Here is a 57,216-nt window from a genome sequence, read left to right as displayed (position 1 = left end):
CATTACCCCGTGCCTGCCGATTCACCCCTCCCCAGCCCTGTTGCACTTGGTGCTGGCACCGACCGCGCAACGGGAACTGATGCTGGCGCTGGTCGAGGGCATTTACCATCCACAGCACGACAGCGCCTTGAGCACGGATCAACGCGAATGGTGCGCGCGTCTGTCCATGGCGCTCCCCCCCGCGTCCCACAAACCCAGCGTAGACCCTCTGTATTACCTGCGTAGCTGGGTTGACCCAGCCATCTGGCAGCGCCTGCGGCTCAGCTTCTCCCGCCAGCGGGTGCAACAACTCGAGAGCGCACTTCAGATGCCAGCCGCCAGCAAGCTCGACACTGTCTGGCAAGCCGTGATCTGGCGTGCCAGCGCCCTGGCCAACAATGTCACCCTACCCGCGGAGAACCTCAATCATGCTCTGCCGACGCAAGATTGAATTATTGACGTCTTCTGCCAGCCTGTCGCAGCCCGTGATCTCAAGGGAACTGCTCGCCGACAACCAGCGCGCAGAGCATGTGCTCGACAACGCCCAGGCGCAGGCCGAGACGCTGCTGCAGCAGGCGCAAGAGCAGAGCGCGCAAATACTCAAGCAGGCGCACGAAGAGTTCTGGCAACGTGCCAACCACCAACTGCAGCGGTGGGAAGCCGAACGACAGACAATCGGCGACCAGTGTGAAAGATTCGCCACCACCATCACCCAACAAGCGCTAAGCAGCTTGCTGGAGATGACCCCTCCCGCAGAGCGCATCAGTGCCTTGCTCAACAAGTTGCTGGACCCACTGATCCCCCGCCCCAACGCCGCGCTGGCCTGCCACCCCGCTGATCAAGCACACGTGGAGCAGTGGCTGCATATCAACACCGAGGTACGCTGGAGCCTGCGTCTGGACGACGCCCTCCCGCCCCAGACACTCATCCTGGAAACAGAAGAAGGCAGTTTCCACGTTGAATGGCAGCGCGCCGTCGAGAGCTTGTTTCTGCTGGACCCGCAGCCGCCGCGCAAGTAGGAAATATCCAGAAATGCCCGGACATTGCCACTGCATGATCGGCGCCTGGAACCGTTACCAAATTTGAACCACACACAGGGGCACGTCACTGGAGGATGCCCCTATGAACTTTGATTACCGGCAGCACCAACGGCAGTACCGAGAGCTGGACACCGTCAGAAAACAAATGGATCAGATAAGAAAAACGCCCGACGAGGAACTGGATAGCGAAACATTCGCGGCGTTGTTGAATCAGGCGCTGGACATAAAGATGAGTGCAAACCAGCTTCTGACTACCACTCAGGCCCTGACCAACTACCGGGCCGATCAGGGAAAAATCGTCTTCGATGGTATTCCCTGAGTATCGGTTGAATACAGGACGTGGGCACTCGCGAATCGAGGCCCCCTCCCTGCCAACACGCTGCAGTCCTCGTTCACCCCGCAACCTCCGCTCCCGCCAAATTCAGAGACTTCCCATGAATAACAAGACTGACAAGCCTGACTGCTTGCGCAACGTTTCGCCCAACCACACGCAAAAACGCCGCTGTTGGCCTGGTCTGATCGTACTGCCTTGGCTGCTGAGCGCTTCACACAGTAGCTTCGCTGCCGTCCCTCCCGAATGGAAAAACACGGCCTACGCCTACGAGGCCGAGCACAAACCGCTGCGCGAGGTGCTCGAAGACTTCGCACAGACCTTTGGTACCCAACTGCAAGTCGAAGGCCTGCTGGAAGGCATCGTCAACGGCAAGATACGCGCAAACACCCCACAATCGATGCTCGACAGGCTGGGCGTGGAACACCGCTTCCAGTGGTATCTGTACAACAACACGCTCTATATCAGCACCTTGGACCAGCAAGAGTCGACGCGACTGGAGGTTTCCTCCGAGACCATCGCCGACCTCAAGCAGGCACTGACTGATATCGGCTTGCTCGACAGCCGGTTCGGTTGGGGCGAGTTGCCCGAGGAAGGCGTCGTACTGGTTTCCGGCCCGCGGCGGTACATCGAGCAGATCAAGCAATTCAGCAGCCAGCGTCGCTCGCCGGACGAGAAGCAAAATGTGTTGAGCTACCCGTTGAAGTTCGCTAACGCGGCGGATCGTTTGGTGGATTATCGCGGAGAGAAACTGAAAATCCCCGGGGTGGCCAGCATTTTGCGAGGGCTGCTGGAGCCACGTCCCTCGTCGACGATCCCAGGCATGAACTCACGTCCCGCGGCTACCCAGCCCTCCCCTCTGGTGCCGAATGTTCCGCGCCTGGGAAACCCGTTGCTAGGCCAGATGCTCGGCACCAACACCGGGCAATTGGAAACGGGCGCGACGCTGACCCCTCGCGCGCCTGCGAGCAGCAGCCGCATCCGCGTCGAAGCCGACGTGCGCAACAACGCTGTGCTGATCTACGACTTACCCGAGCGCCAGGTCATGTACCGCGAGTTGATCACCCAACTCGACGTCGCACGCAAGCTGGTGGAAATCGATGCCATCATCCTCGACATCGAGCGCACGCAACTGCGTGAGTTCGGGGTCAACTGGGGCTTCCAGAACAGCCGCTTCAGCGCGGGCTTCACGAATTTCGCACCCGGTACCACTTCCCAGCTATCAATTGAAAACCGCGATCGCTTCTACGCCGACATCCGCGCGCTGGAGGCCAAGGGGCTGGCAACCATGGTCTCCAACCCTTCCGTACTGACCCTGGAAAACCAGCCTGCGGTCATCGACTTCAACCGCACCCAGTACCTCACGCCCGGCCGCGACAACGTAACGATCATGCCGATCGTCGTTGGCACCAGCTTTCGTGTCATACCGCGGGTCATCACCAGCCGCGGCAGCCATCAAGTGCATTTGGCGATCGATATCGAGGACGGTAATTTCGGTGCGCCCAACCCCGTGAACGGCAACCCCAGTACCAGCCAGGGCAAGGTCAGCACCCAGGCGGTCATGGCGGAAAAACGCTCCTTGGTGGTCGGTGGCTTCCATGTCACCGAAAGCACAGACAAGCAAAACAAGGTGCCGCTGCTGGGGGATATTCCACTGCTGGGCAAGGCGCTGTTCTCCTCCACCGAACGGCAGAACAACCGGCGTGAACGCCTGTTCATCCTGACCCCACGCGTGATCGGCGACCAGTCCGACCCGTCGCGCTACCTGCCGCAGGCCGACCAGGCAGAACTGCAGACCGCCCTCGCGCCGCTGGCCAGGCGCACGGCCCCTCACGCACCGGTGATCAAGCGCAGCGACATTATCAACACCTTGGCGCGCCTGGTCAGTGGCGAAGTGCCCAAGACGTTCAAGGCAGCCCCCATGCCACTGAGCCTGAACACCTTGTGCGATACCCGAAAATTACTTGAGCTAAACACCGAACGCAGCCAGTGGTATGCGGGCCCGGAATACAACGTGGCCGTCGTGGTGCTGCGCAACACGTTCAACCGCAATGTGCGCATCGATGAGAAGGAGTGCAGCAATTCGCACACCCTGGCCGTCAGTGTCTGGCCACGTGCGTGGCTCAAGCCGGGTGAAGAAGCCGAGGTGTTTATCGCCATGCGCCCGGTGGTCAAGGATGAACATCTCGGTGTACCTCGCCCCTCATTGATCAGCCCAGCCCAGAAGGCCAAACCATGAAGCACAAAATGTTATACGCCTCCCTGATCGGCGCGGTATTGCTTGTCGCCGGTTGCACCCCAACCTGCAAGGGCGACTCCTGCTCTCGCCCGCAATCGTCTCCGAACAAGCTGATCATCTGGTGGCCACCGCAGATGCGCGTCGAACCCGGCCCGGCGGGAGAACGTGCGGACTATCAAACGGTGTCGCTGGAGCGATGACTGCCCCCGAGCTGCCTGCTGCTCAACGCTGTTCAAGCTCAGGCAGCTCGAGGGTTTCACGCTTGGCTTCATCATCCAGCTCACGCAACGTGCGATAGATGATGGCTACGGCCTGCAAGGTTTCCCGAGGGATGCTGGCCCCCAGCTTTTGGGGGTAGAGGGTGCGGGCCAGCCATACGCACTGAATCACCGGAACCTCTGCGGCCTTCGCCCGCGCGATCAACTGGCGAGCATCGGCGTCCGTACCTTTGTCCACCAATAGAGGCAGTGGGGTTTTTCCAGGGCGGTAATACAAGGCCACGGCAAAGTGCGTCGGGTTGACCACCAGCATGTCGGCCTCCTCCAGCTTGGGCAGCTTGACCTTGGGCTCCTCCTGGGACAACTGGAAGGCGAGCGAGCGCCGTTGCCCTTTCACGTGGGGGTCGCCTTCCATGTCCTTGTATTCCTTGAGCACCTCCACCTGGGTCATGCGCATGCGCTTGGCAAAGAAGTGTTTTTGCATGGAAAAATCGATCAGCGCCAACACCAGCAGCAACCCCAGACAAGCGTGCAGCAAGTGGCGGAACAACGTGATCAACGCGAGGAGGTAACTTTGCAGGTCGCTATTGGCCAGGTTAATCAATGCACCCAGCGACGGCATGATCACCATGTACAACGCCAGGCCCAGCAGCAACGCTTTGGCGATACTCATCAACAGGTTGATCAACGACTGTGCGGAGAACATCTGCTTGAGTTGATTGAGCGGATTGAGGCGATTGAAATCGAGTTTCAGGACCTCCGGTGCAAACAGCAACCCGATTTGCATCCAACTGCTGATCAGCTTCATCGCAATCGCCACCCCGGCCATCAACAGGGCGAACGAAAAAAACAGCGCCAGCCCCTCGAACAACACTTCTTCCAGTGCTCGCATGAAGGGTTGGTTCATGCGCGACATCGGCAGCACTATCAACTGCTGGAAACGTTGCATACTGGTCTCGGCCGTCATCAGCGCGATCTCGCTGATGGCCGTCAACACCATCAACTTGCCCACATCCTGGCTTTGGGAGACCTGGCCTTTCTTACGCTGGTCCCGCAGTTTTTTGGCCGACGCGGGGTGCTTCTTTTCGCCTGAGTCACTCATGCTGAACCGACCTTGAACAGCAGCGCCAGTGAATGCTTGAGATCACCGAGCAGGCCCATGCGACCGACAATCAAGTCCTGTAACAACGCAAAATACAACAGCAGAATGCCGAGCCCCGCGAGGCATTTGAGCGGCGGCGCCAGCGTGCTTACCTGCAACTGCTGACTGTAAACCCCCAGCAACGCAATACCGAATTCCAGCAACAACAGCACCGCAATGAAAGGCGCGGCGTAGAGCATCATGTGCATGAAGGTGTCGCCGAGCAGATCCACAAACACCCCCATCCCGTTGGCCGACGGCAACGGGAACCAGACCGTGGGCGGCCATATCCGATAACTGTCCCAGATCACCTGGGTCAGTGCCCCCAAGCCGACGCTGACCATCAACAGAAATATCGCCAGTTGCTTGAACATGTGCCCGCAGGGTGTCGCGTCCGGCCCCAGCGACGGGTTGAGCTGCCCACCGGCCAGGGCGCCGCGCTGGTTGTCCAGCAACGCCCCCACCGACTCGAAGATCCAGAACGGCATCGACAGCAACACCCCCAGCAGAAGCCCGAGGATGACCTCCTTGAGGACCAACCCGCCAAGCATCAGCATCGAATAGTCCTGGCCCGCCAACAGCGCATGGATGCCCGGTGCCGGCAGCAAGGCCAGCACCATCACGATGGCATGCCGGGGCATACCGCGAATATGTTGAAAACAGAATGCCGCCACCAATATGGCGCACGGATAGATCCGCGCCATGGCGATGACCAGGCTCGGTAGATACTCCACATACGGCAGCACAGGCCAGACCTCAGTTCAGGGCCGAACGGCCGATCATTTCAAAGGTCAGGTTGATCAACTGGATCAACTCAACACCGATCCAGCGGCCGGTAAGGATCAGCGTGATCCCCACCGCCACCAGCTTGATGCCAAAGGGCAGCGTCTGATCCTGAACCTGCATCAGCGCCTGCACCAGCGAGGTCATCACCCCTACCACCACGGCCACGATCAACGGCGGCGCCGACAACACCACCACCAGCAACATGCCCTGCTTGAACAGCACGATAGGTTCCATAAGCGACTCAGAGATAAGAAAGGAACAGGCTGTCGAGCAACCGTGACCAGCCGGAGACCAGCACGAACAGGAGCAATTTGAGCGGTAGGGAAATGGTCATCGGCGAGACCATCTGCATGCCCAGCGCCAAGAGCAGGTTGGAGACGATCAGGTCGATCACGATAAACGGGATGTAGATCAGAAAGCCGATCTCGAACCCGGCCTGCAACTGCGACAACACGAACGCCGGGACCAGCAGGATCAGGTCTTCACGCTGGACCTCCCGGGCCATTTGGGCAGGCCACAGGCGCGCCGTATTTTCCAGCAGATGGGTCAGCACATCCGGGTCAACATTGCGCAGCATGAATGTACGCAGCGGTTGGATGGCCTCCTGGCCGGTCTGCAGCATGCTTTGCACACTGCTGAGGTCCAGCGGCGAAACCTTGACCACCTCCGCTATCTGGTAGCCGACAGGCGCCATGATAAACAGCGTCGCCGCCAGTGCGATGCCATTGATGGCCATGCTCGGCGGCACCTGCTGCACGCCGATGGCGTTGCGGGTAATCATCAGCACGATCACGATCTTGAGAAACGCCGTGCACACGATCAGCAGCATGGGCATCAATGACAACGCGCCCAGAAACAGCGCCAGAACGAGAGGATCGATTCCTTGCAAGCTCATCGGGAAAAATTCACACGAGACATCTGCAATCCGAGGCGCCCGTCCACCTCCACCAACTGCCCGAGGCCAATGGCTCTGTCACCGTAGTAGAGACCGGCCATGCCCGGTGCAAAACCACTGATGCCCAGCACCGAACCTGGCGCAAGGTTGCGCAGTTCGCCGAGGGTGAGATTCAGCGTTCCACAACGCACATTCAACGCCATGCTCAACTCATCGAATGGCTCGTGGCCAAATACATCCACTACGGGTTCATCCGCCTCAGGCCCGGCCACGCCAGGTACTGCAAAGTTCTCATCCACACACACGTCCTCGATAGAAGTAACAGTAAGCCGCAACGGCCCGGCGTCATCGTCAATGCAACCGTGCAATTGCTGCCTGCCGACCTGCAGATGGCCGGGCCCCTGCGCTTGAAAAAATGCTTGTTCGAACACCAGCACATCGCCGGCCTGCAGGCCGCGCACCTGTGCAAAGGGCAGTTGCACACGTCCGACGGTCACGGCGATCGCCAGTTGAAACGCTGCCGGCAGCGGTGCCGCAATGCCCCGCCAGGGGGCGGCCGCGCACAACGAGAGGAAACTCTGTGGCGTCAGCCACATATAGGCATCCACACGGGAGGCTCCCAATGTCACCACCAGGCGACAGCCAAAGCCCTCAGGGCGGGCGGACTCGCTCAAGCGAACGTCGCCCAGCAGCCTGCTGATCTGCGGGCTCAAGTGATGTTGGAACAAGGCCCAGAACCACGAATCCGGGTCATTGCCGGACGGGGCCAACGTCACCGGGCACTCGCCCAGCAGGCTGAGCACCGGCCCCGGCTGGGCGAATGCCAGTACCCCGCAAACCGTTTCAAAACACAGCGATGGGGCACTGACGGGTGCAGGCCCAGGCTCCATCCGCAGCTCACCACGTGCTCCGGCGACCTCGAATGGCAAGCTCAAGCCACGCCCCAGTCGGCGTCGCGCGGCAACGGTGTCACCCGGGATCTGCGGCAGTACCAGACGCGAGAGCATCACGCCGGGCGAGCATCGGGCAAATGCAGGCTGACCGGCGAGCCCAGTGCTCCCGCCATACGCTCCTGGCATTGTTGCCGCACGCCGCAGAGCCAGCGCGACGTCGCCTCATGCTCTGCCTCCAATTCAATGCCCCAGACGTTCTGCTCTCGCCGCACACTGGCTTTGATCCGCCCCAGGCGCGGCATGTACAACGTCGCCTGCAACGGCCATTGCGCCGCACCCAACACCTGGGGTGCCAGTTGCTCAGCAAGCGCGTCGATCATCGCGACAGCGGCCGGCATCCCCATGCCCGACTGGGCAGCGCCATACCCTGTGTGCGCAGCGTCATCACCAAACAACTGGGCAAATAACCGTCCTTGCTCCCAAGGCACCACACCTGCCATTGCCGGGTCGCGATCCTCGCGCGATTCACGCGGCCGTGGACGTTCGTATGGCTTGCTTGAAACCTGGGTCATATCGGCTCCTGAGCCAACAAATCGGATAATTCCTGAAGTTTTTCCACCTGGCGCAGGCACGCGGTGACCTGCTTCTGGGCGGCGCTGACGTGGATTTGTTTTTCTTCCTGCTGCCCCTGCAACGCGTACAGTTGCCCCTGCTCGTGACGGGTGCTGGCGCTCAGGGCCTGCTCTTGTACGGCCCAGGATTTCAGCGCCTGAAAACTCAGCACCTGGCCCTGATGCCGGCCGAGCAGCTCGGCACTTTGCTGAGCCTCCACCTGCCGGGTCTGCTCAAGACGTTCCTCAGCCTGGCGGATATGCACAAGCAGGGTCTGCTGGGCTCGTTTTGCCTCACTCAGGGCACGCTCGGCACGGTCTGCCCGGTGCCGACGCAGGCGACGCAGGGTCTCGATCTCACCCAGCAATCCGTTAGAAAGGGACATGGCCGGTCAGCTCCTTAAGTTGTTCCAGCGTGGTCATCATCGGTGTGGGTTCGCGCAGATCCTGGCGTAGAAAACCGTCGACCGCCTGGCGACTGTCCACCGCCAGGTCGGTGAGAATGTCGCTGCCGGCCTGGTACTCTCCCAGCTTGAGCATCAACTCGATCTGCTGATACGCCGACAACAGGCGCCGCAACGCCGTGCCGGCGCGAATATCCTCGGGGTCGGCGACATTGCTCAAGATCCGTGAAAGGCTGGCCAGCACATCCACCGCCGGGTAGTGCCCGCGCTCAGCGAGTTTGCGCGACAGCACGATGTGGCCATCAAGCAGCGAGCGAACCTCGTCTGCCACCGGATCACTCATCGAGTCCTGTTCGATCAGCACCGTATAGATCGCGGTAATCACGCCCTCGTTTGTCAGCCCGGCGCGCTCGACCAGGCGCGGCAACAGGCTGTAGACCGAAGGCGGCAAGCCGCCGCGGCCCAACGGCTCGCCGGCAGCCAGGCCGATTTCACGCTGGGCCCTGGCAAAACGCGTCAGCGAGTCGATCAGCAACAGTACCCGCTGGCCCTTGCTGCGGAAACCTTCGGCCAATGCCGTCGCCGTGAATGCCGCACGGGCACGCTCCATGCTGGAGCGGTCCGAAGTGGCACACACCAGCACCGCCTTGGCGCGCAACTGCTCATCCAGTTCATGATCGAGGAACTCGCGCAGTTCCCGGCCCCGCTCGCCGATCAGGCCGAACACAATCACATCGCACTCCACGTTCCGCGCGATCTCGGCCAGCAGCGTGGTCTTGCCGCAACCGGCCCCGGCGAACAAGCCGACGCGCTGCCCCTCGCCCAGGGTCAACAGGCCATCGATGGAGCGCACGCCGGTGGCCAGCGCCCGGTTGATGCGCGGCCGCTCCGTAGGTAGCGGTGCCTCGCACAATACGGCGCTGGTGTCCGGGCTATCGGACTCGACAAAAGCACTCGGCCCTTCCCCTGCAATCGGGCGTCCGAAGCCGTCCAGCACCTGGCCCAGCAACGCCTCGCTGACCCGCACCCGATGCGACACCCCGAGGCGCTCCACGCTGGCGCCCACGCGTACGCCTTCCAGGTTGCCCAATGCACTGAGCACCGCATCCTGCTGATCGAAACCGATGATTTCGGCCAGCATGTAATCGCCGGCCTTTTTTTCCACCAGGCACAGGTCGCCGATGCATGAATGGGGCAACCGGCATTGCAGCAACATGCCATTGACGCGTTGAATACGACCCCGCATCGTCACCGGCGCAAAGCCGGCCAGCGCTTGGGCCTGGCGCTGCTGCCAGGCGTCCAGCCGCGCTTGCAGATCCGCACTCACCAACGCACCTCGTAACGCTGCGCGCCATCGAAAACCACCTTGTTGTTATCGATCAAGACCAGGCGCAGGCCTTCCACTTCATCACCGACAAACAGCCGGCTGCCGTCCTCCAGCACCACATGACCGTTCGACCCGCCGACTATCTGCACAATCTTGAATGGCAACGAGTTATCGCGCAGGCGCACGCGGCTGATCACGGGCACGGTGCTGTCGAACATCTCGCCGTAGCGATCGAGCATGCGCGTCACCAGGTCCATGTCCTCCTGCGACACATCCCCGCCGAGCGCGACCTGGTCATTGATCACTTGCACGGTGACCCGCTGGCCCAGTTCGCGCTCGTTGAGCATCTTGAGCAACTGCTTGCGCACGTCGAACGGCGAAGCGAGTTCGTCCTTCTGCACCATGGGCGGCATCAAGGAGGCTTGAGCGTCTTTCTCTCCCGTGGAGACCAGGCCCACGAGCATAATGATGACTGCCCCCACCAGCGCCAGGCTGATCAAGCGCTTTTGCTGCGCGTTTGAGATGGTGGATAACTTCAGCCCCCGCGCCGGTTCAACCGGCAGTGGCGCAGGTTCAACCGGCACCGCAGAGGACGCGCCAGGCCAGGGCTGATCAGCCAGGCTGACACACAATCGAGTGGAGCCCACCGAAAACGGCACTCCCAGCGCAAGGCTCGTGATCTGCGCCAGCACCTGCCCATCGTGCCCGTGCAGCAACCCCGCCTCGGCCTGCACCGACCAGTTCTGACCGATCAGCCGCAACCGTGCGTGGTGCTCGGCAACCCCCGGGTCATCGAGTACCAGATCGGCGTCCGCGTGAGCACCGATGCTCCACTGCTCACCAAACAGCGGCAGTGCCGCCCCTTGATGCAAACCGTTCAGGACACGCAGTTCGAACATCATCGAGCGCCTCTCTCTGCCCGTAGCAACAGCCTGTTCATGCCACGCCTCCGCGCATCAACTCTTCCTGCACAAGGTCAAAGCGCCCCAGCACTTTGACTTTGGAGGTGCTGCCAAGCTCGGCAAAGGACAGCACCGGCACATGGTTGAATTCATCGATCAGCAAGGTCCGCAGCGGACTGCGCAGGTCTTGAGCCACCAGCATCACGCTGCGGGTTTTGGCGCGCACGCTGAATGCCTGGTTGAGCAGGTTGACCAGCGCCGTGCTGTGATCGTTTTCAAGGGCGAAGAACACACCGCTCTGGGTCTGGCGCAGCGCTTCACGCAGGATATTTTCCGTCTGCGGCGACAGCAGCCAGGCATGCAGGCCATCGGCTTCGCTGTACTGGTGAAAGATCTGCGATTTGAGGGCGATACGCGCGTAATCGGCCAAAGCCTCGGGTTCACGCTCATGCTGCCCGTAATCGATCAATGACTCGACGATCAGCCGCACGGCACGCAGCGGAACGCCTTCGCCGGCCAGGCGCTGCAGTACCGACGAAAACCGCGAAAGCGGCATGATGCGTTGCAGTTCCTGCACCAGTTCTGGCTGGTTCTGCTCCAGCCAACTGAGAATCGACTTGCTCTCCTGAATGCCCAGGAACCGCGGCCCGCTGAGCATCATCGCGCGCGTCATGCGCTCGACGATCAAGTCCTGGGCAGTGAACCGTTCGAGGTCGGGATCTTCCAGCAAAGGGTCATCCGGCGCGAGCCACAGCCAATCCTGCTCGTCGCGCTCGATGCGTCCGCGCTCACCCCGCTCAGGGGGCTGTGCAAACGCCGTATACTCGACAGCGATGCGGTCGCTCAGGGTCGCCACCATCACCGGTACTTCATGCACGCAAAAACGCATCTCATCGACTGCCAGCGTGTCGCTGAACTCGGCTTCGAACGGTGGCAACGTCAGACCGATATTGGCCACCAGCGCATTCCTGGCCTGGCGGACTTTCCTGACGATGTCTACGACCTCGGGCGTGGCGTAAAACACCGGATTGAACTGCAGCAAGTACGGCCGCGACGGGTCGAAGCCGCGCAGGTCCTCATCGCCGTTCTCTTCCGGGCGAACCTGCTGCTGCGATTCGGCTCGCGGCGCCTGCTCGCGCTGACGCTGGCGCATCAGGTAATAACCCAGGCCGCCGGTCTTTAGCGCGATCAGGATAAAGACCAGGGTCGGCATGCCAGGCACGACCGCAAATGCGAGCATGCCAACCGAGGCAATCACCCAACTCTTGGGCTCGCTGGTCATTTGCCGGGCAATTTCGGCGCCCATGTTACTGACCCCTTTGCGGCCATCCGGCGCTACGCGGGTGATGATCATGCCGGCCGTGAGCGAAATCAGCAGCGCGGGGATCTGCGCAATCAGGCCGTCACCGATGGTCAGCACGGAGTACAGCGAGATAGACTCTGCCGCGCTCAAGCCGTGCTGGAACATGCCGGTCGAGAAACCACCCAGCAGGTTGACCACTACGATGATCAGGCCTGCAATGGCATCGCCTTTGACGAACTTCATGGCGCCATCCATCGCGCCGAACAATTGGCTTTCGCGAGACAGCTGCTCGCGCTTGTCCCGCGCCTGCGTACCGTCGATCAGCCCGGCACGCAGGTCACTGTCGATGGACATCTGCTTGCCGGGCATTGCGTCCAGGCTGAAACGTGCCGACACCTCGGCCACACGCTCGGAGCCCTTGGTAATTACCAGAAAGTTCACCAGCGTCAGGATCAGGAAGATCACCATGCCCACCGCCAGGTTGCCACCGACCACGAAATTACCGAAGGCCTCGACGATTTCACCGGCATCCTGTTCCAGCAGGATCAGGCGTGTGGTGGCAATCGACAGCGCCAGGCGGAACATGGTGGTCAGCAACAAAATCGACGGAAACGACGAAAACGCCAACGGTCCCGGCAGGTACAGGGCCAGTACGATCAACAGGCACGAGATGCAGATGTTTACCGCAATGAGGATGTCCGCCAGCCAAGTGGGCAGTGGCACGATAAAGATAAACACAATGGCCATGACCACCACGGCGCCCAGCACTTCGGCGCGCTGCGCAACCTTGAGCAGCAGCCCATTGATGCTCGACAGCGCAGTCACAGGCCCCTCCTCTGAGCAACCGGGCCCCCAGGCCCCCGCTCGACTCGGGCAAACTCATCCATCACCAACAAAAAGTTGTGCAGCGCGTCTCGGCGCGTCTGGCCGTCCAGCCAAATACCCAGGGGTATCTGTTGAATCACTGGGTACAGCGCATTGAGGGAGATCAGTTGGCAAGGCCGGCCAGCGGCCAACAGATCATCCGCCAGGCGCTGCACTTCAGAGGCCGCAACGCCCGTACCGGCATAGCCCAGCAGGCGCTGCAACAGGCTCACCGCATCCTGCTCAAGGTTCAGGCGCCGGATCAACGATTCGCAGTTGGACAACACGCCGCTCAGCTGTGAGCAGCTTTGCAGCCCCCGCAGCAACGAGCGCAACAAGGCGGTAGGCACCGACGGCACGTGAGCCGCGATGTCGTCCGACAAAGCGCCCCGCATGACCTTCAGGCCTTGCGAAAACCGTTCGGCACCGTACACGCGCAACAGCTCTTTCATCATCGTCGCCAGGGACTGACGAGTGACCACGCTGGCGTAATAGAGATCGCGCACCGCCTGGCGTTCTTGCGGGTCGGCACCCGCGGCCTGCAAGGTCATGGCGATGTTCAGGCCGGCCTGGATTTCCCTTTTAAAGCGAATATTGAGCCTGGCAAGGGCATCCTGGGCCAACCTTGCCTCGTCTTTGTCCCTTGCGGCCTGCGCCTGGGCCATTACCTGGTGGAGCACCACAAACGTTCGCGCTGGATCGTTGCCGGTGATTTCCAGCAGTGTGTCGATACTTGGCTCGCGCATCAGATAGTGCCGCACCATGCGGGTGATCGCGGCAAGCTTCGCCTGAGCCGGGTGGCCCAACTGGTCGTAAAGCTGCGCCAGTTGCTCGATAGGCATGACGCTCTCACCCACCGCCTGGCGCCTCGGCACGTTGTTAAACATCAGGTCCTGATTGAAGGCAAGCTCATCGACACCCGGACTCCTCGTCTGCGCCTGGGCGGCATCGACGTTGGGCAGATCCTGTTGCAGGACTTTTTGTACATCGCTGGGCGATTCAACTTTCATGGACAGATCAGGATTGGAAGAGTGTTTCCCTATGTGGCAAACCGTCTCCAAACAGTTCCATCAAAATCATCGACGCAGGCTTTTTGAAAAAGCCTGCACAACACCATCAAGGATATTTGCAAACTCTTGCGCAAATACACCTCGCACAAAGATATATATCCTTATAAATCATATATTTATGTAGTTTTTTAGTTTGGCACAGCCAGTGCTAAAGGGGTTCTCGTCGAAACCATTTCGGCAGCGTCTACCCTGAGGAAAAACAACATGAATATCCCAATTGAAGCTCTGGCTCACCTCGTTGGCAGCTCGCCTCAATTCATGCTCCAACTGACAGACGACCAGCAAAAGAAACTTCGGCGCTTCATTCACAAGCGTGTGCTCAACCCGGAAGATGCAGACGATCTTCTGCAACTGACCTACCTGGAAGCCTGGCGCAACCGCGAGCGCTTCAGCGGCAACGCCACCCTCAGTACCTGGATGTGCGGCATTGCGCAAAACCTGATCCGCAATCACTTCAGGCGCCTGTACGCCAAGCCCGTGCATTGCGAGTTTGATGAGGCGCTCTGGCATGGACACGAAGACAATCACAACCTGGATTGGGAATTTGAGATCAACCGTCGCCTGGAGAAAACCTTGAGCGCCATCGACCGCCTGCCGGCCGAGATGCGCAAGACGCTGTACGCGTCACTGGAAACCGACGGCAGCTACCAGGACACCGCCGACGTGCTGGATATTCCGATCGGCACAGTACGCTCACGCCTGTCGCGCGCCCGCGAACAACTCAAGCGTGTCACCCACAGCCCGATGCCCCGGTAAGCCAGACCCCGCGTTGGGCAGCAGGGATATCTGCCCAACCGAGTCGCACACCGGAAAATCGACGCAAAGCCCATGGGGGAACACCGACAGTGGCACGCCACTCGTCGCCGTTTCAGCCGATTTTGCTTAAACAGTTGAAAGCGCAGATAAAAATTCAAAATAAATACTTGACGCATTAGCGTTCTGAGCGAATAATGCGCGCCACTTGGCTACATAGCTCAGTTGGTTAGAGCATAGCATTCATAATGCTGGGGTCCGGGGTTCAAGTCCCTGTGTAGCCACCAAGTACTAAAAACGGCTTACCGAAAGGTAGGCCGTTTTTTTATGCCTGCAAGAAAGTGCAGCGCACATGCGCGCAAAAAAAACCACCATCTGTACGGCGACGCTCCCCTGGCCCACTGCTAGTGTCCAACCTCCCCACACGGAGAGCATCCCCGATGAAACTGGATATCTACCAAGTCGACGCGTTCAGCTCCCACGTCTTCGGCGGTAATCCCGCAGCGGTCTGCCCACTGACCGAATGGCTGCCCAACGAACAACTGCATAACATCGCCGCCGAGAACAACCTCTCGGAGACCGCGTTTTTTGTACCGCGCGGCGAGGTCTATGAGTTGCGCTGGTTTACCCCGCAAGTCGAAGTGGACCTGTGCGGCCATGCCACGTTGGCCGCCGCCTGGGTGTTGATCCACAAACTGGCCGGTGCACCTGAGGTGCTGCGCTTTGCCACGCGCAGCGGCGAGCTTCGCGTGACGCGCAACGGCGACGAGCTGGCGATGGACTTTCCGGCCAAGCAGCCCCAGCCGTGCAAGCCTCCAGCAGGGATGTTGAGCGCGCTAGGCATCGAACACGCCGAGGTGTTCAGCACCGATGACTACATCGTGCTGGTGGACGATGAAGCCCAGGTCGCCGCACTGACCCCGGATTTCGCCAGCCTCAAGGGCTTGCCCAAACGCGGCATCGCGGTGACCGCCAAAAGCGCACGGTTCGACTTTATCTCGCGCTGGTTCGGACCGAACGTGGGCGTCAATGAAGACCCGGTCACCGGCTCCGCCCATACGTCGCTGACGCCGTTCTGGGCCGAACGCCTGGGCAAGCCGGTGTTGACCGCCGAGCAAGGCGGCACACGCCGTGGCCAGTTGCGCTGCGAACTCAAGGGCGACCGCGTGATCATCTCCGGCAGCGCAGTGCTTTACCTGCAAGGCACGATTTACCTGTAAAAAGCACTACCCCAAGGACAACAGATCATTCTCAAAATGAACGGAGTTCAACGCGTGCTTTCGATTTCCCGCCGGCAGTTGTCGGTCATGGTGGCAACCCTCGCCCTGGCAGCCTGCCATACCCCGGTCACCGATCAACCACCGGCACCGGAGCTGGGCTCGGGCTACCGTACCGACCTCGCCACCCGCCATGCCGAGCGTCATATGGCAGCGGCCGCCAACCCACTGGCCGCCGAAGCCGGGCGCCAGATGTTGCGCCAGGGCGGTTCGGCAATTGATGCGGCGATTGCGATGCAAGCCGTGTTGACCTTGGTGGAACCGCAGTCGTCGGGCATCGGCGGCGGTGCGTTCATCATGCTGTGGGATGGCAAGAACGTGCGCGCCTACGACGGCCGCGAAACCGCACCGGCCGGGGCGAGGGAGCGTTTGTTCCTGCGCCCCGACGGTACGCCGATGGGGTTTGCCGAGGCGCAGATCGGCGGACGTTCGGTCGGCACGCCGGGGGTGCTGCGTGCGCTGGAACGGGCACACAAAGACAGCGGGCATTTGCCCTGGGCCACGCTGTTCGAACCGGCGATCCGCCTGTCGGAACAGGGTTTCGCGATTTCCCCGCGCCTGCACGCGCTGATTGCCGCCGACCGTTATATCCCCCAGTCCCCCGACATGGCGGCTTACTTCTTGAATGCCGATGGCACGCCAAAGGCCACCGGCACACGCTTGAAAAATCCGGCGCTGGCCGCCGTACTCAAACGCATCGCCAACGAAGGGCCAGACGCGTTGTATCACGGGCCGATTGCCGCTGAAATTGCCCGCAAGGTGCAAGGCCATCGCAACGCGGGAAGCCTGTCCCAAGCTGACCTCAAGGGCTACTCCGCCAAGGAACGTACGCCGCTGTGTACCGACTACAAACAGTGGAGAGTCTGCGGCATGCCGCCACCGTCGTCGGGCGGGATTGCCATCGCGCAAATCCTGGGCACGCTGCAAGCCCTGGAAAGCCGCGACCCGCCACTGGCAATCGCATCGATGAAACCGCTGAAGAGCGCTTCCCCCGCTGGCCTGGAACCTGTGCCTGAAGCCGTGCACCTGCTCGCCGAAGCGGGCCGCCTGGCCTTCGCCGATCGCGGGCTGTACGTGGCCGATGCGGATTTCGTCCCCGTGCCGGTCGCCGGTCTCGTCGCCCCGGACTACCTGGCCAGGCGCGCCGCGCTGATCGGTGAGCGCAGCATGGGCATCGCCAAGCCGGGCCAGCCTGCGGGCATCCAGGTGGCGTACGCACCGGACCGCTCGCCATTGCGTATTTCCACGTCGCAAGTGGTGGCGGTGGATGACCGCGGCGGCGCCGTGTCGATGACCACCACCGTCGAGGCGGCGTTCGGTTCGCACCTGATGGTCCAGGGCTTTTTGCTCAACAACCAGATGACCGATTTCTCGTTCATCCCCGAAGAACACGGCCAGCCAGTCGCCAACCGCGTCGAACCAGGCAAACGCCCGCGCTCGGCGATGGCCCCGACGTTGGTGTTCGACCGCAACAGCGGCGAGTTGCTGGTCACGATGGGTTCACCGGGCGGCTCGCAGATCATCGAGTACGTGAGCAAGTCCCTGGTGGCCATGCTCGACTGGAAACTCGACCCACAAGCCGCCATCAACCTGCCCAACTTCGGCAGTCGCAACGGCGCCACCGAGTTGGAAGCCGGCTTGTTCAGCCCGGCGTTGAAACAGGCGTTGAAGGACAAAGATCACGCGCTGAATGAAATCGACATGACCAGCGGCATCCAGGCCATCGTGCGCACGCGGGATGCCCAGGGCAAGGTGTCATTGAGCGGCGGCGCCGACCCGCGGCGTGAAGGCCAAGCCCTGGGCGACTGAACATTCAATCGACGGAGAGCACCCCATGCAGCAAGCAGACAATCTCGGCGCTCTCCCCGGCGTCGATCACGGTTTTTGTACGATCAACGACCCACTGCGCCCGGATGACGTGTTCATCTGCAAGCAGGTGCACAGTGCAACGGTGATTGAGTGGGAGGCGGATCAGCAGAGCAACACGGTTCCGGCCGACGGGGTGTTCACCGGCGAGCGGCAACCGATCGCGGTGATCACCGCCGACTGCCTGCCGATTCTCATCGCCGCAAAAAACGCCGCAAGCGTGGCGGCGGTGCATGGCGGCTGGAAGGGGCTGCAAGCGGGAGTCATCGCCAATGCCGTGCAGCGCTTTGCCGAGGAAGGGATTGCCGCCGAGCAGTTGCTGGTGGCAATCGGGCCGTCGATCAAACCGTGCTGCTATGAAGTGAGCGAAGGGTTTATCGGGCAGCTCCAGGCAGATCAGGGACACCTGTGGCCGGACACTCCGGCGCCGTGGAGCGTTGTGCAACCTGCGCCGCTGCTGCCAGCGCAAATTGCGCCGCCCCAGGCGCAACAAACGGGCAGCGCCTGGTTCGACCTCAGCGGGTACGGCGTGATGCTGTTGCAAGCAGCGGGCATTCGGCGCGAGCAGATCGAAGTCAGCGCAGTGTGCACCTACTGCACCTCGCCAGCGTTTGCCAGCTATCGGCGCAGGACGCACCACCCGGACGAGCCCAAGACCCTGCTGTATTCGTGGATTGCTCGTAGAGCGATCACCGACTGATCTTCAACCCCCTGCGCCCCACATGCCGCTCCAACGCCAACTCAATCAACCGGCTCACCAACTCGCTGTAACTCATCCCCGTCGCCTGCCACAGCTTGGGGTACATGCTGATGCGGGTGAAGCCGGGCAGTGAGTTGATTTCGTTGATCAGCACTTCGCCGTCGTCGGTCAGGAACACGTCGACGCGCGCCAGGCCGGAGCAGCCCAAGACTTCAAATGCCTCCAGGGCCAGGCGGCGAATGCGTTCGCTGGCCTCGGCGCTGATCGCCGCCGGCACTACGACCTGAGCGGCCTGGGCGTCGATGTATTTGCTGTCGTAGGAATAGAAACCACTGCTCACCACGATTTCACCGCAACCGCTGGCGATGGGATCGTCGTTGCCCAGCACGGCGCATTCGATTTCGCGCCCCCGCACCGCAGACTCCACCAACACTTTTTCATCAAAACCCAACGCCAGCTCAACGGCGGCGTGGTACTCGGCTGCGTCAGCGACTTTGCTCACGCCGACCGACGAGCCCTGGTTGGCCGGCTTGACGAACATCGGCAGGCCGAGCTTGCCCACGGCCGCTTCAAAGCTTGTGCGGGCTGCGTTACGCCGGGTCAGGGTGATGAACGGTGTGACGGCAATCCCGGCATCGCGAAGCAAGCGTTTGCTGATGTCCTTGTCCATGCACACCGCCGAACCGAGCACGTCGGAGCCGACGAAAGGCAGGTCGGCCATACGCAGCAAGCCTTGCAGGCAGCCGTCTTCACCCAGGCTGCCGTGGACGATCGGGAATATCACATCGACATGAGCCAGCAGACCGCCGCCGGAGGTTTCCACCAGTTGTTGGCTGGCTTTGCCTGGCACCACCGCCAGCTCGCGGTTGGACTGGTTGAGCGCGATCAGCGCTGGGTCTTCCCCATTGATCAGGAAGTTCGAGGTGTCGTTGAGGTGCCAGTGACCGGCCTTGTCGATGCCGATCAGCACCGGCTCGAAGCGCGTGCGGTCGAGGGCATCGACGATATTGCGCGCCGACTGCAGCGAGACCTCGTGCTCGGTCGAACGCCCACCAAAAATAATCCCTACACGCAGCTTGCTCATGACTCGGCCTCACGGTTGAAAGTAAGGCTTCTTACCACGGGCCGTCAGCGATTCGCTACCAGGTGTGCGCCGAACAACAGGTAGCAACTGCCGGCAAAACGGTCCAGCCACTTGCGCGAACGGCTGTACAGGTTGGCCATACGCTGGCTGGAAAACACCAGGGCGACGCAGGAATACCAACTGAAGGACAAGGTGGCCATGGTCATCACCGCCAGGGTCAATAGCATCGGCGACGGCGAAGGTGGCATGGTGGAAGCGAAAATGGTGGCGACAAACAGCGCGGCCTTGGGATTGGACAGGTTACCCAGCAAACCCAGGCGCCACGCGCAGAACAACGAGCGCCGCGGCTCATCCGCCAGCAAGCTCTGCGCCATGGTCGGCGCCGAGCGCTTGAACAGTTTCAGCCCAAGGTAGATGAGGTAGCAACCGCCGATAATCTTGAAGGCCAGGTACAGCATCGGAGCGGCAGTAAACAGCGACTTGATCCCCAGGCCACCGGCCAGCCCCCACATGATGGTGCCCGTGGCCACACCGGCCGATGCCACCACGCCATGGCGGCGCGAGCAACTGGCGGCCAACTGCGCGGCATTGAAGAAGTTGGGGCCTGGTGTCACCACGGCCACGGTCCACAACAGCGCCAGAGAGACCAGCGGTGCCGCATAGGCGGGGTTGAAAAAGTCCATGGGAGGCAACTCCATCTGCGCAGGGTGCGAACGGCGATCATAGACCTCGCCGTTACCCTGCACAATCGTACAAGACCTCGGCAGACAGGGAGCGCAGACTCGGCTAACGTGTTTCCACCTCAATTTGTGACAAGCCACCATGGGCAATCCAATTTCCCCTCTCGACTGGATGCACCGCGCCCCGCACGCCAGCGGCATGGACCGTATCGAGGCGTACTTTGCCGGCTTCGCGTTCGACCCGCATCGCCATGACACTTACGCCATCGGCCGTACGTTGTTCGGCGTGCAGAGCTTTCACTATCGCGGCTGTATGACCCACAGCCTGCCCGGCACGACCATGGTGATTCATCCTGACGAAACCCACGACGGCCGCGCCAGCAGCGAGGAGGGCTTCAAGTACCGGATGATTTACGTGGAGCCGGCGCTGATCCAGCAGATCCTCGGCGGCAAGCCGTTGCCATTCATTCCCTTTGGCCATACCACCGACCCGCGCCTGTTCCGCGCCAGCGAAGTACTGCTGCAAAGCCTGGACTGCCCGATTGATCCGCTGCAGGAACAGGACGCGATGTATGACCTGGCGCAAGCCCTGAGCGAGGCGTCCGGGGTGATCACCAGCCGCAAGAGCTTCGACTACGTCGCCGCCGAACGCGCGCGGGAATTCATCCACAGCGCCCTGGGCCGCAGCATCACCCTGGATGAAATGGCCGAGCACGTCGGGCGTGACCGCTGGGCGTTGTCGCGGGATTTTCGCTTGTTGTTCGGCACCAGCCCCTACCGTTACCTGACCATGCGCCGCCTGGACCTGGTACGCAGCCTGCTGGCACAGGGGCAATCGCTGGTGAATGCGGCGATGACTGCCGGGTTCACCGACCAAAGCCATATGACCCGGCAATTTCGCAGCACCTACGGCATGCCGCCATCGCGCTGGGTGAAGATGCTCGGGCGCTGAAAAAACCTGATTTGCAATGCCATCAATGTGGGGCTGGCTTGCCTGCGATGGCCGAGTGTCAGTCACTGCACATGTCGGCTGACCGGCCGCTATCGCAGGCAAGCCAGCGCCCACATTGGTCTTCAAGTTGTTTCCAGAATTGAGCTCGGCTCAATGCTGCGATCCTTCAGCCCCAATGCCACCACCGCGCCCACCAACGCAATCCCCGCACTCCACCACAACGCCCGCTCGATCCCGCCGACATTGGCCACCGACACCAACACCGCCAGCCCCAGCGCCCCACCAATCTGCTGGCTGGTGGACGCCATCCCCGCCGCCACGCCCTGCTCGCCCGGCCGGATGCCCAACCCCGCCGCCACCCACATCGCCGTCCACGTCATGCCCTGGCCGATGCTCAAGATGAAAATCCCAGGCAGCAGCGACCAGAATCCCACGCCAGTCGGTAATGCCCAGCACACCAGCGCAATCCCCACAGCCCCTGCCAATTGCCCGCTGACCAGCGTATTACGCAAGCCGATCCTGGCCAACGCACGCTCCGCCAACCCGATGCCGAACGTGCACACCAAGGTCGCCGGCAGAAACGCCAAGCCCGTCTGCAACACGCTGTAGCCATAGACCTGCTGGTAATACAGCGCGAGGAAGTAGTACTGCACGCCGAAGCTGCTCATGAACACCGCTGTCAGCACCATCGCCATGCGCAGTTCGCGGTAGGCCAGCAGCCGCAGCGGCATCAGCGGGTCGCGGCCGCGATGTTCGATCCAGGCGAACATCGCCAGCAACGCCATGGCCAGGGCCAGGCAACCGAGGGTCGGCGGCGCCGTCCAGCCCCACTCCGGGCCTTGCACCAGGGCGAACACCAGCAAGGTGCGCACCGATCTGCGGCAACGCGACAAACACGATGGTGGCATCGAGGGCGATGATCAGTTGAGCAGTGGCCAGCAGCATCAGCATCCAGCCGGAGGGTTGAGAGGGAGACATCACAGCGTCCTGTCCGAAAATGAAGTGCGGCCAGTGTGTTTTATGCGCAATAGATGATAAATAGCGCTACCTCTCTTTCAGTAATGACTTTAATCATGGATCTGAACGCTGTCCGCCTGTTGGTCCGCGTGGCCGAAACCCGCAGTTTCACCCGTGCGGCCGCGGACCTGGGGCTGACTCAGTCCGGGCTGTCGCGCGCCATCTCGCGCCTGGAAAACGAGCTGGGCGTACGCCTGCTGCAACGCAACACCCGCAGCGTCAGCCTGACGCCCGACGGGCAGGTGCTCTACGAACGCAGCGCGCCGTTGCTGGCGGAATTGGCCGAAGCCGAAAAGCTGATGCTCGACCGCCGTGGCAGCCCCTCCGGCCTGCTGAAGATCAGCACGCCGTCGCTGTTCGGGCGCAAGGTGGTGATGCCGGTCATTGGCGAGTTGACCCTGCGCTACCCCGAGTTACGCATCGAAGCGGTCATGACCGACCGCCTGGTGGACATCGTCGACGAAGGCTTCGACGCCTTGCTGCGCACCGGCGAGATCCAGGACCAACGCCTGATCGCCCGCGCCCTGGCGCCGCTGCGCTGGGTCACGGTGGCCGCCCCCGCGTACCTCGCCCGCTTCGGCACACCGCAACGCGTCGAGGACCTCAAGCACCACCACTGCCTGACCGTACGCAACCTGCGCAGCGGGCGCATGGTGGACTGGCAGTTCATGCTCGATGGCAAGGTGCAGGACGTGAACGTCGAAGGGCGGCTGATCTTTGACATTGGCGACGCGTTGGTGGACGGCGCCGTGGGCGGTTTTGGCATCGCCCAGGTGATGGATTTTGCCGTACGCGACGACCTGGCCGACGGCCGCCTGGTGCCGATCCTGGAGGACTTCGCCGGGCGCAGCCGGGCCATCTCGCTGGTGTATCCGCCGTCCCGCCAGTATTCGCCGAAGTTGGTGGCGTTTGCCGAGGCGCTGGCAAACGCGCGCTGGTAAGGCTTAAAGCTGGTGCCCGATAATCGGTGCGCCGATGCTCAGGAAGTTGCCGCCGGCAATGTGATGCAAGGTACGCAACGAATCCTGGCCGTCGAAGTGCCAGTGGCCGTCGCTGAACACCCGCGTATCGGCATACGCCGCAACCACTTCGCCAAGGAACAAATCGTAGGTGTCCTGGTTGTGCGGTTCAGGCAGCAGGCGGCATTCCAGCCAGGCGACACAACCTTCCAGCAACGGCGCCTCGGTATGTTCACCGCTGAACACCTGTAGGCCATAGGTAGCGAATTTGTCTGTCTCGGTGCCAGTCGTGTTACCAACGGTCTGTACGAGATCGGCCTGGGCCACGCACGGCACTTGCAGCACGAAGGTGCCACTGGCCTCCAGCAACTGGCGGGTCCAGGTGGACTTATCCAGCACCACGGCGACTTTCGGCGGTTCGAAATCCAACGGCATCGCCCAGGCGGCAGCCATGATGTTGCGCTGGCCGTTATGCGCCGCGCTGACCAGCACAGTCGGCCCGTGGTTGAGCAAGCGGTAGGCCTTGGACAGCGGAACGGGGCGACGGTGGGTCGGGCTCATGAAAGGTCGGCTCTTCAAACGAGAAAAAACCTACGATACCTTAAGCACGAACCCGACGGGTCAGTTGGTCAGCTGGTTGGCGAACTGGCCCACCGCACTGACGACCTTCTGCGCGCCGTCTTGGATCTCGACGATCACCGTGCCCGCTTCAGCCGCCAGGGCCAGGCCTTGCTCGGCTTGCAGGCGACCGTCGGTCATCAGCGCCACCGCGTCGCGGGCCATGTCCTGGTTCTGACGGACTACCCCGACGATTTCCTCGGTGGCCTTGCTGGTGCGTGACGCCAATTGCCGCACTTCATCGGCCACCACCGCAAACCCACGGCCTTGCTCACCGGCGCGCGCGGCTTCGATGGCCGCGTTAAGCGCCAGCAGGTTGGTCTGCTCGGCAATGCCACTGATGGTCTTGACGATACTGCCGATCACTTGGGACTGGGCATTCAGCGCCTCGATGCCTTCGCCGGCCTGTTGCATGTGCGTGGCCAGGTCACGCATCACGTCCACTGCCTGGGTCACGACCCTGGTGCCACGCTGGGCGCTTTCATCGGTATGCAGCGAGGTGCCGTAGGCGATGTTGGCCGCGTCGGACACCGCTTGCTCACGGTTGACCTGATCGGTGATCACCGTGGCGAACTTGACCACTTTGTACAAGCGATCGGTGGCGTCCATCACCGGGTTGTAGGTCGCCTCCAGCCACACCACGCGGCCATGGCTGTCGATCCGCTTGAAGCGCGCGGCCACAAACTCACCGTTGTTCAGGCGCTTCCAGAAGTTCTGGTACTCGGCACTGTTGTATTCCTCCGGTTCGCAGAACATGCGGTGATGCTTGCCCTTGATCTGCGCCAGGCTGTAACCCATGCCGCCCAGGAAGCGATCATTCGCGGTGAGCACATGGCCACTGAGGTCGAACTCGATCACCGCCGTGGAACGCACCAACGCGGCAATCAGGTTTTCATGCTCGCGCGACGCCTCGATGGTGCGCGTGAGGTCGCTGGAATAAATCGAAAAATGCTTGATGCGCCCGTCCGAACCGCGCACCGGTTGCACGATCGAGCGCAGCCAGGCTTCCTCGCCATTACCGCGCATCAAGCGCACGGTGCCGGCGTAGTGTTCGCCACGCGTCAGGGCGTTGTTGAAGCGCTGCTGGAACTCGTCCCGGCGCACATGGGCCGGCACCAGCTCTTCAACAGGGCGCCCCAACAACTGCGTGCTCTGGTAACCCAACTCTTGCAGGAAGTTGCTATTGGCCCATTCAATACGGCCTGCGGCGTCCAGCGTCAGGCACAGCATCTCGCTTTCCAGGCTCTCCTTGACCTGCTCCAAGCTGGACAGTTCTTCGCGAAGAGCGGACAGCTCCTGCTTCAGGCGGGTGTTGAACATGGGGCACCGATGGTCAATGGGAGAGAAGGATCTGACCTGCATCGGCCCTGCCGGCGTTTTCTTAATAGGCCTTTAGCCCCGGGCCCAACTATATTTTTGCTCCCCTCAGCCGCCATTGCTGCGGCACGCGCCCATCACTTGATACTCAAGCGTCGTCAGCTTGCCGCTGGAGTCTTCATAGGTCATGCGCGACGGCACCGGGCGGCAGCCGCTGATCGGCGGCGTCACGCTGACCACCTTGGCAATATCCAGTGGCATGCCGTAGCGATACACCTGCACCTCGGGCGCGGGCTTGCCATTGCGCGCGGCGTAATCGGCCATGGCCTTTTCATTGCGCTCCATCATCAAGGCAAAGGTCCGGTCGCCGCCGCCTTCGGCTAAAGCACCGAACGACAAGACTGCCGCCAATACACCCAGGCCAAGTTTATAAAAGTTCATCACAAGTTCCTCGTTCAAAGTTGAGTGCCCAGAGTAACGAGCGAACCCTGACGCGACGTTCACCAGAACATTACTTATTTGTTAGGTAACCGTGAGATTCCAAAATTGTAATGTGCGTGCCACTTCACTGTTATCTGTGATTTGCAACTATCAGCCCGGGCCAAATCAATAAGAACGCCCACCTCTATAAGAAGCTGATCACTGCCAATACCGAGGAGCGCAACATGCACCGTGCTTACTACACCCTTCCCTTTTCATTGATTGCGGCGCTGCCCCTGGCCGCCGTGGCCGTGGAAGACAAGCCCGAAGGTTTTATCGAAGGCAGCAGCGTGAACGTGCTGGCACGCAATTTCTACTTCAACCGCGATGACCGCAAGGGCCAGTCCAGCCCTACCGGCAATGGCTACTCCGAAGCCTGGGCGCAGGGGTTCATTGGCAAGTTCGAATCCGGCTTTACCCAGGGCACGCTCGGTTTTGGCCTGGACGCGTTTGCCATGTACGGCCTCAAGCTCGACTCGGGCACCGGCCGCAGCGGCGGCAAGGGCTCGTTTGGCGTGCTGCCGGTGGACAGCGGCAACCATCCAGAGTCCGACTACAGCAAATTCGGCGGCGCCGCAAAATTGCGCGTGCTGGACACCGTGATCAAGGCCGGTGACGTGTTCCCGCTCACGCCGGTGGTGGCGTACGGCGACTCGCGGCTGTTGCCGGAAAGCTTTCGTGGCGTCACCGCGCAAAACACCAGCCTGGAGGGCCTGAGCCTGCAAGGCGGACGCTTGAGCGGTATGAGCCAACCCACCGAGAGCGGCATGGACAAAGGCTTTGCGACGTTCTATGCGGGCAAGGTCGACTCACCGTGGATCGGCTATTTCGGCGGTGATTACCAACTCAACAAACACCTGAGCCTGAGCCTGTACAGCAGCCGCTTGAAGGACGCCTGGGACCAGTACTACTTCGGCAGCGCCGCCAACTACCCGCTGAACGATGAGGTTTCGCTGTTCGGCGACTTCAACTATTACAAGGCGGTGGATGAGGGCAAGAAACGGCTGGGTGAGTTCGACAACACCATCTGGAGCGCCAGGCTCGGCGTGAAGATGGGCGCCCACAGCGTGGCCGTGTCGCACCAGCGCAACAACGGTGATGACGACTTCGATTACCTGCGCCAGTCGGACTCGATCTTCCTCAACAACTCGATCCAATACAGCGACTTCAACTCCCCCAAGGAGCGTTCGTGGATGGTGCGCTACGACCTGGACATGCAGCCGTTCGGCATTCCCGGCCTGTCGTTCATGACCCGCTACGGCAAAGGCACCGGCGCCGACTACAGCAACGCCAACGCGGTGTATATGCGCCGCGATGCAGCAGGCGACCCACTGACCGATCAGCGTCGCTGGGAGCGCGACATCGAAGCCAAATATGTGGTGCAAAGTGGCAACTTGAAAGACCTGTCGCTGCGCTTGCGCCAAGCCACGGTGCGTTCCAGTGCATTCGAGTCGGACCTGGAAGAAGTGCGCTTGATTGCCGAATACCCGCTGGCGATTCTCTGAATCATTACATTCGTTCGCGCTTGACTAACATCTGTTCACAACTAGCCAGTTATCAAAACTGTAATATTGGCCTCACCTTCTCGTTAAGTTGAACTTTATAGACTGGCTTCAACTTGCAACACCGAGCACATTCATCTCTGAAGCTTTTGTGTAGCTCCTTTGGAAAGAGATGGATTTTTTAACGCCCCATTGGGGCGTTTTTTTTGCGTGCTCACTTAGTTGCGACAGAACGTCGCAGTTGACCCTGAAGTCACTTCACGGTTCAGAATTTTCCTACTCCCCCAACAACAGCCTCCATAAGGAAATGGACTCCCTTCTCTTTTCGAAAAAGGTAAACCCCCCATGCGTATCCTTGTGGTTGAGGACGAGCAAAAAACCGCCGCTTATTTGCAGCAAGGCCTGACTGAAAGCGGCTACGTGGTCGATTGCGCCGCCAACGGTATCGACGGCCTGCACCTGGCCCGGCAGCATGCCTATGAACTTGTGATTCTCGACGTCAACCTGCCAGGCAAGGATGGCTGGGAAGTACTCGAACAACTGCGCCGCGACGGCAGCCAGCGCGTGATGATGCTCACCGCCCGTGGGCGCCTGGATGACAAGATCAAGGGCCTGGACATGGGGGCCGATGATTACCTGGTCAAACCCTTCGAGTTTCCCGAATTGCTCGCGCGGGTGCGTACGTTATTGCGACGCAGTGAACATATCCCACAACCGGAAGTGTTCTGCGTGTCGGACCTGGAACTCGACCCGCGCCGCCATCGCGCCTATCGCGGCAACCGCAGGATCGACCTGACCACCAAAGAGTTCGCCCTGCTCCAGGTACTGATGCGCCAGACCGGCGAAGTGATGACCCGCACGCAGATTATTTCCCTGGTGTGGGACATGAATTTCGACTGCGACACCAATGTGGTGGAAGTCTCCATCAGCCGCCTGCGCGCCAAGGTGGATGACCAGAGCGAGGTCAAGTTGATCCACACCATTCGTGGCGTCGGCTACGTGCTGGAAGCGCGCCCATGAAGACCGGCAGCCTGTCGATGCGCCTCGGCCTGACGGTCAGCCTGATGGGTGCCGGCCTGGTGCTGCTGCTGGCCAGCCTGGCTTACCTGGCCCTGACCCATGAGCTGGAAAAACTTGCGCGCAAGGGTCTGGAAAGCAAGATGGAACAGATCCAGCACAGCCTCGCCCAGGGCCTGGACGCTCGCGACATCCGCGCGCGCCCGCACTCGCTGTTGGACCTGGTCGTCGGCCACGATAACTTCTACCTGAGCATCGTCGGCACCGCGCCCGACGAGCGTGTGCTGCTCAGCGTCGGTGCCAAGCCCCAGGTGCCGCTGCTCACCGACTACCCGCACCGGGAAACCCTCGGCTACCTCAACTGGGAAGACAGCGACGGCAACCAGGTGCTCAGCGCGTCCAGCCTGATGCGCCTGGCCAGTGGCGAACGCGTGCGCGTGCTGCTGTCCCTGGACCGCATGGACGACCAGGCCCTGCTCAGCGCCTACCTGCGCGCCACGGTGGTGGCATTGCCCTTGTTGTTGCTATTGATCGGCATGGGCGCCTGGTGGCTGGTGCAGCGCGGGTTGGCACCGTTGAAGCAGTTCAGCCACGTCGCCGCCCAAGTCACCACCCAGGACCTGACCCATCGCCTGGCCCTGGACAACCTGCCCCAGGAACTGCGCGAGCTGGCCCAGGGCTTCAACGTGATGCTCAACCGCCTGGACGCGGGCGTGCAGCAACTGTCGCAATTCTCCGACGACCTGGCCCACGAACTGCGCGCGCCCCTGACCAACCTGATGGGCAAAGCCCAGGTCACACTGTCACGCCAACGGCCGTCGGAGGAATACAAGGCCGCGCTGGAATCCGGCACCGAGGAGCTGGAGCGTTTGTCACGCATCGTGTCCGACATGCTGTTCCTGGCCCAGGTCAGCCACCCGGCGGCGCGTGCCTCGTTTGTGCCGGTGTCGTTGACCGATGAAGCCCGTCGGGTCATGGAATTGTTTGCCCTGAGCGCCGAAGACAAACAGCTCAACCTGACCCTCAGCGGCGATGCCCAGGTACAGGGTGATCGCCTGATGATCCAGCGCGCCCTATCCAACCTGCTGTCCAACGCGATCCGCCACAGCCCGCGCGGTGGGCACATTGCCCTGCTGGTGGAAACGTATGCGCAACAGGTGTCCGTGTCCGTCAGCAACCCCGGCGCGGGCATTGACGCCCGGCATTTGCCGCACCTGTTCGAGCGTTTCTACCGCGCCGACAACAGCCGCGCCCGCACCGAAGGCGGCACCGGCCTGGGGTTGGCCATCGTGCGCTCGATCATGACCCTGCACCAGGGCCAAGCCGAGGTACGCAGCCCACCGGGTGGCATCACCTCGTTCCGCCTGATATTCCCCCTCCCCTGCGACCAGCCTAAGTAGTGAGCGGGCTTGCCCCACGCTGGGCGGCGAAGCCGCCCCAATAAGACCGCCGCGATGTTTCAGGGAGACCGAGGTGCCTGGATTTGGGGCGGCCTCGCCGCCCGGCGCGGGGCAAGCCCGCTCACTACACGTCAGTCTTGTTCTTTGTGGTGTGCCCATTGGTACAACGCCGGCAGCACCAGCAAGGTCAGCAACGTCGAGGAAATAATCCCGCCGATCACCACGGTCGCCAGCGGCCGTTGCACTTCGGCGCCGGTGCCAGTGGCAAGCGCCATGGGGATAAACCCGAGGGACGCCACCAGCGCCGTCATCAACACCGGGCGCAAACGGGTCAACGCACCTTCGTTGATCGCCACCGACAGCGAGCGCCCTTCCTCGCGCAGGTTGCGGATGAACGCAATCATCACCAGCCCGTTGAGCACCGCCACCCCGGACAACGCGATAAAGCCCACCCCCGCCGAGATCGACAGCGGAATATCCCGCAGCCATAGCGCCATGATCCCACCCGTCAGCGCGAACGGAATCCCGGTAAACACCAGCAGCCCGTCCTTGAGGTTGTTGAACATCATGAACAACAGCCCGAACACCAACAGCAGCGCCACCGGCACCACGATACGCAAGCGTTCGGAGGCTTCCTTCAACTGCTCGAACTGGCCGCCCCAGGTGGTCCAGTAACCCGCCGGCACCTTGACCTTGGCATTGATTGCCGCTTCGGCCGCGGCCACAAACGAGCCAATGTCACGCCCGCGTACGTTGGCGCTGACGATCACCAGGCGCTTGCCGTTTTCGCGACTGATCTGGTTGGGGCCGAGCACCAGGTCCAGGCTGGCCACTTGGGACAAGGCGATAAAGCCCAACTGGCCGGATGCGTTTGCGGGCACCGGGATCAACAGTCGCGACAAGCCGTCAATATCGGTGCGCAGCGCGTCGGACAAACGTACGACCATGGCAAAACGCCGGTCGCCTTCGTACAAGGTTCCGGCCTGGCGTCCTCCGACGGCCACGGCGATGGTGTCCTGGACATCACCGACATTCAGGCCAAAACGTGCGGCCTTGTCGCGGTCGATATTAATGGTCAGCACCGGCAGGCCAGAGGTCTGTTCCACCTTCACTTCCGAAGCGCCATCGAGGCCCTTGAGCGTATCGGCGATGGCGTCGGCGGTCTGGTTGAGCACCGCCATGTCATCCCCAAACACCTTCACTGCCACATCACTGCGCACTCCGGAAATCAGCTCGTTGAAGCGCAGCTGGATCGGTTGCGAAAGTTCATACGCGCTGCCCGGCACAATTGCACTGGCGCGCTGGATGTCGGCAATCAGGGTTTCACGGGATTTGCTCGGGTCTGGCCATTGGTCCTTCGGCTTGAGCATCACGTAACTGTCGGAAATATTCGGCGGCATCGGGTCGGAAGCAATTTCCGCGGTGCCGGTGCGGGCAAACACCCGCTCGATTTCCGGCACCTGGGCCATCAAGGTGGTTTCCAGTTGCTGCTGCATGTGCACCGATTGCGTCAGGCTGGTGCCGGGCACGCGCAGGGCCTGCTGGGCAAAATCACCTTCGCTGAGGCTGGGGATAAATTCGCTGCCCATGCGGCTGGCCAGCACCCCGGAGCCGAGGATGCTCAGCAGCGCCAGGCCGAATACCAGCGGCCGCCGCGCCATCACCCCCTCCAATACCGGCGCATAGGCCCGACGTGCAGTGCGCATCACCAGGTTTTCTTCTTCCTTGACCTTGCCGGTGACAAACAGCGCAATGGCAGCCGGCACGAACGTCACCGACAGGATCATCGCGCCGAGCAAGGCGATCACCACGGTGAAGGCCATGGGATGGAACATTTTCCCGGCCACGCCGGTGAGGGCGAAGATCGGCAGGTACACCACCATGATAATCAGTTGCCCGAAAATCAGCGCCCGCCGTGCTTCCTTGGCGGCGGCGAACACTTCGTGCAGGCGCTCGCTGCGGGTCAACAAGCGGCCGTGACGCTGCTGCGCATGGGCCAGGCGACGGATCGCGTTCTCGACGATCACCACCGCGCCGTCGACGATGATGCCGAAGTCCAGCGCACCGAGGCTCATCAGGTTGGCACTGACTTTGTTGGTGAACATGCCGGTAAAGGTGAACAGCATCGCCAGCGGGATCACCATCGCGGTGATCAGCGCCGCACGGATATTGCCGAGAAACAGGAACAGCACCGCGACCACCAGCAGCGCGCCTTCGAAGAGGTTTTTCTTGACAGTGGCAATGGCTTTTTCGACCAGGTTGGTGCGGTCATACACCGTGACCGCCACCACGCCTTCGGGCAGTGATCGGTTGATCTGTGCGAGTTTTTCCGCCACGGCCTGGGACACGCTGCGGCTGTTTTCGCCAATCAACATGAACACCGTGCCCAACACCACTTCACGGCCATTTTCGGTGGCGGCGCCGGTACGCATCTCACGGCCGATGTCGACCTCAGCGACGTTTCGCACACGAATCGGCGTACCGTCCGACGTGGTGATGACAATGTTGGCAATGTCGTCGATCGACGCCACCTGCCCCGGTGCGCGGATAAGCAGTTGCTCGCCGCTGCGCTCGATGTAACCGGCGCCGACGTTGGCGTTGTTGCGCTCAAGCGCGGTGACCAGGTCGTTCAAGGTCAAGCTGTAGGCGGCCAGGCGCTTGGGGTCGGGGGCGATCTGGTATTCCTTGGCAAAGCCGCCGATGGTGTTGATCTCGGCCACGCCCGGCACGTTGCGCAGTTGTGGCTTGATGATCCAGTCCTGGATCACGCGCAAGTCGGTTGGCGTGTAGGGCGTGCCGTCGTCCTTGAGTGCGCCGTCCTTGGCCTCCACGGTCCATAGGAAAATTTCCCCAAGGCCTGTGGAAATCGGCCCCATTGCAGTCTCGATGCCAACCGGCAATTGTTCTCGGGCGACTTGCAGGCGCTCGTTGACCAGTTGGCGGGCGAAGAACAAGTCGGTGCCGTCCTTGAAAATCACCGTTACCTGGGACAACCCGGAGCGCGACAGTGAACGGGTCTGCTGCAACCCCGGCAGGCCGGCCATGGCGGTTTCGATGGGAAAGGTGACGCGCTGTTCGGTCTCCAGCGGCGAGAAACCCGCCGCCGCCGAATTGATCTGCACCTGCACGTTGGTGATGTCAGGCACTGCGTCGATGGGTAGCTTCTGATAGCTGGCGATACCGACACCGGCCATCAACAGCACCGCCAACAGCACGATGATGCGCTGCTCGATGGCGAATTGGATAAGGCGCTCAAACATGGGGAATCACTCGCAGGATCAATGGGCGTGCTCGGCGGAGCCCTTGCCCAGTTCGGACTTGAGGATGAAGCTGCCAACCGTCGCCACTTGCGCACCGGCTTCCAGGCCTTTTCGCACTTCGACGTAGCCGTTTTCGCTGACACCGAGTTCAAGATGGCGGGTGACAAACCCGTGTTCGGTGCGCTCGAACACCGAGGGTTTGTCCTCGACGGTCTGGATCGCCGCCTCGGGCACGCTGACCGGCGCCTGGAAGCTCTCGGTGGCCAGTTGCACGCTGACAAACAAGCCGGGGCGCCAGGCATCTTCGGGGTTCGGCACGCTGACGCGAACGGTGGCGGTGCGCGTCTGTTCGCCGAGCAGATTACCGACGTAGGCCACGGTGCCACGGACTTCGGTGCCCATTTCGCTGGAGCTGACCTTGACGGGTTTGCCGACGCGGACCTTGTTCAGGTCTTTGGGAAACACACCAAAGGTGACCCACACCTGGGACAGGTCCGACAGGGTGAAGGCGTTGCTGGTTTCGCTGACCACCTCACCGACGCCGAGGTGTTTTTCCACCACCACACCGGCAAATGGCGCGCGCAATTCGTAGCGATTTCCTCCGACGAGTACGGCGCTGCCACTCAGGGCGCTCATCTTCTGACGGGCGTTGTTCAGGGCGATTTCGGCTTCCTGTAGGGTTTGGCGTGCCAGCAGGTAGTCCTGTTCGGCAGAGATTTTGTCCTGCCACAACTGACGCTCACGCTGGAAGGTGGTGCGGGCCAGTTCGACCCGGCGTTGGCTGGCGGCCAGTTCACTGCGCAGGTCGGAAATCTGCTGGCTGGCGATCACGGCCAACAGCTCACCCTTTTTTACCGACTGGCCGAGGTTGACCTGCACCGACTCCACCACGCCCGCGGTACGCGGGACGATGTGCGAGGTGCGGTCCTCGTCGAAACGCACCTCTGCCGGCACGGTCAGCAGCGTGCTGAGCGAGCGCGGTTGGGCCTGGGCCAGTTGAATGCCGGCGGCCTGGATCTGCTGCTCGGTGAGTTCAAGTTCGCCTTCTTCTTCAGCGGCCTTGGCAACACTGCACAGCAGCAGGCTCAAGGCGACGGCGAGCGCTACGCCATGTTTGTGGTTCATAGAAAGCTCCAGGAAAAATCAAAGACGGGTGAGGTCGCCGTAGATCCGTTCGATGCGCACCCAGGCCTCCGTGGCCTGGGCCGTGGCGGCGAGGTATTGGGTGCGAGCGGCAATCAGCGTGCGCTGGGCGTCGAGGACATCGAGGAAGTTGAACTTGCCCATCTCGAAACCACGGGTGGCGCTGTCCACCGCGCTTTGGGCGGCGGGCAGGATCTGCTGGTTGAACGTGCGCACTTCGCTATCGGCGGTTTGCCACAGGTCCAGGGCCTGGCGGGTTTCGGTGCGCAGGCGCAGTTCGGTGGCGTTGCGCAGGTCGCGGGCCTGGTCGGCGCGACGACTGGCAGCGAGCACGTTGCCCTGGTTGCGGTTGAACAGCGGGAGCGGCATCGACAGGCCGACCAGGTTGACCCGCTCACGCGCGCCAGCGTCGTATTGGCTGCCGATCGACACGTCGAGGTCGGGGATGCGCTGGGCTTTTTCCAGGCCGACGCTGGCTTCGCTGTGCAGGATCTGCAATTCGGCCAGGCGCAGTTCGGCCGTCTGTTCAAGGCGCGCCAGCAACTGGGCGGCGGGAGGCAATGGCAGGTTTTGCGTGGCGACACCCTGGAAATCGACGACGGCGCTGCCGGTGCTGGCGGCCAGGCGGCGATAGGCATCGTTGAGGCCCATCTGTGCACGGTTGAATTCGAGGCGGATTTGCGACACTTGCACCTGGGCGCGGGTGGCTTCCACCGGCGAGGTTTTGCCCGCCGTCACGCGACCGTTGGCGACCACCAGGCCACGTTCGGCCAGCTTCAGGGAGCGCTGCGCGAGGTCAAGGCGCTCCTGGGCGCGCAGGGCGCCGTAGTAACTGTCGATCACGTCGGCGCGCAGGGTGTTGCGGCGCTGTTCCAGAGTCAGTGCGGCGGCGTTCTGAGCACGAGTAGCCACATCGATACGCGCGCCGCGCTTGCCGCCCAACTCCAGGGTCTGGCTGAGTTTGACGCTGGTGGTGCGCGTGTCACGGCGGGTGTCTTCGGCATCCACGGAAAGCACGGGGTTGGGTATCAGCGCGGCCTGCTGGCGGCCGCCCTCGGCGATGTCGATGTCCCACTGCGCAGCGGCGAGGTCAGGGTGGTTGGCGAAGGCATTCTGCAAGGCGGAATCGAGGGTGAGGGTTTGCGCTTGGGCCGTATTGGCAGCCACCCACAACAACGTCGCCCCCAGCAGATGTTTAACGGAAATTGGCATAACGAGAGTTCCACGCCCATGAAGTACAAGCGGCTGGAATGTAGCGCTCGCGACTTATCAGAGCGGTGGAGACAAGATTACAAATCCGACAGCAATGGCTCTGGGCTGGCACTTTGGGCGGGGGCCGCAGGTCGCACCAAAACGGCACATGGGCACTGGATCAGCGCGGGATCAGGTATGCTTTTTGAGCATGAAACAAAAAGAAACAATTTTCCCAACCTGTTCGATAAGGAGTCCCGTCTTGGAGTTATCGACTGCCGCGTGGATGGTTCATGACACCCGCCTCATGCTCTGCGTCTTGCTGGCCATCGCCAGCATCATCGTGCTGATCAGCGCGACCAAACTGCCGCCGTTCCTCGCGATTCTGATCGGCACCTTTATTGCCGGGGTCGGCGCCGGGTTGCCGCCGGAGGAGGTCGCCAAGGCCTTCAGCAAAGGCGCGGGGGCGATCCTGGGTGAAGCCGGGATCATCATTGCCCTGGGCTCGATGCTTGGCGCGCTGATGGCCGAGTCCGGCGCCGCCGACCGCATCGCCACCACCCTGCTCGGGCTGGGCAAGGGCAAGTCATTGCCGTGGGTAATGGCGCTGGTGGCGATGGTGATTGGCTTGCCGCTGTTCTTTGAAGTAGGCCTGGTAATGATGGTGCCGATCATTTTTGTGATGGCCAAGCGCTCGAACCAGCCACTGCTGAAAATCGCCATCCCGGCACTGGCGGGCATGACCACCCTGCACGCGCTGATGCCACCCCATCCAGGGCCGCTGATTGCGGTGGGCGCGCTGCACGCCGACCTGGGGCTGACCATGTTGCTGGGTTTTTGCCTGGCGGTGCCGGCAGTGATCCTGGCGGGGCCGATCTACGGCAACTGGCTGTCCAGACGCCTGCACGTGGATGAGCCGGCCGACATCGGCGCACTCTTCAGCGCCCCGCCCAAGGCGCCGCGCCAGCCGGGCTTTGCGGTGTCATTGCTGATCATTTTGTTGCCGGTGATTTTGATGCTGGGCAGCACCTTGGCCAAAGTCGCGCTGCCTGCGCAAAGTACCGTTGGCCTGGCCCTGAAATTCCTCGGCGAACCGCTGATCGCCCTCGGCCTCGCGGTGATCGCCGCCGTGATCTGCCTGGGCTGGGCCGCCGGTATGCCCCGTGCGGAAGTGGGCAACACCCTGCGCAAAGCCCTCGCGCCCATCGCCGTATTGCTACTGACCATCGGCGCCGGCGGTGGCCTCAAGCAAACCTTGCTGGATGCGGGCGTGAGCCAGACCATCAGCAAGGTCGCCGAAGGTGCGCACATGCCGTACCTGCTGCTGGCCTGGCTGATCGCCGTGGCGTTGCGTCAGGCCACCGGCTCGGCGACGGTTGCCACGACCACCACGGCGGGCATTCTCGCGCCGATGATGGCGGGGTTGGCAGCGACACAGAGCTCACTGGTAGCGCTGGCGATTGGCGCGGGCTCGGTGTTCTTTTGCCATGTGAACGACGCCGGGTTCTGGATGGTGCGTGAGTATTTCGGCTTGCAGTTGAAACAGACGATTTGGGTGTGGTCGGTGTTGCAGACGATTGTGTCCGTTGTCGGTTTGATCGGTACGCTGCTGCTCTGGCACTTTCTGACCTGATCCTCAGCTCGCCAAGGTGTGGCGCTTACCGAACAGCGCCACACTCCCCACGCCCACCGCGCCCATCACCAGGCAATAGCCCACGCAAATCCACGGGCTCGTCGGCATCAGTGCAATCAACAGCAGCGGCGTGGTGCTTGCCCACAGCGCGTAGGCAATGTTGTAGGTAAAGGAGATCCCCGAGACCCGCACCGGAGCCGGAAACAAGCCGACCATCACCGACGGCACCGCGCCGACCACCCCGCAACTCAAGCCCGCCACGGCGTACGCCGCGCCGAGCCAGATGCCGCCGTTGATCAGGCTGGCATACAGCACGGCAATACCCACTGGCAGCAGCAGGCTGTAGACCAGCACTGCGCGCCAGGCACCGATGCGGTCCACCAGCAGACCGGCGAGGACGCAGCCGATGTTGAGGAAGACGATGCCCAGCGCGCTCAATGCAAAGGTATGGCTGGGACTCATGCCGAAGGTTTTCTGCATCATGGTCGGGGTGATGACGACGAGGACGACCACGGCGGAGGTGAGCACGCAGGTGAGGATCATCGCCGGCAGCAGCACGGCGCGATGGTCACGCAGCACGGTACGCAGCGGCAGTTCGGCGGCGGCATGGCGGCGGGCCTGCATTTCGAGGAACACCGGGGTTTCGCTGAGCCAGCGGCGTAGCCACACCCCGATCACGCCGAACACGCCGCCGAGCAGGAAGGGGAAACGCCAGGCGTAGTCGAGGATCTCGGCAGACGTGAATATTTGCGCCAGCAGTGTGGCGGTCAGCGCGCCAAGCAGGTAGCCGAAAGTCAGCCCGGCTTGCAGAAAGCCCAACGCGTAGCCACGGTGATGGGGCGGCGCGTGTTCCGCGACGAAGGTCCAGGCACTGGGCACTTCGCCGCCCACGGCGGCACCTTGGAGCACCCGTAGAAACAGCAGGATCAGCGGTGCGAAATAACCGATTTGCGCGTAGGTCGGCATGATCCCGATCAGCAGGCACGGCAGCGCCATCATCAGGATGCTCAAGCTGAATACGCGCTTGCGTCCCAGGTGGTCGGCGAAATGTGCCATCAAGATGCCGCCCAGCGGACGCGCCAGGTAGCCGGTGACGAAAATTCCGAAACTTTGCAGCAGGCGCAGCCATTCGGGCATTTCTGGCGGGAAAAACAGTTGGCTGAGGGTCAGCGCGAAGAATACGAAGATGATGAAATCGTAGATCTCCAAGGCGCCGCCCAGAGCGGCCAGGCCCAGGGTTTTGTAGTCGGAGCGGGAAAAACGCTGCGCCTGGGAGGAAAGGATGGCAGTCATGGTGAGGCTCGGCAGACAAACAAAATGGCGTGCAGGTTATGAGCTGGGCGGGATGATGGCAATCGCGCAAGATGTATTTGTTTTCCCCATGGATCGATGGAGATAACTGCATTCCCTTGCCGATGGGCGCAGTCGCAAGGTTGGCAGCGCACTTCAAGTGGCGGGCTTCTGGCTTGTGGCGTGAAGCAACACCTTTCTGATTAGACGCGTGGGGTTGTCCTACTTCAGACGATGCCCTCCCCTGACTCCTTTCGCCAGCACCTTTGATTAACCTGACTCGGCTTCCCTCTCACGAACCACCAAGGAAAATCCGATGACGCCCCTGTCCAAATCACTGGAAGAGTTGATCAACGATATTTACAAGGACGACAACGTTTCGTTCGTCGAGTACAGGGCCCTGCGCGACGATGCTGATCGCCGCATGGCGGCCGTTATCAAGGAGTTTGGCCTGCACAACAACGTGACGGCCTTCCAGAAAGCGATGGACGTGACGATGCAGCTATTGCAGACCAGTGTCATCGACGCCAAAAAAGCCAAGCTGACCGACACCGGCGAGGCAATCGTCAGGGATGCACTGACGGCCCAGGTGGAGTATTTGCGCGCCGGCAGCCAACTGGCACTGCGCCTGCTGTGACCTTCTGACGTAACCTCCTGTCTTCGTTCCGTCACATTGCATTGCTACCGTCCTGCGAAATATCTTGCAACATTTCGCCAGCAAGGACTCCCCGCAATGAGTGATGAGCACGAAGACCGCCCCTCCCCCGATTCCACCGCCCAAGCGCCAGTAGACAGCAGCCGTCGGCGCTTCCTGGGGGGCGCGGCGGTGCTGGGGGTAGGCGCGACCTTGAGTGCCTGCGGCAATCCCAGCGAGGCCCCGGGCAAGCCGACGGCGCGACCACTTACACCGCAGGAGCTGGACAAGGTCTTGCACGACCAGGTGAAAACCGTGGTGGTGATCTACGCCGAGAACCGCAGCTTCAACAACCTGTTTGCAGATTTCCCCGGCGTTGAGAAACCGCTGTCGGCGCTCAAGCCTGCCGACGCGCAGCAACGCGACCGCGACGGCAGCCTGCTGACCACCCTGCCTGCGGTCTGGGGCGGCGTGTTGCAAGTCGGCCCGCAAAGCGTCGACGGGGTGACGTACCCCAGCGAAGTGCAATTCCAGCAGGGCCTGCCCAATGCGCCGTTCGCGCTCAAGGGCCCGAACGCTGAAGACCTGCCCTTGGGCCTGGTGACCCGCGACTTGTGGCACGTGTTCTACCAGAACCAGATGCAGATCAATGGCGGCAAGAACGACAACTTTGTCGCCTGGGGCGATTCCGGCGGGCTGGTGATGGGGTATTACGCCCAGAGCCGTTATTCCCTGCGCCTGTGGGACGTGGCCAAGGAGTTTGTGCTCTGCGATAACTTCTTCCAGGGCGCGTTTGGTGGCTCGTTCCTCAACCACCAGTACCTGATCAGCGCCACCGCGCCGTTTTACCCGAACGCCGCGCAGTCGGTGGCCAAGGCACAGATCGCCACCCTGCAAAGCGATGACCCCACCGACACACGCCTCAAGCCCCTGGACAAGTCCCCGGCCAGCGCCATGACCGGCGCGCCGCAGTTCGGCCCCAGCGCGCTGACCCCGGACGGTTATGGGGTCAACACCCTCGCCCCGCCCTACTGGCCGACCTGGATTCGCGACCCGCAAAACCCGGACTACGCCAAGGCCGACCTGCCCAACGTGCTGGTGCCGCAAACCCACGAACACATCGGCGACAAGCTGTCGAAAAAGAACGTCGACTGGGCCTGGTATGCCGGTGCATGGCAGGCGACGCTGGACCAGTTCAAGGACTCGGGGGGTATCCCCAAGATCCCGAACTTCCAGTATCACCACCAGCCGTTCAACTACTTCAAGCAACAAGGGCCGCAAAACCGTGCCGAACGGGACAAGCGCCTGCGTGATGGCGGTTTGGGCGATGAGTCCAGCACCAACACGTTTTTCGCCGACGCCCAAGCCGGCAAGCTGCCTGCCGTGACCTTCTACAAACCCCAGGGCAACCTGAACATGCACGCCGGTTACGCCGACATAGCCTCCGGCGACCGCCATATCGCCCGCGCCTTGAAGGTGCTGCAAGAGAGCCCGCAGTGGAAAAACATGGTAGTGGTCGTCACCGTTGATGAAAACGGCGGCTGGTGGGACCACGTCGCGCCGCCCAAGGGCGACCGCTGGGGCCCTGGCACGCGGATTCCGGCGTTGGTGGTGTCGCCGTTTGCACGCAAGGGCACGGTGGATCACACGGTGTACGACACGGCGTCGATCCTGCGCCTGATCACCCGGGTGTTCCAGCTGGAAACCCTCGATGGCCTCAAGCAGCGTGATGACGCCATGATCGCCCGCGGCCAGAAGCCCATGGGTGACTTGAGCAACGCCTTGCAGTTCAACCTGTAGGTTTTCTTATCCAATAACGACATGCCCGGCGATTTAGCACGCGGTTTTCCCGGTCAGCCGCTACTGTGTGGGAGTGGGCTTTCATCCCGCGCAGACGGGCTTTCGCTGACAAGGAATCACACATGTTCAAACCGACCAGGTTGTCCCTCACCCTGGCCGCACTGATGGCCAGTGCGGTCGTACAGGCCGACGTCGAAGTACCGCTGGGCAGCACGCAACGTGTCACTCAGCTGTTCGCGTTCCCCAATAACTGCAACGTGATCTGCTTTCGGCCCTGGTCGCTGGAGCAGACGGCCGAGCATTATCTGAACCAGAGCCTGCAACGGGACGGTTACAGCAGGGCCAAGGTCAGCGTGAAGAACCACGACGGCCAGGTTGTCGCGACCTTCAGCGGTGTGCCCGAAGATTACGGCCAGCCCCTGAAGACGCTACTCAACACCGCCGACCTGGCCTACCAAGGCGCCAGCAAGCTCAACAGCGACGGCAAGTGGGCCTACAACTGGTATTTGTTCCTGCCGCTGGGCATGGCCCTGGAAAACCGCAAGAGCATCGAGCTGCTGCACTTCCCGCCGGACTACTCGCTGACCCAGGCCCAGGATTACCTGGAATCCAGTACCACCGACCGCTGGGCCGCGCTGCTCACCGACAACGGTATCCCGGCCACCGAAACGCCGGCCTACCAGACCATCATCGACATCGCGCCGATCGCCGCGCCGTCCAACGCCGGCAAGGATCTGGAAGGCGTCTACAGCTACTTCACCGATTATCAGACGCGCATGGTCAAGGAACTGAGCCTGTCGCCCAAAGGGTCGTTGCCGATGGTGGCGTTCGGCGCTCCGGTGCGCAATTGGATCAAGCAACAATACGGGCAGAGCGTGGCCGTGCTGGGCCTGGCCCAGATCAGCCCGCAAGCCGGCGAAACCGTTGCGGTGCTGGGCGCCAACCACCCGAGCTACATCTGGTACGCGGCCGACCCTGCGACCTATGACGGCAACGAGCAGAAGGCCGACGAGGCGGGTTTGAAGGTCATGGGCCAGGACTTGAGCGCCGCCTGCTGGCAGGCGGGCATGGGGCAAAAGCCCGCGAGCGATCCGAATGTGTTGCTCAAGGCGTGCATGAACACCTGGCAGGTCACGCGCAAGGAGCAGACCTGCGAGTTGTTCTACACCTCCGTGCGCGGCTTGACCCCGGAAAAAGCCAACGCCCAATGCGCCACGCCGACGACCAAGGCGCAACTGCGCCTGCTCAAGAACCCCGCCCCAACGCCTACTATCACGGTCCCGGCGCTGTAAGTCGTACCGGCAACGGGGGATTTCTACTGTCAAGGTTGACAGTAGAAATCCGATCCAAGTTGAGCGACGCTTGGAGCGCACCCATCCGCTGCAAGACTGGAAGTCAGCCACTACCCGCAGGTCGATGCAGCCGAACCCAGGAGAGTTATGAAAACTCGCGCCATGGATAAGGCTAAAACCGTTGCGAGCGACTGCCTTTACCCCTTCAAGTCCCACCTCGGCACGGGCTACCCCTCGACCGAGCTGTTCGAGGTGGTGCACGACGCTGATGGCACAGCGGCCGGGATCAAGGCACGTGTCGCCTTTGACAGTCGTGTACGCATCGCCAAGCTCTCAGGCTACGCCCTGAGCGAACGACGCCTGCATACCTTGCAGCTGTCTTCACGCATCCACCTGTACGACTGCTGGTTTTGCGGGCTGATCTCGCACTCCTGCAAACCGAACGTATTCCTCGATTTGCATTACCTGGAAGTCTGGACCTTGCAGGAAATTGCGGCCGGCGAGCGCTTGACGATGGATTACGCCAACACCGAGGACGTGTTGTACCGGCAGTTCGCCTGCCAATGTGGCGAGTTGAACTGCCGCGGCTGGATCACCGGGCGCAATGAGCCGCTGAACGCCGAAGGCCAGGCGTTCATGGCCCAATGGCGCGAACGCAAGCGACCTTAGGCTTCGCCCAACGGACGCAGGCGATATTGCGGCGGCAACTGCTCGAAACCACTGATGGTGGTGTTCAAGCTCTTCCAGCGACCATCCTTGATGCCATAGATGCAGCCATGGATCGACAGGCTCTGCCCACGGTGCCAGGCGTTTTGCACGATGCTGGTGTGGCCGACGTTGGCCACCTGCTGGATCACGTTCAGCTCGCACATGCGATCCACGCGCTCTTCCTCGGTGGGCAACTGGGCCAGCACGTCGCGGTTTTCGTAGTACAGGTCACGAATGGTGCGCAGCCAGCCGTCGATCAGGCCGAACTGGCGGTCTTGCATCGACGCCCGCACGCCGCCGCAGCCATAGTGGCCGGTGACGAGGATGTGTTTGACCTTGAGCACGTCCACCGCGTACTGGATCACCGACAGGCAGTTGAGGTCGGTGTGCAGCACCACGTTGGCCACGTTGCGGTGGACGAACAGGTCGCCCGGCAACATGCCGACAATCTCGTTGGCTGGCACGCGCGCGTCGGAGCAACCAATCCATAGGTATTCCGGGGTTTGCTGGCGGGCGAGCTTGGCGAAGAATTCGGGATCTTCCTGTTTGATCGCATCTGCCCAGCGTTCGTTGTTATCAAGCAGGTCTTGTAGTTCGTTCATCAGGGAAAGCCTCAGGAATGGTGCGCAGTTTTGTGACTGACAACCCCCCGTCCGGGTCACGCCTGGCGCAAATAAGCTTGAATCTTTGGGGTGGTGCGCCTGTCCACACACTATAAGCCCCACAGTATGAGGATTGGCCATGACTGAATCACGACGCCCTACAGAGCCTGTTGAAGATGACAAGGGCAATCTGGCGGAATACGACTTGAGCATTGTCGATGAGGACGGGATTGACGCGGGGAATCGGCTGGATGAGGCCGAGCGCGAACCAATAGACGGTAATCGCTGACACATCGCAGTTACCCATGTGGGAGCGGGCTTGCTCGCGAAGAGGGAGTGTCAGTCAACCGATTCATCGACTGACCCACCGCCTTCGCGAGCAAGCCCGCTTCCACATTGGAGGGTCGTGTTCAGTCGACCAGGGTGCAGGCCATGACAACGGCGTCCTCACGCCCACCCACTGCGGGGTAGTAATCGCGGCGACGGCCGATTTCGTTGAAGCCATAACGCTCGTACAGACGAAACGCGCCGGTATTGCTGTCCCGCACCTCCAGGAAACACTCCCGCGCACTGGCTGCATACGCCCGCGACATCAGGTGTTCCAGCAGCGCCAGGCCCAGGCCACGGCCCTGGTTTTCCGGCTTGACGGTGATATTCAGCAAATGCGCTTCATCAAGGATGATCTGCACTACGCCGTGCCCCACCTGCTGCTCGCCTTCGAACATCAACCAGATCTGGTACTTGCCCAGCCCGTCAAGAAAGATCCCACGGGTCCAGGGATGGCTGAACGCTGCGTATTCGATTTTCAGCACGGCGTCGAGGTCGGCCTCGGTCATCGGGCGGAAGGATAAAGCCTCACTCATCAGTTGTTTTCCAGCGCGCCATCAGCCGGCGCATGGCTTGCCAGACATCAGCCTTACGCTGTGGCTCTTCCATTAATAATTCCAGGCCCGGCAGGGCCCATACCGAGCCCAGGCCTTCAACCTGCAGCTCGCGATACCAGGCTTCGGCATTGGCTTCGCCGGCAAAACGCACGGCGGGCACGCCGATCAGCCAAAGGCACACACAGGGCTCGTCTTCCAGGCGCGCCGAGACAAAACCTTGCACAAAATCACGCGCGGCTTCCGGGCCCTGGTCCATGGTGCCGCGTACCAGCAGCGGCCAGCGTACCGGCTCGCCGACGATCTGCGGGCTGTCGGGCAGGCCGGCGGCGCGCAGCATGTCCTTGAGCAGCATGTAGGCCGGGTCGCGGGTCTGGAAACGTTCGCCGGTGGGCAACTCCACCAGCAGCAGGCAGCGCCCGGCCCGCAGCAGTTGCAGGGCGAAACGCGGCGGCGGCACTACCGGGGCCTTGACCACCGGTGCAGGCGCTTCGGCCGCCACCGCCTTGGTCACCGGCGACGGGCGCGGCACTTCGACCTTGGCACGCTCCACCGCAGGCCGCACGGGCGCTTCGGGCTTGACCAGCGCCACCGGCGCAGCCGCCTCCTCGCCCGAAGACTCGAATGCCTCATAGGGCTCAAGCGCTTCCATCAGCTCGGGCCGCGACGGCGCGGCAAACGGCAGTTCGGTGCGGGGCAGCCAGTTGACCACCTGCATAGCGGTCAAGTAAGCGCGACGTCGGGACTCGATAAGCACAGCTCGGCCACTTGTGGATAACTAAAGAGCGGCGATTCTACCGTTGTTCGGCAACAATCGCCCACTGCGTACTGACCGGCTGTGGATAAATCCCCGGCCTGATGCAGTACAATCGCGACTTTTCATCGCCAACCAGCCGGCCATTCCCATGATCGAACCCAAGCGCGTCCTGCGCGCCCTCGCCGAACACTGGGCCTTACTTGAGCCACTGTGCGAACACTTCGACCAAGGCACCCTGAGCCTTGCCGAGCTGCGCGCACAACTGGCCGCCCAACAACTGGACAGCACGCCACAGGACATCACCAGCCTGCTGGACGTGTGGATTCGCCTGGACATCCTGGTGCCTGTCGCCAAAAGCCCGAACCGTTTCGAGCTCAACGCGCAGATCCACGACTTCCTGGCTTATCTTCGCAAGGAGCACCGGCTTGGCCTGTGCCTGGAAATCGAAGCCTACCTGCGCCATCTCGAACGCCTGGCCGGGTACATCCAGGACGCTTTCGACATCCGTGATGGCCACGACCTCGCCCGCCAACTGCGCCTGCTGGATATGCGCGTGCGGGACGTGCTGAAAAAGCTCGCCAACGACGAACAGGCCCTCGCCGCCGTAGCCGATCGCGCCAAGACCAGCGACCGGCAGATTCCGTTGCGCCAGCGTTATGCCGAGGTCCTGGCGACCTGGGACGAATACGTCGAGCCGATGATCCAACTGGTGAACGCCGATGGCGCCTTCGAACAGGGCGTGCGCAAGGTCGAAAACGTGCTGTTGCGCCTGCTCACCGAGCAACAGCGTCTCGGCCACCTGGTGGACGACGACATGCTGCTGCGCACCCACGCGCGCATCCTGGAAATGCAGACCAGCGCCCAACTGACCTTGCGCCATGCGCGCGAGCTGCTGCTGCCACTGCGCGAAGAAGCCCGTCGGCACAACGCCGTGACCCGCGGTGCGGCGCTGGCGCTGTCAGCGATCCGCCGCAAGGGCCTGGACGCCGTGCCGCAGGCGGCGATGCCGATGTTCACCCGCCCGCAAAGCACCTTCCTCGGCAGTGCCAGCCAGGTGGAGGCTTATGTTTACGCCCTGGCGAATTTCGAGCCGAAACCGGCGCGCTTCCCCAAGGCGCACAAATCCCACAAGGGCGACGCCCAACGTGCACCGCGCACGGTCAAGGAAATGCTCGAGCGCTGCGAAGACGCGTTGCCGATGCCGGACCTGATGACCTGGCTGCTGGAGCAGGAACCGGACGGTGCCACCGACGAATTGCTGTACTGGTTCTCGCGCCTGTCCCGCGAAAAACGCTTCAAGCGCGAACGCCTGGAACGCCGCGACTACCACACCACCGAGCACCAGGTCAGCCTGCGCTCCTTCGCCCTGCTCCCGGCCAGTACTGACGCCGCCGAGCATTCTGCGAGTACACCTCATGCATCTTGATCTATCCGAACTGTCCCAGCTGGCGCCGATCTTTCGCGAGCTGTTCAAGGGTTACCACGTAAGCCGCCGCGACCCGGAGCTGTACGCCCAACTGTCGAACTTCCAGGACCAGTACCGCACGCTGTTCAAGGCCCTGGGCTTTGAGCTGGTGTGCGACACGCGGGGCTTCTACTACTTCGTGCCAGACACCGCCGTGGCCGCCGCGCAGGTCAACAAGACCGCGCAGCGCCTGGCGTTGTTCACCTTCATCATCGTCGAACATTTGGCCGACCAGGGCCGCGACCCGATTGCCGTGCTCGACGGTGGCAGCCTGGGCCGCGATGAACTGCCGTCGCTGCTGGAGAAGTACCGTGACCTGTTTATCCAGGCCGAAGTACAGACCCAGGAAGAACTCGAAGAAAAGATCATGCGCCGCATGACCCAGCTGGGTTTTGCCAGCGAAGACAACGGCATCTATCGCTTCCTGCCGCCGATGCACCGTTTCCTCGACGTGTGCCTGTCGGTGCAGCAGGACCGTGACCTCGCGGCCAGCATCCACAGCGTATTGCCACTGCCGGCGCCGGTGATCATCGATGAAGACAGCGACGAGAAATTGCTGAAAACCGATGACCCGCTGGACTTGAGCGACTTTGCCGAAGAAAGCGAAGAAGACGCCCTGGCCCGTGCCATTGCCGAAGAACAGGAGACCGACGCATGAGTAAGGAACGCTACGGCATCCGCCGCTTCGCCCTATTGAACACTGCCGGTTACAGCCTGGGTTTGTTCCCGCTGGAAGAACCGCTGTCGGTGTATGGCGCGAACAACCTGGGTAAATCCGCGTCGATCAACGCCTTGCAGTTCCCGATCCTGGCGCGCATGTCGGACATGAGTTTCGGCAAGTACACCCTGGAACAATCGCGGCGCTTCTACTTTGCCACCGACACCAGCTACATCCTGGTGGAAGTCTCGCTGCCCCACGGCCCGCACGTGATCGGCGTGGTCGGACGCGGCCCGGGCGGTGGTTTCGGTCACCAGTTCTTTGCCTATGCAGGCAAGCTGGATTTGGCTCACTACCAGAAGAACGACACCTGCCTGCGTCAGAAAGAGCTGTTCACCAACCTTGAGCGCGAAGGCCTGAAAGCCTACGAACTCAAGCCGGATGAACTGCGTCGTTTGCTGGTGGGCGGCCACACGTCGATCCCGCTGGACCTCACGCTGATTCCCCTGCGCTCTACCAGTGAGCAGAGCCTGAAGACCTTCCGCGCGCTGTTTATCAACCTGCTGCATATGCGCGAAATCACCGCGGCCAAGCTCAAGCAATTGTTCCTCGATGCCTTCGAACACAGCCTGCGTTCCGGCAGCGTGGATTACATCGCCGCGTGCGAAGAAGCCTTCCGCGATGTGCGACGCATGGAGCAGGACTACAACTCGCTGGTCGCCGCCGGGCCGCTGGTCGAGGCGTTGTCCAATGGTGTTCGCCAGCGCGATGTATTGCGCGGCAAGCTGCATCGCCTGTCGCCATTGCTGGACTCGTTGCTGGGCACTTGGTCGGACTACGCCAGTGCGCGCAAGGAAGAGCTGACCATCCAGGCCGAGCACTACCGCAGCGAACAGGACGCGTTGCAGAACGATCAGCGCGGCGGCACCCAGGAGCTGATGCGCCTGGAGCGGGAAATCAGTGGTATCCAGCGTTGGCTGGGCGAGCTGTCGGTGCTCAAGCATCGCTTTGCGCTGGTCGATGATGTGAAGGTGCTGGAGCAGCAATTGCTCGCGGCCAAGGATGCCCACGATGAACTGGCGGGCGCCCTGGCGCAGTCGCGGCAGTTCAGCGCCGAGGATCTGGACGAACGCCTGCGCGAGCTGGAAAAGCGCTTGAAGTCGGTCAAGCAGCAGCTCGATCACGCGGATAACAACAGCTACGCGAAGTTGCGCGAAGAATTCTCACAGCAAGATGTTGAGCGTCTGATGCGTCTGTTCAACAGTTCGTTGTTCAGCCTGCCATTGGGCGAGCATGGCATCACGCTGGACGAGGAGGGTCAGTGGGTCAAATCCCTGGAGCAGATCCTCGATGGCTTCAAGGGTGAACGCTTTGAAGTGCCGGGGCTGTCCATCGACATCTCCCATATCGAACCGCCGGCATTGCAGGCCCTGGCGGATCGCGCCGCGTTGCGCGACCAGAAAGAGCGTCTGGAAAAAGAACTCAAGCAACTGAAAACCCAGCAGGCCGTGGCCTCCGACCGTGCGGCGAGCAAGACCCAGACCGAAGCGCTGTACCAGCAAGTACTGGATGCGCAGAAAGCCCTGGAAGACTTCCGCCGCGCACAGACCCTGAGCGCGGAAGAAGGCGAGAAGCTGGAAAACCTGGCGCAAATGGAAGCGGCGCAGGATGAGTTGAAACGCTCCAGCGATGCGTTTACCGAACGGGTGCAGCAACTGTCGGCCAAGCTGCAATTGGTCGGTCGTCAGATCGGCGATATGGAAGCCAAGCAACGCACGCTGGATGACGCGCTGCGTCGTCGCCAGTTGTTGCCGGCGGACTTGCCGTTCGGCACTCCGTTCATGGACCCGGTCGACGACTCCATGGACAACCTGTTGCCGCTGCTCAATGACTATCAGGACAGCTGGCAAGGCTTGCTGCGCGCCGATGGCCAGATCGAGGCGCTGTATGCCCAGGTGCGCCTCAAGGGCGTCGCCAAGTTCGACAGTGAGGATGACGTTGAGCGTCGCCTGCAACTGCTGATCAACGCCTATGCGCACCGTACCGATGAAGCGCTGACCCTGGGCAAGGCGCGGCGTGCGGCGGTTACCGATATTGCGCGGACCCTGCGCAATATCCGCAGCGACTACGACAGCCTCGAACATCAACTGGCGTTGTTCAATCGCGAGATCAACAAGCGTCAGGTCTCCAACCTGCAAAGCTTCCGCATCGTGCTGGCGCCGAACAAGGAAGCGCTCAAGCACATCGACCAGATCATCCACAGTGCGGGCCAGTATGAAGAAGGCGAAACCCTGTCGGTGTTCGACCTGAGCCAGAGCGCCGAGCAAGACAACAAGAACGAAGAGGCCAAGGAATACCTGGCCCGCCTCGTGGCCGCCAACCATAACCAGTTGGGCCTCAAGGATTTGTTCGAGCTGGCGTTCGAGATCACCAAGGTGCATGGCCAGCCGGTGATTCACACCGACATCGATGGCGCGGCGTCCAACGGCACCACCATGACCATCAAGGCGCTGACCAACATGTATTTGTTGCTGCACTTGATGGACCGCGACCAGGCCGGGCGCGTGCGTTTGCCGTACTACCTCGACGAGGCGGCGGACATCGATGAGAAGAACCAGGCGGCGCTGCTGGAAACCAGTCTGCAGTTGGGCTTTGTGCCGATCCTGGCCAGTGTGAAGCCACAGGTTTCCGCCCAGGTGGCGATTGACCTGGAAGGTGGCAGCGGGCCGAACGGGATCTATATCGACGAGGCGGATTGGAAGTACATCCGTCGCCACGATGTGGTGAAGGCGACGCTGAATGTGCAGGCCGATGAGCCGGAGTTGGATGAGGTCTGATTTTTTCAGCTGAAATGAAAAGGCCCCTGGGTGTGAATCCAGGGGCCTTTTTTGTGTTGGCTGTGCGGGCCTCTCGCGGGCAAGCCCGCTCCCACATTTGACCGAGTCCATCCTTTGGAAAGCGGTCGGGTGTGAGAGCGGGCTTGCTCGCGAAGGCCGCGCCTCGGTCTACTTGCCGAGTGGAATCTTCGGTGCCCAGGTCAGCCATTCATCCTCGAACTTGTCGAACAGCGGGAAGGTCTGCCGTGCCAGCGCGGCATTGCCCATACGCTCGCCGTCTGGCGTGGCGAAGGCGATACCACCGGCGACCAGGGTCTCCAGGGATTCGGTACGCACCGTCGCGCCCTTGAACAGGCCGAAGTCCAGACCAAAGCCGCTGGTGTTCCAGAAACGGCTGCCGCTGCGCACCAGTGGCGCGTACTTGGGCTCGATCAGAATGTGGATCAGTACGCGGTCGGCGGTCTGGCCCAGTTCGTAACCGGTGACTTTACCCACCGTCACTTCACGGTACGTCACTGGCACGCCTTCCTTCAGCGAACCACGGCGGGCGGCGCTGAGGGTGAGGCTCAGGCCGGCCTCTTGATGGACGACTTCTGGCGGTTGGTCCAAGGCCACGAAGCTTTTTTGCGGGCCGGCGTTCTTCACTGCGGGCTGGACTTCGATGTATTGGCCGGTGACCAGGGTTTCCAGGTTGGAGGTTTTCATCAGGCCCAGCTCAGGTTTGACCACCCAGAACTGGCTGCCGACGCGCGCAATGCGATCCGCCACTTGGGTAATGCGCGCGCTGAGGAGCACCGACTGCATGTCGGCGCTGAGGTCGACGCTTTCGATCTTGCCCACATCCAGGCCTTTGAAACGCACTGGGGTGCCTGGGCGCATGCCATCGGCACGGTCGACCTTGATGGTTACCAAGGTGCCGTGTTGATTGGCCGCCTCACGGTCGGTGAACAGGCGGAAACGCGGAATGCGTTTTTTCAGCGGTACGTTCTGCTCCGGGGTTTCGAAGGCAATGCCACCGGCCATCAGGCTGGCCAGGGACTCACTCTTGACCTGGATTCCACCAGTGAGGCCGCCGGTCAGGGTAACGCCGCTGGCGTTCCAGAAACGCGTGGAACCGTTGACCAGGTTTTCGTATTCCTTCTCGATGTGTACGCCGATCACAAGTTGTTTGTTCTTGCGCGAGAACTGGTAGCTCTGCACCGAACCGACCTTGACCTGCTTGTACAGAATCGGACTGCCCACGTCCAGGGAGCCGAGGTTGTCGGTGAACAGCACCATGTGCAGGCCCGGTGAGCGCAGGTCCAGCGGCGGCGCCTTGGCACGCGCGACGAATTCGCGTTGCGGTGCGCTGCCTTTGTCGCCGGGGCGGATGGCGATGTAGTTGCCTTTGACCAAGGCTTCAAGGCCCGTGATACCGGCCAGGGAGATCGACGGTTTGACTACCCAGAATTGGGTGTCTTGCACCAGATAGTCTTCGGCCAGCGGGTCGAGGGTCAGTTCGGCGTTGGCACTGGACAGGGACGGGTCGATCTTCAGGGTCTTCAGGCTGCCGACCTGGATACCTTTGTACATCACCGGCGTGCGACCAGCCTGCAAGCCTTCGAAGTCGGTGAGCTTGACCTTGACCTTGATGCCGGCAGCGGCGGCGTCAAAATCTTCGTACAAACGGAAAGGCAGGCTCGGGTCGGTCGGCGGGCTGTCCTTGCGGTTCTCTGGGGTAGCGAAGGCAATGCCGCCGGCGACGATGCTGGAGAGCGACTCGCTACGCACCTTCACGCCGGAGAGGTTGGCGTCGATGCTGATGCCGCTGGCGTTCCAGAAACGCGTGTGTTTACGCACCAGGCTGGCGTAGGTCGGTTCGATGTAGACCTTGATTTCGACGGTGCTCTGATCCTCGGAGAGCAGGTAGCTTTTGACTTGGCCGACCTGGATCTGCTTGTAGAACACCGGGCTGCCTCGGTTCAACGAGCCGAGGCGGTCGGCTTTGATCGTCAGGTGCAGGCCGGGCTTGGCGTCCGATAGCGGTGGTTCTTCAGAGAGCGCCTTGAATTTGCGTGTGGGCTCACCGTCACCTGGGCTGGCGGCGATGTAGTTGCCCGAAACCAGGGTCTCCAGACCGGTGATACCGGCGAGGCTGACGCTTGGCTTGACCAGCCAGAAACGGGTGTTGGTCTTGAGGTACTGATCGACGTCCTTGTTCATCTCGATGGTGGCGATCACCCCGCGATTACTGCCTTCGTCGTCCAGGGCCAAGGCCTTGACCTTGCCCACGGTCATACCTTTGTAGACCACTTCGGTTTTGTTGACCTGGATACCTTCGCCGCTTTCAAAGCGCACCTGGATGTCGATGCCCTGCTGGGTATAGGCGCGCCACCCCAGCCAGCCGCCGATGATCAGGGCAATCAGGGGAAGCACCCAAATGGCCGACCAGTTGGAGGCCGGGCGGGTTTTAGCTTTAGGCAAATCACTCATGGTCGTCGTCCGACTCCGTGTTATCCCAAATCAGTCGGGGATCAAAAGTTACTGCGGCAAGCATCGTCAAGATCACCACACTGGCGAACGCCGCAGCGCCGAGATTGGCCTCGACACTGGCAAGCCGCCCAAAGTTTACAACCGCCACCAGGATGGCGATCACGAAAATATCCAACATGGACCAACGGCCAATGAACTCGATAAAGCGGTACATCACAATGCGCTGTCGCGCGGAAAGTGGCTGGTGACGCTGCACCGAGAACAGTAGCAGACCGATGCCGACCAGCTTGAACGTCGGCACCAGGATACTGGCGATGAACACCACGGCGGCAATGGGGAACATGCCGTGCTGCACCAGTTGGATCACGCCGGCCATGATGGTGCTCGGGTCGCCCTGGCCGAGGGAGTTGATGGTCATGATCGGCAACAGATTAGCGGGAATGTACAAGATAGCGGCCGTGATCAGCAGCGCCCACGTACGCGCGAGGCTGTTCGGGCGACGGGCGTGGATCAGCGCGCCGCAACGGGTGCAGATTTGTTCATCGGTGTCCGAGTCTTGTTTGTTCAACTCATGGCATTCGGTACAAATCAGAATGCCTGCATCAATCGCCCGCATGATCATCCTCTCCTGACAGCGCTTGCCAGATCTGGTGCGGCGACATCACCACCTCAAGTAGTACCTGAACCATTAATAGGCTGACGAAACAGACCAGTCCCAGGCCGACGGTGATGGAGGCCATGTCGGCGAGTTTTACAATCGCGACCAAGACACCCATCAGGTAGACCTCCAGCATTCCCCAGTCTTTCATGTGGTGATAGATACGGTAGAGCAGCAGTCCGTAGCTGCGACCGATGTTCCAGCGAATGCTGAGCAGGACTGCCAACTGACAGAGCAGCTTGAGCAAGGGAATCCCCATGCTGCACAGGAAGACGACGACGGCGACGCCTTGCATGCCAGTATCGAACAGGCCGACGACGCCGCTCCAGACGGTATCTTCAGAGGTTTGCCCAAGTAGATTGAGCTGCATGATCGGTAAAAAGTTCGCCGGGATGTACAGCAACAGCGCGGCGAGCACCAAGGCGAGGCTGCGTTCAACGACGTTATGGCGATGGGCGTACAACTCGTAGCCGCAGCGGGGGCATTGGGCTTTTTCGCCTAGGGCGAGTGCTGGCTTGCGCATCAGCAAGTCGCACTCATGGCATGCCACCAGGTCGTCCAGTGGTAAATCCGACACCTCAAGGGTATCAACCGGATCAGACATAGATAGGGCTCTGACTCTAAAAATGGTTAGGTACCTATTCTAGTGGTCTGGTTCAGAAATAACTGTGCAAATTTGTCGGGGCTTAATTGCTTTTCGACCGCCCAAAACAAAACCCCATCTGCTTTCGCAAATGGGGTTTTGGAATTTAATCTTGACGATGACCTACTCTCACATGGGGAAACCCCACACTACCATCGGCGATGCATCGTTTCACTGCTGAGTTCGGGATGGGATCAGGTGGTTCCAATGCTCTATGGTCGTCAAGAAATTCGGGTACTGAGTCGTGGCGTATGCCCCGCTTCAGCAAATTGGGTATGTGATAGCTTTCGGTGTTTTGTGAGCGTCGAACTTTCGGTTCATTTCGTCTTCACACACCGCAATCTGGCCTTTCGACGCAAATTGCTTGGGTGTTATATGGTCAAGCCTCACGGGCAATTAGTATTGGTTAGCTCAACGCCTCACAGCGCTTACACACCCAACCTATCAACGTCGTAGTCTTCGACGGCCCTTCAGGGAACTCAAGGTTCCAGTGAGATCTCATCTTGAGGCTAGTTTCCCGCTTAGATGCTTTCAGCGGTTATCTATTCCGAACATAGCTACCCGGCAATGCCACTGGCGTGACAACCGGAACACCAGAGGTTCGTCCACTCCGGTCCTCTCGTACTAGGAGCAGCCCCTCTCAAATCTCAAACGTCCACGGCAGATAGGGACCGAACTGTCTCACGACGTTCTAAACCCAGCTCGCGTACCACTTTAAATGGCGAACAGCCATACCCTTGGGACCGGCTTCAGCCCCAGGATGTGATGAGCCGACATCGAGGTGCCAAACACCGCCGTCGATATGAACTCTTGGGCGGTATCAGCCTGTTATCCCCGGAGTACCTTTTATCCGTTGAGCGATGGCCCTTCCATACAGAACCACCGGATCACTAAGACCTACTTTCGTACCTGCTCGACGTGTCTGTCTCGCAGTCAAGCGCGCTTTTGCCTTTATACTCTACGACCGATTTCCGACCGGTCTGAGCGCACCTTCGTACTCCTCCGTTACTCTTTAGGAGGAGACCGCCCCAGTCAAACTACCCACCATACACTGTCCTCGATCCGGATAACGGACCTGAGTTAGAACCTCAAAGTTGCCAGGGTGGTATTTCAAGGATGGCTCCACGCGAACTGGCGTCCACGCTTCAAAGCCTCCCACCTATCCTACACAAGCAAATTCAAAGTCCAGTGCAAAGCTATAGTAAAGGTTCACGGGGTCTTTCCGTCTAGCCGCGGATACACTGCATCTTCACAGCGATTTCAATTTCACTGAGTCTCGGGTGGAGACAGCGCCGCCATCGTTACGCCATTCGTGCAGGTCGGAACTTACCCGACAAGGAATTTCGCTACCTTAGGACCGTTATAGTTACGGCCGCCGTTTACCGGGGCTTCGATCAAGAGCTTCGCGTTAGCTAACCCCATCAATTAACCTTCCGGCACCGGGCAGGCGTCACACCCTATACGTCCACTTTCGTGTTTGCAGAGTGCTGTGTTTTTAATAAACAGTCGCAGCGGCCTGGTATCTTCGACCGGCATGAGCTTACGGAGCAAGTCCTTCACCCTCACCGGCGCACCTTCTCCCGAAGTTACGGTGCCATTTTGCCTAGTTCCTTCACCCGAGTTCTCTCAAGCGCCTTGGTATTCTCTACCCAACCACCTGTGTCGGTTTGGGGTACGGTTCCTGGTTACCTGAAGCTTAGAAGCTTTTCTTGGAAGCATGGCATCAACCACTTCGTTACCTAAAAGGTAACTCGTCATCAGCTCTCGGCCTTAAGATCCCGGATTTACCTAAGATCTCAGCCTACCACCTTAAACTTGGACAACCAACGCCAAGCTGGCCTAGCCTTCTCCGTCCCTCCATCGCAATAACCAGAAGTACAGGAATATTAACCTGTTTTCCATCGACTACGCTTTTCAGCCTCGCCTTAGGGACCGACTAACCCTGCGTCGATTAACGTTGCGCAGGAAACCTTGGTCTTTCGGCGTGGGTGTTTTTCACACCCATTGTCGTTACTCATGTCAGCATTCGCACTTCTGATACCTCCAGCAAGCTTCTCAACTCACCTTCACAGGCTTACAGAACGCTCCTCTACCGCATCACTTACGTGATACCCGTAGCTTCGGTGTATGGTTTGAGCCCCGTTACATCTTCCGCGCAGGCCGACTCGACTAGTGAGCTATTACGCTTTCTTTAAAGGGTGGCTGCTTCTAAGCCAACCTCCTAGCTGTCTAAGCCTTCCCACATCGTTTCCCACTTAACCATAACTTTGGGACCTTAGCTGACGGTCTGGGTTGTTTCCCTTTTCACGACGGACGTTAGCACCCGCCGTGTGTCTCCCATGCTCGGCACTTGTAGGTATTCGGAGTTTGCATCGGTTTGGTAAGTCGGGATGACCCCCTAGCCGAAACAGTGCTCTACCCCCTACAGTGATACATGAGGCGCTACCTAAATAGCTTTCGAGGAGAACCAGCTATCTCCGAGCTTGATTAGCCTTTCACTCCGATCCACAGGTCATCCGCTAACTTTTCAACGGTAGTCGGTTCGGTCCTCCAGTTAGTGTTACCCAACCTTCAACCTGCCCATGGATAGATCGCCCGGTTTCGGGTCTATTCCCAGCGACTAGACGCCCTATTAAGACTCGCTTTCGCTACGCCTCCCCTATTCGGTTAAGCTCGCCACTGAAAATAAGTCGCTGACCCATTATACAAAAGGTACGCAGTCACAGAACAAAGTCTGCTCCCACTGCTTGTACGCATACGGTTTCAGGATCTATTTCACTCCCCTCTCCGGGGTTCTTTTCGCCTTTCCCTCACGGTACTAGTTCACTATCGGTCAGTCAGTAGTATTTAGCCTTGGAGGATGGTCCCCCCATATTCAGACAAAGTTTCTCGTGCTCCGTCCTACTCGATTTCATGACTAAGAGATTTTCGCGTACAGGGCTATCACCCACTATGGCCGCACTTTCCAGAGCGTTCCGCTAATCTCAAAGCCACTTAAGGGCTAGTCCCCGTTCGCTCGCCACTACTAAGGGAATCTCGGTTGATTTCTTTTCCTCAGGGTACTTAGATGTTTCAGTTCCCCTGGTTCGCTTCTTGCACCTATGTATTCAGTACAAGATAACCATCTTATGATGGCTGGGTTCCCCCATTCAGACATCTCCGGATCAAAGTCTGTTTGCCGACTCCCCGAAGCTTTTCGCAGGCTACCACGTCTTTCATCGCCTCTGACTGCCAAGGCATCCACCGTATGCGCTTCTTCACTTGACCATATAACCCCAAGCAATCTGGTTATACTGTGAAGACAACATTCGCCGAAAATTCGAATTTCTCAACTAAGAGAACTCACAAATTTTACCTTAGCCTGATCCGTTACCAGTGAAAGTAACGTTCAGTCTATCTTTCTATCACATACCCAAATTTTTAAAGAACGATCTAATCAAAGACTAGAAATCAACATTCACCATCGTCACGATGGAATGCTCATTTCTAAGCTTTCAACAAACAGAAGCAGTAGTGGTGGAGCCAAACGGGATCGAACCGTTGACCTCCTGCGTGCAAGGCAGGCGCTCTCCCAGCTGAGCTATGGCCCCGTATTTCTACAGGCGTTTCCCACACAAAATTGGTGGGTCTGGGCAGATTCGAACTGCCGACCTCACCCTTATCAGGG

The 57,216-nt window shown here is 60.9% G+C and carries 48 protein-coding genes, 3 tRNA genes, 2 rRNA genes and 3 pseudogenes (2 of these 56 only partly in view); 24 read left to right on the top strand and 32 right to left on the bottom strand.

The window, feature by feature from the left end:
• The 5 genes from PSH81_RS03700 to hrpT all read left to right on the top strand — a co-directional run.
• On the top strand, positions 1-430 hold the 3' portion of the coding sequence (locus PSH81_RS03700; protein ID WP_305392037.1) for a type III secretion protein. Its footprint begins 167 nt before the window's first position; only the last 430 of its 597 coding nucleotides appear in the window; the start codon falls outside the window, past its left edge; it ends in the stop codon at positions 428-430.
• Complete coding sequence (gene sctL / locus PSH81_RS03695) at positions 408-998, top strand: type III secretion system stator protein SctL (RefSeq protein ID WP_225595296.1); 591 nt, start codon at positions 408-410, stop codon at positions 996-998. Before PSH81_RS03700 ends, sctL begins: the two co-directional genes overlap by 23 nt.
• A gap of 103 nt (positions 999-1,101) precedes the next feature.
• A complete protein-coding gene (locus PSH81_RS03690) occupies positions 1,102-1,338 on the top strand; it encodes a hypothetical protein (RefSeq protein ID WP_226456556.1) in 237 nt (78 codons plus the stop codon).
• Positions 1,339-1,453: 115 nt separating this feature from the next.
• Positions 1,454-3,589, top strand: a complete 2,136-nt coding sequence (sctC, locus tag PSH81_RS03685; RefSeq protein WP_226456558.1) for a type III secretion system outer membrane ring subunit SctC — start codon at positions 1,454-1,456, stop codon at positions 3,587-3,589.
• Positions 3,586-3,789, top strand: coding sequence for an HrpT family type III secretion system protein (gene hrpT, locus PSH81_RS03680; RefSeq protein WP_226456559.1), 204 nt, complete (start codon positions 3,586-3,588; stop codon positions 3,787-3,789). The genes sctC and hrpT overlap by 4 nt, the downstream gene beginning before the upstream one ends.
• Positions 3,790-3,811: 22 nt before the next feature.
• Here hrpT and sctU read toward each other — a convergent pair whose 3' ends face one another.
• Genes sctU through sctW form a run of 11 tightly spaced genes read right to left on the bottom strand, consistent with a single transcriptional unit; the run spans position 3,812 to position 13,943 of the window.
• Complete coding sequence (gene sctU, locus PSH81_RS03675) at positions 3,812-4,909, bottom strand: type III secretion system export apparatus subunit SctU (protein ID WP_226456561.1); 1,098 nt, start codon at positions 4,907-4,909, stop codon at positions 3,812-3,814.
• Positions 4,906-5,694: a type III secretion system export apparatus subunit SctT gene (gene sctT, locus PSH81_RS03670; protein WP_305392036.1), complete on the bottom strand. Its 789-nt coding sequence runs from the start codon at positions 5,692-5,694 to the stop codon at positions 4,906-4,908. The genes sctU and sctT overlap by 4 nt, the downstream gene beginning before the upstream one ends.
• 10 nt (positions 5,695-5,704) lie before the next feature.
• On the bottom strand, positions 5,705-5,968 hold the full coding sequence (gene sctS, locus PSH81_RS03665; protein WP_192297799.1) for a type III secretion system export apparatus subunit SctS: 264 nt from the start codon (positions 5,966-5,968) through the stop codon (positions 5,705-5,707).
• Positions 5,969-5,975: 7 nt separating this feature from the next.
• Positions 5,976-6,629: a type III secretion system export apparatus subunit SctR gene (sctR, locus tag PSH81_RS03660; RefSeq protein ID WP_305392035.1), complete on the bottom strand. Its 654-nt coding sequence runs from the start codon at positions 6,627-6,629 to the stop codon at positions 5,976-5,978.
• Complete coding sequence (locus PSH81_RS03655; protein WP_370694882.1) at positions 6,626-7,636, bottom strand: FliM/FliN family flagellar motor switch protein; 1,011 nt, start codon at positions 7,634-7,636, stop codon at positions 6,626-6,628. The genes sctR and PSH81_RS03655 overlap by 4 nt, the downstream gene beginning before the upstream one ends.
• Positions 7,636-8,094, bottom strand: a complete 459-nt coding sequence (locus PSH81_RS03650; protein ID WP_305392033.1) for a type III secretion system HrpP C-terminal domain-containing protein — start codon at positions 8,092-8,094, stop codon at positions 7,636-7,638. The genes PSH81_RS03655 and PSH81_RS03650 overlap by 1 nt, the downstream gene beginning before the upstream one ends.
• Complete coding sequence (locus PSH81_RS03645) at positions 8,091-8,519, bottom strand: YscO family type III secretion system apparatus protein (RefSeq protein ID WP_305392032.1); 429 nt, start codon at positions 8,517-8,519, stop codon at positions 8,091-8,093. The genes PSH81_RS03650 and PSH81_RS03645 overlap by 4 nt, the downstream gene beginning before the upstream one ends.
• Complete coding sequence (locus tag PSH81_RS03640) at positions 8,506-9,864, bottom strand: FliI/YscN family ATPase (RefSeq protein WP_305392031.1); 1,359 nt, start codon at positions 9,862-9,864, stop codon at positions 8,506-8,508. Before PSH81_RS03640 ends, PSH81_RS03645 begins: the two co-directional genes overlap by 14 nt.
• Entirely contained in the window at positions 9,861-10,763 is a 903-nt protein-coding gene (locus PSH81_RS03635; protein WP_305392030.1) for an FHA domain-containing protein, read from the bottom strand. The genes PSH81_RS03640 and PSH81_RS03635 overlap by 4 nt, the downstream gene beginning before the upstream one ends.
• A gap of 37 nt (positions 10,764-10,800) precedes the next feature.
• Positions 10,801-12,894 (bottom strand): type III secretion system export apparatus subunit SctV, encoded by a 2,094-nt coding sequence (gene sctV / locus PSH81_RS03630; protein ID WP_305392029.1) that lies wholly within the window; start codon positions 12,892-12,894, stop codon positions 10,801-10,803.
• Positions 12,891-13,943 carry a type III secretion system gatekeeper subunit SctW gene (gene sctW / locus PSH81_RS03625; RefSeq protein WP_226456564.1) on the bottom strand — a complete coding sequence of 351 codons (1,053 nt, stop codon included), beginning with the start codon at positions 13,941-13,943 and terminating at the stop codon, positions 12,891-12,893. The genes sctV and sctW overlap by 4 nt, the downstream gene beginning before the upstream one ends.
• Before the next feature lie 264 nt (positions 13,944-14,207).
• Between sctW and PSH81_RS03620 the strand changes: the two genes are divergently transcribed.
• From PSH81_RS03620 to PSH81_RS03600, 5 genes are all read left to right on the top strand, one after another.
• Positions 14,208-14,759, top strand: a complete 552-nt coding sequence (locus tag PSH81_RS03620; RefSeq protein ID WP_226456565.1) for an RNA polymerase sigma factor — start codon at positions 14,208-14,210, stop codon at positions 14,757-14,759.
• 207 nt (positions 14,760-14,966) lie between these two features.
• Positions 14,967-15,043, top strand: a tRNA-Met gene (locus tag PSH81_RS03615).
• Between the two features lie 153 nt (positions 15,044-15,196).
• Positions 15,197-15,976 carry a PhzF family phenazine biosynthesis protein gene (locus tag PSH81_RS03610; RefSeq protein WP_226456567.1) on the top strand — a complete coding sequence of 260 codons (780 nt, stop codon included), beginning with the start codon at positions 15,197-15,199 and terminating at the stop codon, positions 15,974-15,976.
• A 54-nt stretch (positions 15,977-16,030) separates the two neighbouring features.
• Entirely contained in the window at positions 16,031-17,842 is a 1,812-nt protein-coding gene (locus PSH81_RS03605) for a gamma-glutamyltransferase family protein (RefSeq protein WP_370694881.1), read from the top strand.
• A gap of 25 nt (positions 17,843-17,867) precedes the next feature.
• A complete protein-coding gene (locus PSH81_RS03600; RefSeq protein ID WP_305392027.1) occupies positions 17,868-18,599 on the top strand; it encodes a polyphenol oxidase family protein in 732 nt (243 codons plus the stop codon).
• Here the strand turns inward: PSH81_RS03600 and ddlA are convergent.
• The gene (ddlA, locus tag PSH81_RS03595) at positions 18,589-19,683 is read right to left on the bottom strand and encodes a D-alanine--D-alanine ligase (protein ID WP_305392026.1); all 1,095 of its coding nucleotides are present in this window, start codon (positions 19,681-19,683) and stop codon (positions 18,589-18,591) included. The two genes, PSH81_RS03600 and ddlA, sit on opposite strands and share 11 nt — an antisense overlap.
• A gap of 44 nt (positions 19,684-19,727) precedes the next feature.
• A complete protein-coding gene (locus tag PSH81_RS03590; protein ID WP_305392025.1) occupies positions 19,728-20,366 on the bottom strand; it encodes a LysE family transporter in 639 nt (212 codons plus the stop codon).
• A gap of 139 nt (positions 20,367-20,505) precedes the next feature.
• On the opposite strand from PSH81_RS03590, the gene PSH81_RS03585 reads away from it, so the two are divergent.
• On the top strand, positions 20,506-21,315 hold the full coding sequence (locus PSH81_RS03585; protein WP_226456572.1) for an AraC family transcriptional regulator: 810 nt from the start codon (positions 20,506-20,508) through the stop codon (positions 21,313-21,315).
• A gap of 122 nt (positions 21,316-21,437) precedes the next feature.
• On the opposite strand, the pseudogene PSH81_RS03580 reads toward PSH81_RS03585, so the two are convergent.
• A pseudogene (locus PSH81_RS03580) lies at positions 21,438-22,181 on the bottom strand (MFS transporter); the annotation flags it as partial.
• Between the two features lie 207 nt (positions 22,182-22,388).
• Here PSH81_RS03580 and PSH81_RS03575 point away from each other — a divergent pair.
• On the top strand, positions 22,389-23,273 hold the full coding sequence (locus tag PSH81_RS03575; RefSeq protein ID WP_305392024.1) for a LysR family transcriptional regulator: 885 nt from the start codon (positions 22,389-22,391) through the stop codon (positions 23,271-23,273).
• A gap of 3 nt (positions 23,274-23,276) precedes the next feature.
• Here the strand turns inward: PSH81_RS03575 and PSH81_RS03570 are convergent, their stop codons facing one another.
• The 4 genes and pseudogenes from PSH81_RS03570 to PSH81_RS03560 all read right to left on the bottom strand — a co-directional run bounded on the left by PSH81_RS03570 (position 23,277) and on the right by PSH81_RS03560 (position 25,667).
• Positions 23,277-23,852: a flavin reductase family protein gene (locus PSH81_RS03570; RefSeq protein ID WP_305392023.1), complete on the bottom strand. Its 576-nt coding sequence runs from the start codon at positions 23,850-23,852 to the stop codon at positions 23,277-23,279.
• A gap of 60 nt (positions 23,853-23,912) precedes the next feature.
• Positions 23,913-24,341 (bottom strand): annotated as a pseudogene (locus PSH81_RS27440) (methyl-accepting chemotaxis protein); the annotation flags it as partial.
• Between the two features lie 159 nt (positions 24,342-24,500).
• Positions 24,501-25,139, bottom strand: a pseudogene (locus PSH81_RS27435) (PAS domain-containing protein); the annotation flags it as partial.
• 195 nt (positions 25,140-25,334) lie between these two features.
• On the bottom strand, positions 25,335-25,667 hold the full coding sequence (locus PSH81_RS03560) for a DUF2790 domain-containing protein (protein ID WP_192297816.1): 333 nt from the start codon (positions 25,665-25,667) through the stop codon (positions 25,335-25,337).
• 224 nt (positions 25,668-25,891) lie between these two features.
• Here PSH81_RS03560 and PSH81_RS03555 point away from each other — a divergent pair, with 224 nt between their 5' ends.
• The 3 genes from PSH81_RS03555 to PSH81_RS03545 all read left to right on the top strand — a co-directional run bounded on the left by PSH81_RS03555 (position 25,892) and on the right by PSH81_RS03545 (position 29,625).
• Positions 25,892-27,211 (top strand): OprD family porin, encoded by a 1,320-nt coding sequence (locus PSH81_RS03555; RefSeq protein WP_305392022.1) that lies wholly within the window; start codon positions 25,892-25,894, stop codon positions 27,209-27,211.
• A gap of 342 nt (positions 27,212-27,553) precedes the next feature.
• Positions 27,554-28,228 carry a heavy metal response regulator transcription factor gene (locus tag PSH81_RS03550; RefSeq protein ID WP_192297818.1) on the top strand — a complete coding sequence of 225 codons (675 nt, stop codon included), beginning with the start codon at positions 27,554-27,556 and terminating at the stop codon, positions 28,226-28,228.
• Positions 28,225-29,625 (top strand): heavy metal sensor histidine kinase, encoded by a 1,401-nt coding sequence (locus PSH81_RS03545; RefSeq protein ID WP_305392021.1) that lies wholly within the window; start codon positions 28,225-28,227, stop codon positions 29,623-29,625. The genes PSH81_RS03550 and PSH81_RS03545 overlap by 4 nt, the downstream gene beginning before the upstream one ends.
• Positions 29,626-29,756: 131 nt before the next feature.
• Here PSH81_RS03545 and PSH81_RS03540 read toward each other — a convergent pair whose 3' ends face one another.
• Genes PSH81_RS03540 through PSH81_RS03530 form a run of 3 tightly spaced genes read right to left on the bottom strand, consistent with a single transcriptional unit; the run spans position 29,757 to position 35,240 of the window.
• Positions 29,757-32,885: a CusA/CzcA family heavy metal efflux RND transporter gene (locus tag PSH81_RS03540; protein ID WP_226456579.1), complete on the bottom strand. Its 3,129-nt coding sequence runs from the start codon at positions 32,883-32,885 to the stop codon at positions 29,757-29,759.
• Between the two features lie 18 nt (positions 32,886-32,903).
• Positions 32,904-34,010 carry an efflux RND transporter periplasmic adaptor subunit gene (locus PSH81_RS03535; RefSeq protein ID WP_226456581.1) on the bottom strand — a complete coding sequence of 369 codons (1,107 nt, stop codon included), beginning with the start codon at positions 34,008-34,010 and terminating at the stop codon, positions 32,904-32,906.
• An 18-nt stretch (positions 34,011-34,028) separates the two neighbouring features.
• Positions 34,029-35,240: a TolC family protein gene (locus PSH81_RS03530; protein ID WP_305392020.1), complete on the bottom strand. Its 1,212-nt coding sequence runs from the start codon at positions 35,238-35,240 to the stop codon at positions 34,029-34,031.
• Between the two features lie 241 nt (positions 35,241-35,481).
• Between PSH81_RS03530 and PSH81_RS03525 the strand changes: the two genes are divergently transcribed.
• A complete protein-coding gene (locus tag PSH81_RS03525) occupies positions 35,482-36,852 on the top strand; it encodes a gluconate:H+ symporter (RefSeq protein ID WP_226456584.1) in 1,371 nt (456 codons plus the stop codon).
• 3 nt (positions 36,853-36,855) lie between these two features.
• Here PSH81_RS03525 and PSH81_RS03520 read toward each other — a convergent pair whose 3' ends face one another.
• Positions 36,856-38,145 carry an MFS transporter gene (locus PSH81_RS03520; RefSeq protein WP_305392019.1) on the bottom strand — a complete coding sequence of 430 codons (1,290 nt, stop codon included), beginning with the start codon at positions 38,143-38,145 and terminating at the stop codon, positions 36,856-36,858.
• 313 nt (positions 38,146-38,458) lie between these two features.
• Between PSH81_RS03520 and PSH81_RS03515 the strand changes: the two genes are divergently transcribed.
• The 4 genes from PSH81_RS03515 (at position 38,459) to PSH81_RS03500 (ending at position 42,537) form a co-directional block, all read left to right on the top strand.
• Positions 38,459-38,779 (top strand): hypothetical protein, encoded by a 321-nt coding sequence (locus tag PSH81_RS03515; protein WP_226456587.1) that lies wholly within the window; start codon positions 38,459-38,461, stop codon positions 38,777-38,779.
• Positions 38,780-38,875: 96 nt separating this feature from the next.
• Positions 38,876-40,576: an acid phosphatase gene (gene acpA / locus PSH81_RS03510; RefSeq protein WP_305392018.1), complete on the top strand. Its 1,701-nt coding sequence runs from the start codon at positions 38,876-38,878 to the stop codon at positions 40,574-40,576.
• A gap of 122 nt (positions 40,577-40,698) precedes the next feature.
• On the top strand, positions 40,699-41,868 hold the full coding sequence (locus PSH81_RS03505) for a hypothetical protein (protein ID WP_192297826.1): 1,170 nt from the start codon (positions 40,699-40,701) through the stop codon (positions 41,866-41,868).
• Between the two features lie 147 nt (positions 41,869-42,015).
• On the top strand, positions 42,016-42,537 hold the full coding sequence (locus PSH81_RS03500) for an SET domain-containing protein-lysine N-methyltransferase (RefSeq protein WP_226456590.1): 522 nt from the start codon (positions 42,016-42,018) through the stop codon (positions 42,535-42,537).
• Here PSH81_RS03500 and can read toward each other — a convergent pair.
• Positions 42,534-43,178: a carbonate dehydratase gene (gene can, locus PSH81_RS03495; protein WP_003188288.1), complete on the bottom strand. Its 645-nt coding sequence runs from the start codon at positions 43,176-43,178 to the stop codon at positions 42,534-42,536. The two genes, PSH81_RS03500 and can, sit on opposite strands and share 4 nt — an antisense overlap.
• Before the next feature lie 139 nt (positions 43,179-43,317).
• On the opposite strand from can, the gene PSH81_RS03490 reads away from it, so the two are divergent.
• Positions 43,318-43,467, top strand: coding sequence for a hypothetical protein (locus PSH81_RS03490; RefSeq protein ID WP_370694880.1), 150 nt, complete (start codon positions 43,318-43,320; stop codon positions 43,465-43,467).
• A gap of 121 nt (positions 43,468-43,588) precedes the next feature.
• Here the strand turns inward: PSH81_RS03490 and rimI are convergent, their stop codons facing one another.
• Together rimI and PSH81_RS03480 are read right to left on the bottom strand one after the other, a co-directional pair.
• On the bottom strand, positions 43,589-44,041 hold the full coding sequence (rimI, locus tag PSH81_RS03485; RefSeq protein WP_005784514.1) for a ribosomal protein S18-alanine N-acetyltransferase: 453 nt from the start codon (positions 44,039-44,041) through the stop codon (positions 43,589-43,591).
• A complete protein-coding gene (locus tag PSH81_RS03480; RefSeq protein WP_305392750.1) occupies positions 44,034-44,777 on the bottom strand; it encodes an energy transducer TonB in 744 nt (247 codons plus the stop codon). The genes rimI and PSH81_RS03480 overlap by 8 nt, the downstream gene beginning before the upstream one ends.
• 187 nt (positions 44,778-44,964) lie before the next feature.
• Between PSH81_RS03480 and mksB the strand changes: the two genes are divergently transcribed.
• The 3 genes from mksB to mksF are packed head-to-tail and all read left to right on the top strand — an operon-like array spanning position 44,965 to position 49,776.
• Complete coding sequence (mksB, locus tag PSH81_RS03475; RefSeq protein ID WP_192297829.1) at positions 44,965-46,242, top strand: Mks condensin complex protein MksB; 1,278 nt, start codon at positions 44,965-44,967, stop codon at positions 46,240-46,242.
• Positions 46,232-46,939: an Mks condensin complex protein MksE gene (mksE, locus tag PSH81_RS03470; RefSeq protein WP_192297830.1), complete on the top strand. Its 708-nt coding sequence runs from the start codon at positions 46,232-46,234 to the stop codon at positions 46,937-46,939. The genes mksB and mksE overlap by 11 nt, the downstream gene beginning before the upstream one ends.
• Positions 46,936-49,776 carry an Mks condensin complex protein MksF gene (gene mksF, locus PSH81_RS03465; protein ID WP_192297831.1) on the top strand — a complete coding sequence of 947 codons (2,841 nt, stop codon included), beginning with the start codon at positions 46,936-46,938 and terminating at the stop codon, positions 49,774-49,776. Before mksE ends, mksF begins: the two co-directional genes overlap by 4 nt.
• A gap of 168 nt (positions 49,777-49,944) precedes the next feature.
• Here the strand turns inward: mksF and PSH81_RS03460 are convergent, their stop codons facing one another.
• The 7 genes from PSH81_RS03460 to PSH81_RS03430 form a co-directional block, all read right to left on the bottom strand.
• Positions 49,945-52,248: a PqiB family protein gene (locus PSH81_RS03460; protein ID WP_192301270.1), complete on the bottom strand. Its 2,304-nt coding sequence runs from the start codon at positions 52,246-52,248 to the stop codon at positions 49,945-49,947.
• A complete protein-coding gene (locus PSH81_RS03455; protein ID WP_192301269.1) occupies positions 52,241-52,864 on the bottom strand; it encodes a paraquat-inducible protein A in 624 nt (207 codons plus the stop codon). Before PSH81_RS03455 ends, PSH81_RS03460 begins: the two co-directional genes overlap by 8 nt.
• On the bottom strand, positions 52,851-53,510 hold the full coding sequence (locus PSH81_RS03450; protein ID WP_192301268.1) for a paraquat-inducible protein A: 660 nt from the start codon (positions 53,508-53,510) through the stop codon (positions 52,851-52,853). Before PSH81_RS03450 ends, PSH81_RS03455 begins: the two co-directional genes overlap by 14 nt.
• Positions 53,511-53,659: 149 nt before the next feature.
• Positions 53,660-53,775 (bottom strand): 5S ribosomal RNA (gene rrf / locus PSH81_RS03445).
• 149 nt (positions 53,776-53,924) lie between these two features.
• Positions 53,925-56,816 (bottom strand): 23S ribosomal RNA (locus PSH81_RS03440).
• Positions 56,817-57,063: 247 nt separating this feature from the next.
• Positions 57,064-57,139 (bottom strand) — tRNA-Ala (locus tag PSH81_RS03435).
• Positions 57,140-57,169: 30 nt separating this feature from the next.
• Positions 57,170-57,216 (bottom strand) — tRNA-Ile (locus PSH81_RS03430); it runs 30 nt beyond the window's last position.

This window comes from Pseudomonas sp. FP2335 (genome assembly GCF_030687535.1).
Lineage (GTDB): Bacteria > Pseudomonadota > Gammaproteobacteria > Pseudomonadales > Pseudomonadaceae > Aquipseudomonas.
This window is presented reverse-complemented; position numbering and strand designations above follow the sequence as displayed.

Excerpts from the sequence above, each read along its gene's own strand:
- PSH81_RS03515 (WP_226456587.1), top strand. The coding sequence starts at position 38,459 with ATGACGCCCCTGTCCAAATCACTGGAAGAGTTGATCAACGATATTTAC.
- PSH81_RS03570 (WP_305392023.1), bottom strand. The coding sequence starts at position 23,852 with ATGAGCCCGACCCACCGTCGCCCCGTTCCGCTGTCCAAGGCCTACCGC.
- PSH81_RS03490 (WP_370694880.1), top strand. The coding sequence starts at position 43,318 with ATGACTGAATCACGACGCCCTACAGAGCCTGTTGAAGATGACAAGGGC.
- mksB (WP_192297829.1), top strand. The coding sequence starts at position 44,965 with ATGATCGAACCCAAGCGCGTCCTGCGCGCCCTCGCCGAACACTGGGCC.
- PSH81_RS03535 (WP_226456581.1), bottom strand. The coding sequence starts at position 34,010 with ATGAACCACAAACATGGCGTAGCGCTCGCCGTCGCCTTGAGCCTGCTG.
- sctW (WP_226456564.1), bottom strand. The coding sequence starts at position 13,943 with ATGAAAGTTGAATCGCCCAGCGATGTACAAAAAGTCCTGCAACAGGAT.
- mksE (WP_192297830.1), top strand. The coding sequence starts at position 46,232 with ATGCATCTTGATCTATCCGAACTGTCCCAGCTGGCGCCGATCTTTCGC.
- PSH81_RS03480 (WP_305392750.1), bottom strand. The coding sequence starts at position 44,777 with ATGCAGGTGGTCAACTGGCTGCCCCGCACCGAACTGCCGTTTGCCGCG.
- PSH81_RS03560 (WP_192297816.1), bottom strand. The coding sequence starts at position 25,667 with ATGAACTTTTATAAACTTGGCCTGGGTGTATTGGCGGCAGTCTTGTCG.
- PSH81_RS03610 (WP_226456567.1), top strand. The coding sequence starts at position 15,197 with ATGAAACTGGATATCTACCAAGTCGACGCGTTCAGCTCCCACGTCTTC.
- PSH81_RS03590 (WP_305392025.1), bottom strand. The coding sequence starts at position 20,366 with ATGGACTTTTTCAACCCCGCCTATGCGGCACCGCTGGTCTCTCTGGCG.
- PSH81_RS03635 (WP_305392030.1), bottom strand. The coding sequence starts at position 10,763 with ATGTTCGAACTGCGTGTCCTGAACGGTTTGCATCAAGGGGCGGCACTG.
- acpA (WP_305392018.1), top strand. The coding sequence starts at position 38,876 with ATGAGTGATGAGCACGAAGACCGCCCCTCCCCCGATTCCACCGCCCAA.
- PSH81_RS03600 (WP_305392027.1), top strand. The coding sequence starts at position 17,868 with ATGCAGCAAGCAGACAATCTCGGCGCTCTCCCCGGCGTCGATCACGGT.
- PSH81_RS03505 (WP_192297826.1), top strand. The coding sequence starts at position 40,699 with ATGTTCAAACCGACCAGGTTGTCCCTCACCCTGGCCGCACTGATGGCC.
- PSH81_RS03620 (WP_226456565.1), top strand. The coding sequence starts at position 14,208 with ATGAATATCCCAATTGAAGCTCTGGCTCACCTCGTTGGCAGCTCGCCT.
- PSH81_RS03645 (WP_305392032.1), bottom strand. The coding sequence starts at position 8,519 with ATGTCCCTTTCTAACGGATTGCTGGGTGAGATCGAGACCCTGCGTCGC.
- sctS (WP_192297799.1), bottom strand. The coding sequence starts at position 5,968 with ATGGAACCTATCGTGCTGTTCAAGCAGGGCATGTTGCTGGTGGTGGTG.
- PSH81_RS03530 (WP_305392020.1), bottom strand. The coding sequence starts at position 35,240 with ATGCCAATTTCCGTTAAACATCTGCTGGGGGCGACGTTGTTGTGGGTG.
- hrpT (WP_226456559.1), top strand. The coding sequence starts at position 3,586 with ATGAAGCACAAAATGTTATACGCCTCCCTGATCGGCGCGGTATTGCTT.
- ddlA (WP_305392026.1), bottom strand. The coding sequence starts at position 19,683 with ATGAGCAAGCTGCGTGTAGGGATTATTTTTGGTGGGCGTTCGACCGAG.
- PSH81_RS03455 (WP_192301269.1), bottom strand. The coding sequence starts at position 52,864 with ATGCGGGCGATTGATGCAGGCATTCTGATTTGTACCGAATGCCATGAG.
- PSH81_RS03540 (WP_226456579.1), bottom strand. The coding sequence starts at position 32,885 with ATGTTTGAGCGCCTTATCCAATTCGCCATCGAGCAGCGCATCATCGTG.
- can (WP_003188288.1), bottom strand. The coding sequence starts at position 43,178 with ATGAACGAACTACAAGACCTGCTTGATAACAACGAACGCTGGGCAGAT.
- PSH81_RS03690 (WP_226456556.1), top strand. The coding sequence starts at position 1,102 with ATGAACTTTGATTACCGGCAGCACCAACGGCAGTACCGAGAGCTGGAC.
- PSH81_RS03575 (WP_305392024.1), top strand. The coding sequence starts at position 22,389 with ATGGATCTGAACGCTGTCCGCCTGTTGGTCCGCGTGGCCGAAACCCGC.
- PSH81_RS03450 (WP_192301268.1), bottom strand. The coding sequence starts at position 53,510 with ATGTCTGATCCGGTTGATACCCTTGAGGTGTCGGATTTACCACTGGAC.
- PSH81_RS03500 (WP_226456590.1), top strand. The coding sequence starts at position 42,016 with ATGAAAACTCGCGCCATGGATAAGGCTAAAACCGTTGCGAGCGACTGC.
- mksF (WP_192297831.1), top strand. The coding sequence starts at position 46,936 with ATGAGTAAGGAACGCTACGGCATCCGCCGCTTCGCCCTATTGAACACT.
- PSH81_RS03655 (WP_370694882.1), bottom strand. The coding sequence starts at position 7,636 with ATGCTCTCGCGTCTGGTACTGCCGCAGATCCCGGGTGACACCGTTGCC.
- sctR (WP_305392035.1), bottom strand. The coding sequence starts at position 6,629 with ATGAGCTTGCAAGGAATCGATCCTCTCGTTCTGGCGCTGTTTCTGGGC.
- sctC (WP_226456558.1), top strand. The coding sequence starts at position 1,454 with ATGAATAACAAGACTGACAAGCCTGACTGCTTGCGCAACGTTTCGCCC.
- PSH81_RS03520 (WP_305392019.1), bottom strand. The coding sequence starts at position 38,145 with ATGACTGCCATCCTTTCCTCCCAGGCGCAGCGTTTTTCCCGCTCCGAC.
- sctU (WP_226456561.1), bottom strand. The coding sequence starts at position 4,909 with ATGAGTGACTCAGGCGAAAAGAAGCACCCCGCGTCGGCCAAAAAACTG.
- PSH81_RS03460 (WP_192301270.1), bottom strand. The coding sequence starts at position 52,248 with ATGAGTGATTTGCCTAAAGCTAAAACCCGCCCGGCCTCCAACTGGTCG.
- PSH81_RS03650 (WP_305392033.1), bottom strand. The coding sequence starts at position 8,094 with ATGACCCAGGTTTCAAGCAAGCCATACGAACGTCCACGGCCGCGTGAA.
- sctL (WP_225595296.1), top strand. The coding sequence starts at position 408 with ATGCTCTGCCGACGCAAGATTGAATTATTGACGTCTTCTGCCAGCCTG.
- rimI (WP_005784514.1), bottom strand. The coding sequence starts at position 44,041 with ATGAGTGAGGCTTTATCCTTCCGCCCGATGACCGAGGCCGACCTCGAC.
- PSH81_RS03585 (WP_226456572.1), top strand. The coding sequence starts at position 20,506 with ATGGGCAATCCAATTTCCCCTCTCGACTGGATGCACCGCGCCCCGCAC.
- PSH81_RS03550 (WP_192297818.1), top strand. The coding sequence starts at position 27,554 with ATGCGTATCCTTGTGGTTGAGGACGAGCAAAAAACCGCCGCTTATTTG.
- PSH81_RS03545 (WP_305392021.1), top strand. The coding sequence starts at position 28,225 with ATGAAGACCGGCAGCCTGTCGATGCGCCTCGGCCTGACGGTCAGCCTG.
- PSH81_RS03555 (WP_305392022.1), top strand. The coding sequence starts at position 25,892 with ATGCACCGTGCTTACTACACCCTTCCCTTTTCATTGATTGCGGCGCTG.